The 57,671-nt window shown below is 33.4% G+C and carries 51 protein-coding genes, 1 tRNA gene and 1 pseudogene (2 of these 53 cut by a window edge); 42 read left to right on the top strand and 11 right to left on the bottom strand.

From position 1 onward, the window contains the following. From ACHRVL_RS12690 to ACHRVL_RS12600, 19 genes are all read left to right on the top strand, one after another. Window positions 1–225, top strand: partial view of a hypothetical protein gene (locus ACHRVL_RS12690; protein ID WP_395413262.1) — the 3' end only. It extends 714 nt beyond the left edge of the window; the window shows 225 of its 939 coding nt (coding positions 715–939); its start codon lies beyond the left edge, outside the window; the stop codon is at window positions 223–225. Window positions 226–249: 24 nt separating this feature from the next. Beyond that, window positions 250–1,209, top strand: coding sequence for a DUF6620 family protein (locus ACHRVL_RS12685; RefSeq protein ID WP_395413261.1), 960 nt, complete (start codon window positions 250–252; stop codon window positions 1,207–1,209). A 111-nt stretch (window positions 1,210–1,320) separates the two neighbouring features. Further along, a complete protein-coding gene (locus ACHRVL_RS12680) occupies window positions 1,321–2,067 on the top strand; it encodes a DUF2314 domain-containing protein (protein ID WP_395413259.1) in 747 nt (248 codons plus the stop codon). Between the two features lie 405 nt (window positions 2,068–2,472). Next, window positions 2,473–3,921, top strand: coding sequence for a DUF1214 domain-containing protein (locus ACHRVL_RS12675; RefSeq protein ID WP_395413257.1), 1,449 nt, complete (start codon window positions 2,473–2,475; stop codon window positions 3,919–3,921). A gap of 227 nt (window positions 3,922–4,148) precedes the next feature. Beyond that, the gene (locus ACHRVL_RS12670; protein WP_395413256.1) at window positions 4,149–4,829 is read left to right on the top strand and encodes a DUF4919 domain-containing protein; all 681 of its coding nucleotides are present in this window, start codon (window positions 4,149–4,151) and stop codon (window positions 4,827–4,829) included. Between the two features lie 20 nt (window positions 4,830–4,849). Next, window positions 4,850–5,290 carry a GNAT family N-acetyltransferase gene (locus ACHRVL_RS12665; protein ID WP_395413254.1) on the top strand — a complete coding sequence of 147 codons (441 nt, stop codon included), beginning with the start codon at window positions 4,850–4,852 and terminating at the stop codon, window positions 5,288–5,290. A 23-nt stretch (window positions 5,291–5,313) separates the two neighbouring features. Beyond that, window positions 5,314–5,799 carry a hypothetical protein gene (locus ACHRVL_RS12660; protein ID WP_395413251.1) on the top strand — a complete coding sequence of 162 codons (486 nt, stop codon included), beginning with the start codon at window positions 5,314–5,316 and terminating at the stop codon, window positions 5,797–5,799. 132 nt (window positions 5,800–5,931) lie between these two features. Then, window positions 5,932–6,417, top strand: coding sequence for an SRPBCC domain-containing protein (locus ACHRVL_RS12655; protein WP_395413249.1), 486 nt, complete (start codon window positions 5,932–5,934; stop codon window positions 6,415–6,417). Window positions 6,418–6,451: 34 nt separating this feature from the next. Beyond that, entirely contained in the window at window positions 6,452–6,865 is a 414-nt protein-coding gene (locus ACHRVL_RS12650; protein ID WP_395413247.1) for a hypothetical protein, read from the top strand. Between the two features lie 11 nt (window positions 6,866–6,876). Continuing rightward, window positions 6,877–7,092: an ArsR family transcriptional regulator gene (locus tag ACHRVL_RS12645; RefSeq protein WP_089053231.1), complete on the top strand. Its 216-nt coding sequence runs from the start codon at window positions 6,877–6,879 to the stop codon at window positions 7,090–7,092. 79 nt (window positions 7,093–7,171) lie between these two features. After that, window positions 7,172–7,540, top strand: coding sequence for a polyketide cyclase (locus ACHRVL_RS12640; protein WP_089053230.1), 369 nt, complete (start codon window positions 7,172–7,174; stop codon window positions 7,538–7,540). A 72-nt stretch (window positions 7,541–7,612) separates the two neighbouring features. Beyond that, complete coding sequence (locus tag ACHRVL_RS12635) at window positions 7,613–8,032, top strand: DUF1801 domain-containing protein (protein ID WP_395413244.1); 420 nt, start codon at window positions 7,613–7,615, stop codon at window positions 8,030–8,032. 293 nt (window positions 8,033–8,325) lie between these two features. Continuing rightward, entirely contained in the window at window positions 8,326–9,429 is a 1,104-nt protein-coding gene (locus ACHRVL_RS12630; RefSeq protein ID WP_395413242.1) for an MBL fold metallo-hydrolase, read from the top strand. Window positions 9,430–9,451: 22 nt separating this feature from the next. Beyond that, window positions 9,452–9,982, top strand: coding sequence for a GNAT family N-acetyltransferase (locus ACHRVL_RS12625; RefSeq protein WP_395413240.1), 531 nt, complete (start codon window positions 9,452–9,454; stop codon window positions 9,980–9,982). Between the two features lie 44 nt (window positions 9,983–10,026). Further along, entirely contained in the window at window positions 10,027–10,551 is a 525-nt protein-coding gene (locus ACHRVL_RS12620) for a GNAT family N-acetyltransferase (RefSeq protein WP_395413239.1), read from the top strand. 65 nt (window positions 10,552–10,616) lie between these two features. Continuing rightward, window positions 10,617–11,198 carry a TIGR00730 family Rossman fold protein gene (locus tag ACHRVL_RS12615; protein WP_395413237.1) on the top strand — a complete coding sequence of 194 codons (582 nt, stop codon included), beginning with the start codon at window positions 10,617–10,619 and terminating at the stop codon, window positions 11,196–11,198. A gap of 89 nt (window positions 11,199–11,287) precedes the next feature. Further along, window positions 11,288–11,755, top strand: coding sequence for an SRPBCC family protein (locus tag ACHRVL_RS12610; protein ID WP_395413235.1), 468 nt, complete (start codon window positions 11,288–11,290; stop codon window positions 11,753–11,755). Between the two features lie 267 nt (window positions 11,756–12,022). Next, complete coding sequence (locus ACHRVL_RS12605; protein ID WP_395413233.1) at window positions 12,023–12,391, top strand: iron chaperone; 369 nt, start codon at window positions 12,023–12,025, stop codon at window positions 12,389–12,391. A 6-nt stretch (window positions 12,392–12,397) separates the two neighbouring features. Further along, the gene (locus tag ACHRVL_RS12600) at window positions 12,398–13,078 is read left to right on the top strand and encodes a mutarotase (protein ID WP_395413232.1); all 681 of its coding nucleotides are present in this window, start codon (window positions 12,398–12,400) and stop codon (window positions 13,076–13,078) included. 9 nt (window positions 13,079–13,087) lie between these two features. On the opposite strand, the gene ACHRVL_RS12595 is transcribed toward ACHRVL_RS12600, so the two are convergent. Together ACHRVL_RS12595 and ACHRVL_RS12590 are read right to left on the bottom strand one after the other, a co-directional pair. Beyond that, complete coding sequence (locus tag ACHRVL_RS12595) at window positions 13,088–13,828, bottom strand: DUF2625 domain-containing protein (protein WP_395413230.1); 741 nt, start codon at window positions 13,826–13,828, stop codon at window positions 13,088–13,090. A 28-nt stretch (window positions 13,829–13,856) separates the two neighbouring features. Then, window positions 13,857–16,004, bottom strand: a complete 2,148-nt coding sequence (locus tag ACHRVL_RS12590; protein WP_395413229.1) for a cation:proton antiporter — start codon at window positions 16,002–16,004, stop codon at window positions 13,857–13,859. 322 nt (window positions 16,005–16,326) lie between these two features. Here ACHRVL_RS12590 and ACHRVL_RS12585 point away from each other — a divergent pair, with 322 nt between their 5' ends. From ACHRVL_RS12585 to ACHRVL_RS12550, 8 genes are all read left to right on the top strand, one after another. Next, on the top strand, window positions 16,327–17,754 hold the full coding sequence (locus ACHRVL_RS12585; RefSeq protein ID WP_395413227.1) for an L-serine ammonia-lyase: 1,428 nt from the start codon (window positions 16,327–16,329) through the stop codon (window positions 17,752–17,754). A 109-nt stretch (window positions 17,755–17,863) separates the two neighbouring features. Continuing rightward, entirely contained in the window at window positions 17,864–19,060 is a 1,197-nt protein-coding gene (locus ACHRVL_RS12580) for an SH3 domain-containing protein (RefSeq protein WP_395413225.1), read from the top strand. A 50-nt stretch (window positions 19,061–19,110) separates the two neighbouring features. Further along, on the top strand, window positions 19,111–19,929 hold the full coding sequence (gene panB / locus ACHRVL_RS12575; protein ID WP_395413222.1) for a 3-methyl-2-oxobutanoate hydroxymethyltransferase: 819 nt from the start codon (window positions 19,111–19,113) through the stop codon (window positions 19,927–19,929). A 201-nt stretch (window positions 19,930–20,130) separates the two neighbouring features. Beyond that, window positions 20,131–20,820, top strand: a complete 690-nt coding sequence (locus ACHRVL_RS12570; RefSeq protein ID WP_395413220.1) for an RluA family pseudouridine synthase — start codon at window positions 20,131–20,133, stop codon at window positions 20,818–20,820. Between the two features lie 74 nt (window positions 20,821–20,894). Continuing rightward, window positions 20,895–22,223, top strand: a complete 1,329-nt coding sequence (locus ACHRVL_RS12565) for an aldehyde dehydrogenase (RefSeq protein ID WP_395413217.1) — start codon at window positions 20,895–20,897, stop codon at window positions 22,221–22,223. A 111-nt stretch (window positions 22,224–22,334) separates the two neighbouring features. Continuing rightward, on the top strand, window positions 22,335–23,129 hold the full coding sequence (locus ACHRVL_RS12560; protein WP_395413215.1) for a hypothetical protein: 795 nt from the start codon (window positions 22,335–22,337) through the stop codon (window positions 23,127–23,129). Between the two features lie 93 nt (window positions 23,130–23,222). Then, window positions 23,223–27,275, top strand: coding sequence for a PAS domain S-box protein (locus ACHRVL_RS12555; RefSeq protein WP_395413214.1), 4,053 nt, complete (start codon window positions 23,223–23,225; stop codon window positions 27,273–27,275). Between the two features lie 88 nt (window positions 27,276–27,363). After that, entirely contained in the window at window positions 27,364–28,215 is an 852-nt protein-coding gene (locus tag ACHRVL_RS12550; protein ID WP_089053211.1) for a neutral zinc metallopeptidase, read from the top strand. A gap of 311 nt (window positions 28,216–28,526) precedes the next feature. Here ACHRVL_RS12550 and ACHRVL_RS12545 read toward each other — a convergent pair. The 4 genes from ACHRVL_RS12545 to ACHRVL_RS12530 form a co-directional block, all read right to left on the bottom strand. Beyond that, window positions 28,527–28,600 (bottom strand) — tRNA-His (locus ACHRVL_RS12545). Window positions 28,601–28,677: 77 nt separating this feature from the next. Continuing rightward, window positions 28,678–29,394, bottom strand: a complete 717-nt coding sequence (gene bshB1, locus ACHRVL_RS12540) for a bacillithiol biosynthesis deacetylase BshB1 (RefSeq protein WP_395413212.1) — start codon at window positions 29,392–29,394, stop codon at window positions 28,678–28,680. Between the two features lie 73 nt (window positions 29,395–29,467). Continuing rightward, a complete protein-coding gene (locus tag ACHRVL_RS12535) occupies window positions 29,468–30,532 on the bottom strand; it encodes a chorismate-binding protein (protein WP_395413209.1) in 1,065 nt (354 codons plus the stop codon). A gap of 3 nt (window positions 30,533–30,535) precedes the next feature. Then, on the bottom strand, window positions 30,536–30,967 hold the full coding sequence (locus ACHRVL_RS12530; RefSeq protein ID WP_395413207.1) for a PaaI family thioesterase: 432 nt from the start codon (window positions 30,965–30,967) through the stop codon (window positions 30,536–30,538). A 238-nt stretch (window positions 30,968–31,205) separates the two neighbouring features. Between ACHRVL_RS12530 and ACHRVL_RS12525 the strand changes: the two genes are divergently transcribed. The 5 genes from ACHRVL_RS12525 to ACHRVL_RS12505 all read left to right on the top strand — a co-directional run bounded on the left by ACHRVL_RS12525 (window position 31,206) and on the right by ACHRVL_RS12505 (window position 41,957). Further along, on the top strand, window positions 31,206–32,717 hold the full coding sequence (locus ACHRVL_RS12525) for a hypothetical protein (RefSeq protein ID WP_395413206.1): 1,512 nt from the start codon (window positions 31,206–31,208) through the stop codon (window positions 32,715–32,717). Between the two features lie 287 nt (window positions 32,718–33,004). Continuing rightward, a complete protein-coding gene (gene purL / locus ACHRVL_RS12520) occupies window positions 33,005–36,658 on the top strand; it encodes a phosphoribosylformylglycinamidine synthase (RefSeq protein ID WP_395413204.1) in 3,654 nt (1,217 codons plus the stop codon). A gap of 375 nt (window positions 36,659–37,033) precedes the next feature. Beyond that, window positions 37,034–39,439, top strand: a complete 2,406-nt coding sequence (locus ACHRVL_RS12515; protein ID WP_395413202.1) for a TonB-dependent receptor domain-containing protein — start codon at window positions 37,034–37,036, stop codon at window positions 39,437–39,439. A gap of 136 nt (window positions 39,440–39,575) precedes the next feature. Further along, on the top strand, window positions 39,576–40,019 hold the full coding sequence (locus ACHRVL_RS12510; protein ID WP_395413199.1) for a hypothetical protein: 444 nt from the start codon (window positions 39,576–39,578) through the stop codon (window positions 40,017–40,019). A 159-nt stretch (window positions 40,020–40,178) separates the two neighbouring features. Next, window positions 40,179–41,957: a long-chain fatty acid--CoA ligase gene (locus ACHRVL_RS12505; RefSeq protein ID WP_129054515.1), complete on the top strand. Its 1,779-nt coding sequence runs from the start codon at window positions 40,179–40,181 to the stop codon at window positions 41,955–41,957. Between the two features lie 120 nt (window positions 41,958–42,077). Here the strand turns inward: ACHRVL_RS12505 and ACHRVL_RS12500 are convergent, their stop codons facing one another. Then, complete coding sequence (locus tag ACHRVL_RS12500; protein WP_395413197.1) at window positions 42,078–42,581, bottom strand: hypothetical protein; 504 nt, start codon at window positions 42,579–42,581, stop codon at window positions 42,078–42,080. 304 nt (window positions 42,582–42,885) lie between these two features. On the opposite strand from ACHRVL_RS12500, the gene ACHRVL_RS12495 reads away from it, so the two are divergent. The 10 genes and pseudogenes from ACHRVL_RS12495 (at window position 42,886) to ACHRVL_RS12450 (ending at window position 55,317) form a co-directional block, all read left to right on the top strand. Then, window positions 42,886–43,167: a transposase gene (locus ACHRVL_RS12495; RefSeq protein ID WP_180907461.1), complete on the top strand. Its 282-nt coding sequence runs from the start codon at window positions 42,886–42,888 to the stop codon at window positions 43,165–43,167. Then, complete coding sequence (locus tag ACHRVL_RS12490) at window positions 43,164–44,048, top strand: IS3 family transposase (RefSeq protein ID WP_367891383.1); 885 nt, start codon at window positions 43,164–43,166, stop codon at window positions 44,046–44,048. The genes ACHRVL_RS12495 and ACHRVL_RS12490 overlap by 4 nt, the downstream gene beginning before the upstream one ends. Before the next feature lie 58 nt (window positions 44,049–44,106). Next, window positions 44,107–44,670: pseudogene (locus ACHRVL_RS12485) on the top strand (helix-turn-helix transcriptional regulator); the annotation flags it as partial. A 221-nt stretch (window positions 44,671–44,891) separates the two neighbouring features. Continuing rightward, a complete protein-coding gene (locus ACHRVL_RS12480) occupies window positions 44,892–45,350 on the top strand; it encodes a MarR family winged helix-turn-helix transcriptional regulator (protein WP_395413194.1) in 459 nt (152 codons plus the stop codon). 56 nt (window positions 45,351–45,406) lie between these two features. Next, on the top strand, window positions 45,407–47,797 hold the full coding sequence (locus ACHRVL_RS12475) for a 3-hydroxyacyl-CoA dehydrogenase/enoyl-CoA hydratase family protein (protein WP_395413192.1): 2,391 nt from the start codon (window positions 45,407–45,409) through the stop codon (window positions 47,795–47,797). A gap of 85 nt (window positions 47,798–47,882) precedes the next feature. Beyond that, on the top strand, window positions 47,883–49,064 hold the full coding sequence (locus tag ACHRVL_RS12470; RefSeq protein WP_343541668.1) for an acetyl-CoA C-acyltransferase: 1,182 nt from the start codon (window positions 47,883–47,885) through the stop codon (window positions 49,062–49,064). 127 nt (window positions 49,065–49,191) lie between these two features. Next, a complete protein-coding gene (locus ACHRVL_RS12465) occupies window positions 49,192–49,557 on the top strand; it encodes a four helix bundle protein (protein WP_395413190.1) in 366 nt (121 codons plus the stop codon). A gap of 32 nt (window positions 49,558–49,589) precedes the next feature. Further along, window positions 49,590–51,395 (top strand): acyl-CoA dehydrogenase family protein, encoded by a 1,806-nt coding sequence (locus tag ACHRVL_RS12460; protein ID WP_115888680.1) that lies wholly within the window; start codon window positions 49,590–49,592, stop codon window positions 51,393–51,395. 306 nt (window positions 51,396–51,701) lie between these two features. Continuing rightward, a complete protein-coding gene (locus ACHRVL_RS12455; protein ID WP_395413187.1) occupies window positions 51,702–52,715 on the top strand; it encodes a glycoside hydrolase family 18 protein in 1,014 nt (337 codons plus the stop codon). 88 nt (window positions 52,716–52,803) lie between these two features. Beyond that, window positions 52,804–55,317 (top strand): mechanosensitive ion channel family protein, encoded by a 2,514-nt coding sequence (locus ACHRVL_RS12450; protein ID WP_395413185.1) that lies wholly within the window; start codon window positions 52,804–52,806, stop codon window positions 55,315–55,317. Between the two features lie 55 nt (window positions 55,318–55,372). Here the strand turns inward: ACHRVL_RS12450 and ACHRVL_RS12445 are convergent, their stop codons facing one another. The 4 genes from ACHRVL_RS12445 to ACHRVL_RS12430 all read right to left on the bottom strand — a co-directional run. Then, window positions 55,373–55,858 (bottom strand): hypothetical protein, encoded by a 486-nt coding sequence (locus tag ACHRVL_RS12445; RefSeq protein WP_089053186.1) that lies wholly within the window; start codon window positions 55,856–55,858, stop codon window positions 55,373–55,375. 87 nt (window positions 55,859–55,945) lie between these two features. Next, complete coding sequence (locus tag ACHRVL_RS12440) at window positions 55,946–56,827, bottom strand: transporter (protein WP_395413183.1); 882 nt, start codon at window positions 56,825–56,827, stop codon at window positions 55,946–55,948. Between the two features lie 76 nt (window positions 56,828–56,903). Beyond that, complete coding sequence (locus tag ACHRVL_RS12435) at window positions 56,904–57,422, bottom strand: DUF4251 domain-containing protein (RefSeq protein ID WP_395413182.1); 519 nt, start codon at window positions 57,420–57,422, stop codon at window positions 56,904–56,906. 61 nt (window positions 57,423–57,483) lie between these two features. Continuing rightward, on the bottom strand, window positions 57,484–57,671 hold the 3' end of the coding sequence (locus ACHRVL_RS12430) for an META domain-containing protein (protein WP_395413180.1). The gene runs 250 nt beyond the window's last position; 188 of the gene's 438 nt are visible here — the last part of the coding sequence; the start codon falls outside the window, past its right edge; its stop codon occupies window positions 57,484–57,486.

Raw genomic sequence — 57,671 nt, 5'->3', positions numbered from 1 at the left:
CATGAATTAAGTCTAAGTAAAATTCATGAATCTGATAAAAAGATTCTAAATGAAATTCAGACAAAAATGAACAATATCGAAGAGCAAAGACAATTTGTTATTAAAAACGCTCCAAAATTGTATCAAATTTATCTAAGGGCAATGTATGATGAATGGAATAAAATCACACCTGATTTAAAAGAGCACAACGAAAAAATGTATCAAAATCAATTACAATCATTATAATTTATTAACTCTAAAATTTGAAAAATGTTTAAAAAACTTTTTGGAGCTCTAAGTGGAGACAATAAACCAGAAAATAAAAATTATGAAGCACAGACTTCAAATGATAATTATGAAAATGATTATGAAGAGAATTATCAGGAAGTAGAATACGATCCTGAAACACTTCACGGAACCCACTATTCAGTAGAAGACTTTGATGCCGAAGTTGCTGAAAGAGCAGATACTTGGATTGCTGATGAAAGAGCAAGCGGGGAAAATCTTGAAGAAAAAGACATTCAAAACATCTATTTTAACTACAGAAGAGAAGTTTATACCGAATGGAACAACTGTGATTCAGATCAAATGATTCGTTTTGAACACGCCAATTCTTTAAAATACAGCGGGATCCAAACTTCAGGATTTGTAAAAGTTGATGATAACAATCTGTTTCTTGAGCCCGTACACGGTGTAGATTTAAGAACCTATACAGCAATGTGTCTTAAAATCAGTGCGGGAATCGATTATCTAGAAGTTTGCAAAGCAATGGGATTCGAACCTGTAATTTGGGAAGAATTAAACACGATTTGGCCTCAGCGTATGGGCGAAGATAATTCGTTTACCGTTACTACATTATTTGGACAATATTATGCTGAAAATGTTACCGTTCCGCAATTAGAAAACCTTAAAGCTGAAATTTCAGAAGAAGGAGCTGCTAACTTAGAAAGAATTAAAACAGATCGCTATTTTTACGAAGAATTAGCTGGGGCAAGACAAGCCGCTTACGAATACGGAATTGACGGTGCACAATGGATTTTAGATACTTTCGGAATCAATCTTGCCGATTTCCAATCTGTAGCAATGCAATGGATGACTGAGCAAAACCAAAACTGGAATTCTGAAGACATTATTGAATTTTCTAATTACCAGCAAGAAAAACAAAAAGAATATGCTGCAAAATTTGCGGCGGAACAAGGTGGAAATATCGCAGACGATGTAAATTTCTAAATTGACTTTCCTTTGATAATAAAAAACCGATTTACAAAAACAAATCGGTTTTTTATTCGTTTAAAATCTCTCAGAGTTCTTTAAAAAATTACCTTCAAAAAATAATACAGAATGGAAAATACACCAATATTCTTTGCCGACGGAGAAAATCCAAGAATGATCGAAGCACACAAAAAAGCACAAGAAACCTTTAAATATTTCTGGAGAGAATTATCGTGGGAATACCGTCGAATAGTTCCCGGACTTGATGTTGCATGTGTAAAACTTGCTTTTACTCAGGAAATAGATGGTGAAATTCTAGTCGAACATATGTGGATCAACGATATCAATTTTGACGGTGATACTATTTATGGCGTTTTAGTAAATCAGCCCGATGAGTTAACCAATGTAAACAACGGAGACGAAGTACAAATACCAGTCAACCAAATAAGCGATTGGTTATTTGCTATTCAAGGTAAAACCTACGGAGCTTTTACAATACACGCAATGCGTTCAGAAATGGATGAAGACGAAAGAAAAGAACACGACAAAGCTTGGGGCTTAGAATTTGGAGATTTCGATGATATTCAAGTTGTTTCAGATCAAAAAGAAAAGCCAGAAAACCTTGTAGAACATCCAATGAGCAAAAACATGAAAGACAGCCTTATTGATTTTCTAAAAAACAATCCCAAAGAACTTACCTCAAAAGATGAATTAGGGTATACTTTTCTGCATCTCGAAACAATTGCAGGAAATAAAACCTCTGTTGAAGTTTTGCTAAAATCTGGAGCAGATACTAAGGCCAAAACCAACAACGGCAAAACCCCGCTCGATTTTGCAAAACAACTAAACTGGGAACATTTAATTCCTTTATTATAATAGGAAACATCTAAAATCCGATTGGGTATAAACCAATCGGATTTTTTATTAGAACCTAGATCTGCTTACAAGCACAACTAAGCAGCAGCCTTCAACAAACAAAAAACATAAACAATTGATTTTTAGTCGTATTATTTAAAAAACTCACTTATTTATTCTTTTTTTTCATAATTTTAACACTAAATTTAATTCAAAAAATCCTCGAACCAAATAATACACTAATTAGATTAATAAATTACACTTTATTATCTCTTTCATAAGAAACATTGATTTCTTATAAGTATTAAGCAGAAAGATTACTTTCAACTTCTAAGTTTTTCAGAGCCGGTTTTGGCAAAGAGTAATCTACAGGATGTTGAAAAATTAAAATAATAAAAATTTATATCCACTAAATAAATTAATGTTATGAAAAAAATTCTTCTTTCTTTCTTGTCAGTGTTTCTCCTGACAGCCTGCAATAATAATCAAACCAGTAATCCAGAGAAAAGCGACAATTCAAATACAGCTGGAACTGAATTTAAACCTGCAAATATTAAAGAACAAATTTTGTATCAACGCGCAGTTGAAGCTGCAATATGGGGAATGCCGGCAGTTAATTTTCAATTGATGTACGATGCACTTGCAAAAATAAACGGTAATTACAATCAAGTTGTTATTTGGCCAAAACTGTTAGATTGGAAAAATCAAACTCTTACCCCAAATCCTGATGTAATTTATTTAATGCCTTTTTTCAATACAGAAAAAGCAGGTCCTGTTGTATTAGAAATTCCACCAGCAGACAATGGCGTTTTTAATGGCAGTGTGATGACCTACTGGCAAAATGCAATTGAAGATGTTGGTCCAGGCGGAGTTGATAAAGGAAAAGGCGGAAAATATCTTTTTTTACCTCCTGGTTACGATAAAAGCAAAATACCAGCAGGTTATATCCCTTTGCAATCTGATACTTACAGAGGTTATGCTCTTTTACGCTCAGTATTAAAAAGCGGCAGTGCTGCTGATGTTGCTGCTGCCGTTGCATACGCCAAACGCATTAAAGTTTATCCGCTCAACGAAGCTTCAAAAAATCCCACAACTGTTTTTATCGATGCGAGTAATGATGTGTACGACTCAAACATTCGGTACGACCATACTTTTTATGAAACATTAAATTCAATCGTGCAAACAGAGCCTTGGCTTACAAGAGATCGTGTAATGATTGATCCTTTAAAAACATTAGGTATTCAAAGAGGGAAATCTTTTGCTCCTGACGCCCGTACTAAAGAAATTCTAACACAAGCCGTAAAAACAGCTAAAGAATGGCTTTTATATAATTACGAAATAACACCTCCTTTTTACAAAGACACACATTGGTTTTTTCCTGCAGATGAAGACAATATTAAAAGCGTAAAAAGCCAATACTCAATCTCAGAAATTTATCCTATCGACAATAGAGCCGTTTGTTATATGATTGCTTTTTTTAGCGCTAAGCATCTTGGTGAATCACAATTTTATTTAATGCAGATTGTAGACAAAGATGGCAATCCACTTGATGGCAATAGTAATTACAAAGTAAATGTTCCTGCCAATGTTCCTGTAAAACAATACTGGTCAATGACAGTTTATAATAGAGACACGCACACCTTTATTCGAAACCAAAAACGTGCAGGGCGTTCGTCGCAAAGTCCAGGATTAAAAACGAATAGTGACGGTTCTGTCGATTTATTCTTTGGTCCAACTCCGCCTGCAAGCGGTGAGTCTAATTGGGTGCCCACAGATCCCAAAGGCAAGTTCGAAATCTTAACACGCTTTTACGGACCCACACCTGCCTTACGTGATCAAAGCTGGAAATTAACTGATTTAGAAAAAGTTAAATAACGAAAACTAAAATGTTCTACCATAAAAATCTGATCTGTTTGAACAGATCAGATTTTTTTATGATATATTCGGCATATCTACCCTTTTTTTTCTTTTATTTGATTTTTAAGAACTGCCTTACAAATCTATTTGTTTTTATTAAAAACATTGAAATAAAAGACCAAAACATGCAATCTATACTAACCCTGAAAAGATCAAATTAAATAATGAAATCTAAATCTCAAATCATGATAAAAAAAATAATTTTATTTGCCGTTTTAGTATTGGGGACAAAAGCTGTTGCTCAAGATCAAGGCTTCAAAATTCCGGATTACAAGGCGATTGAAAAAGAAATTCAAGATAAAAAATCAACATTTTATTATCCTCAATTAATAGAGCGATTAGTAAAAAACGATACTTTACTAACACACGACGATTTCAACCATTTGTATTTTGGTTACGTTTTTCAGCCCAAATACAATGCTTTTTGGAAATCGCCAAATGAAAAAAAACTAAATGAAATTTATGGTAAAGAAAAACTGGAAAACAAAGATTACGATGAAATTATCAAACTAATCAACAATAGTTTAAGCGAATTTCCATTTGATCTCAGACAGCTCAACCTCCTAGCCTATACTTATCACTTAAAAGGCGATGAAGTAAATTCAAAAATTGCTTCTTTTAAATTTCACAGCATCATGAACGCTATTTTATCTTCGGGCGACGGAAAACAATGCGAGACAGGATTTCATGTTCTTCTTGTTGAGCATGAATATGTACTGCTTAATGTTTTTGAACTAGAAAGTAAATCACAATCTTTAGTAAATCATTGTGATTATTTAAGCTTTGAAAAAGGCAAATATCAAGTTGACGGCATCTATTTTAATATCGAAAAAATGCTCGAAAATGAATCTAAAGTTTTGAGATAAAAGCATGAAATTATAATTGAATGAAAATAATAGAAGCTCGAAAAAAAGATTATGAAGCATTAAGAATTTTATTTTTTGAAGAAAGAAAACTAACGTTCACATGGCTTAACACTTCGGATTTTCAATTAGACGATTTCGAAAAATATACACAAGGCGAATTAATTTTAACGGCTCTGCAGGAAGATATTCCCATTGGTTTTATTTCAATCTGGGCACCTACTAATTTTGTGCATCATTTATACATTCACCATAAATATCAAAATAAAGGTATCGCCACTAAACTTTTAAATGCCGCAGTCTCTAAAACTAATTTTCCACTCACTTTAAAGTGTTTAGAAAATAATCTAAAAGCCGTTGACTTTTATAAAAGAAAAGGCTTCATCGAAAAAAGAAAAGGACAATCTGAAAACGGAACTTATATTTTATTTGAGTTAAATAAATCATTAACAACAAAGTATTAGCAAAAAACTATCAACTAAGAACTATGAATCCCAATAAAATAAAAGTCTATCATATATTTTGGATTGTTGCGCTGCTCATTTTAATTATCGGATTCATTCAGAATAACGATCATCCAACGGCTAATCTCGACATCAATATTTACGATACTTATATCGTTACACGAAATTTTGACAGTACTATCTTTTTATTTATTTGCTATTTTATAATGGGATTTGGTTATTGGCTTATCCAAAAAGTATTTAAAAAACAGCTTGTAAAATCTTTAACTATACTTCATTCCCTAATTTTTATTGGCAGTTTTGTAATTTACTGGATTGCTTTAATCTATGTCAAACTGCTTCCGCCAAAACCTGAATTTCCCTTATTCTTTAGTGAGTATCAATTTATAAACTCGATTTTAGTCTTAGAGTTACTGATAATTACTTTTGCAGGAATACCAATATACATTATCAACTTATTAATTGGACTTATTAGAAAAAAGCAGACACAAATACTCTCAAAAATCTAAAACACCAAAATCCAAAATCATAAATCGAGATCCTCTCTGTCTGAAATACACCGTAAAAATGTCTTTTAAACACCCTAACATATTGATTTTTAAACAATAACTTTGATATTCAACTATTAAAAATTAACAATTATGAGTGCAGCAGATTTTACCACAACAATAGCAGTCGATCAATCTCCAGAAGAAGTTTTTAATGCCGTTACCAATGTTCGTAATTGGTGGTCGCAGGAAATTGAAGGAAACACAGCGCAATTAAATGATGAATTTGATTATCATTTTGAAGATATCCATCGCTGCAAAGTAAAATTAATTGAAGTTATTCCCAATCAAAAAATCGTTTGGCTGATTGAGAAAAACTACTTTAAATTCACAGAAGACAAAACGGAGTGGACGAACACAAAACCGACTTTTGAGATTTCAGAAAAAAATGGAAAAACAGAACTTCGTTTTACGCATTTTGGTTTAGTTCCAGAATACGAATGTTTTGAAATCTGTCAGGATGCCTGGACAAATTATATCCAAAACAGTTTAAAAAAGTTAATCACAACAGGCAAAGGCGAACCCAATGCAGCTGGAAAACCTCAAACCGAAAACGAAAAGAAACTATCATCAAAATAAATTTCATAAATTCGTAGTACAAAAACCAGAATCTATGAATCCTATTTTTAGAAATATACTTGCCGTTATTGCCGGCCTTATTGTTGGAAGCATTGTTAATATGAGTATTATTTTGATCAGCGGTTCTATAATTCCGCCTCCAAATGGAGCAGACAATACAACAATGGAAGGTTTACAAGCCACCATGCATTTATTTGAACCCAAACATTTTCTATTTCCTTTTCTTGCACATGCTCTCGGAACGTTTGCAGGTGCATTAACAACAGCTTTAATCGCTGTAAATCATAAAACAAAATTAGCCTTAGTTATCGGAGGTTTCTTTTTATTAGGAGGAATTGTGAGCGTTTGTTCTTTACCGTCTCCAATATGGTTTACAATTGTCGATTTAGTTTTTGCTTATATCCCAATGACCTATTTGGCATTAAAGTTAGTCGCGAGGAAATCCTAAATTTGGAAAAAATGGACGAGAAATCAACTCAAACAAAACCCGCCAAAATGTGCTACGAACATATTGGCGGAAAACTTGGTCAGCTGCTTGCCGTAACTTTTGCAGAAAAAGGCTGGATTGCAAAAAAGAATCCGGCTGATAAACATTTCTATATTACAGATTTGGGCTTAACAGAATTTACAAAACTAGACATCGACCTCAGCCAGATAAAACCTGAAAAATTATAGTACATTCTCTAAATTCCGTTTCTATTTTCTTTAAATCCTTCTAAATTTCATAACTTAGTTAGCTGTTAATCACAATATCATGACTAGGAAAGAAATTGCGCAAAATTTTTTAAAACTTGCGGCTGGCGGTCACTCACACGAAGCATTTCGGCTTTATGTGGGCAAAAAATTTAAACATCACAATGCTTATTTCAAAGGTGATGCCGACACTTTAATGCTGGCAATGGAAGAATCGGCAAGGACAAACCCTAACAAAATTTTTAAAATTCATCATATTTTAGAAGACGAAAAATTAGTTGCGGTACATTCACATTTAAAACAAACCCCAATAGATATAGGTTTCGCAGTAGTTCATATTTTAAAATTCAAAGCTGATAAAATTATAGAATTATGGGATTTAGGTCAATCAATTCCCACAGAAACTATTAACGAAAATGGAATGTTTTAACTCACTTACAGTTAGATTTTTAAATAAATCATTAAAACTGATACTGAGAATAGAATTCAAAAAAAAAACACAATGGCAAAAAATAAAACTACAGAAACTCAAAGCAGCGTTACTGATTTTATAAACACAGTTGAAGACGAAGCGAAAAGAAATGATGCGTTTGAGCTTATTAAAATAATGCAGCAAATAACTGGTTTTGAACCTAAAATGTGGGGACCAAGTATTATAGGTTTCGGGTCGTATCATTATAAGTATGCCAGCGGACATGAAGGTGATGCTCCTTTGGCCGCTTTTTCTCCAAGAAAATCAGCGACCACAGTTTACTTTTTCTCATCCGAAAATACCGAAAAGGAACTGACAAAACTAGGAAAACATAAATCATCAAAAGCGTGTATTTACATCAAAAAATTGACTGATATTGACCTCGAAATCTTAAAAAATGTAATACTGATTTCGATTAAAGAAGTGCAGAATTTATATCCAACAAAATAAAAAAATGAATTCCGTTTTACCCGAAAATAGCTCTCAGCATCTCAATGATCGTTTTGCATTTGAGAGTATCGTTTTTCTAATTATCATTGTAACCTTTGTTTACTGTTTTTTTAAACGCAAAAAAATATACCTGCGTCTCAAGGAATCGAAAGATTATAACGGTTTTCCAAATATTAAACTTTATTTAAATTTATTATTTGTACTTATTATTGCCATAGCAATCGTTTATAACTATGTAATGAAACTACTATTATAAATATATCTTTAATCAACAAATACCACAATTCTTAAAAATGGTTACATTCCTAATTTTACTTTTCGTACTAGTACTTATAGCCTATAATTTTTTACGGCATCCAAAATTTGGAAAAAAACCTTCGGGCGAAAGACTGGCTTTAATACAGAAATCTCCACAATATAAAAACGGAAAATTCGAAAATCAAAACTTTACGCCGGATCTAGCCGAAGGAGCAAATTACTTTTCGGTTTCTTATGAATTCTTCTTCAAAAAAGTAGAGAGAAAAATCCCTGCCGATTTAATCCCTTCTATTAAGACTAATTTGCACGAAATTCCACTTAATCAAGATGTATTAGCTTGGTTTGGACATTCCTCCTATTTTATTCAATTAGAAGGAAAACGTTTTTTAATAGATCCTGTTTTCAGCGGAAATGCCTCTCCTATTTCGGGCACAACAAAAGCTTTTAAAGGAACAGATGTTTATACTGTTGACGATCTGCCGGAAATTGATTATTTATTGATTACACACGATCATTACGATCATTTAGATTACGAAACGATTCTAAAATTAAAAGCAAAAACAAGAAAAGTAATCACAGCACTTGGCGTAGGTTCGCATTTTGAATTTTGGGGATTTCAGAAAGAAAATATTATTGAGAAAGACTGGTATGAAAAAATAGAACTTGATGAGAACTTAATACTTCACACCACGCCATCTCGACATTTTTCTGGTCGAAGTTTTACACGCTGCAACACTCTTTGGACTTCTTTTGTTCTTGAAACCAAAGATTTCAAAATATATCTGGGCGGCGACAGCGGTTATGATTCTCATTTTGCCGAAATTGGTCAAAAATTTGGTCCTTTTGACATTGCTTTAATCGATAACGGTCAATACAATAAAAACTGGAAATACATTCATAATATGCCCGAAGATGTCATAAAAGCAATGCACGATTTAAAAGCAAAAAGAGTTTTTCCCGTTCATTCTTCAAAATTTGCATTGGCACTTCACGCTTGGGACGAGCCTTTAAAAAAAGTAACCGAATTGAATCGTTTACATGAAAAACCACTCCCATTAATAACGCCTTTAATTGGAGAAATAGTGGAATTGAAAAACGAACATCAAAAATTTAAACAATGGTGGAACGGAATAAATTAAATTAGTATTACTTCAAAAAAACATGAATACCTCAAACTATATAATTCGAAATGCTGTTCCTTTAGAATTTGAAAAAATAGGACAACTATTAATTCAGGTTTATTCACAACTTGAAGGTTTTCCTAAAGAAAATGAACAGCCCAATTATTATAAAATGCTGGCAAATATCGGCGATTTTACAAAACACCCAGAAACTGAACTTCTTGTGGCTGTTGATGAAAAAAACACAATTCTAGGAGCTGTTGTTTACTTTAATAATATGCAATATTATGGTTCTGGCGGAATTGCAACCCAAGAACAAAACTCGGCAGGATTTCGTTTATTAGGTGTTGACAATAAGGCACGCGGAAAAGGAATTGGAAAATTATTGACACAGGAATGTATAAAAAAAGCAGCCGAAAACAATCGAAAACAGCTTATAATTCATTCTACTTTAGCTATGAAAACAGCTTGGAAGATGTATGAAAACATTGGTTTTAAAAGATCTGAAGATCTAGATTTTATGCAGGGAGAACTGGCTGTATTTGGCTTTAGATTACCTATTGTTTCATAAAACACAATCCAACTTAATTAATTTGCGATAAAAAAAAACTAAAAATGACAACATCAAATTTTAATTTACAACCCGATTTCTTAGAAAATGAGATCACAAAATTGATTCCGCTAGAAGAAAATCATTTTGAAGCATTATTTGAAGCCGCTTCCGACCCGCTTATTTGGGAGCAGAATCCTGTAAAAAACCGAAATGAAAGAGAAGGTTTTAAAACCTATTTTGAAATCATAAGTACAAAAAATCCGTTCTTAATTCTAGATAAAAAAACCAATGAAATAATGGGAACCACAAGTTTCTATGATTTCAATCCCGAAAAGTCCAATGTTGGAATTGGCTACACTTTTATTACAAGAAAATACTGGGGCGGTCCCTACAATAGTTCAATTAAAAAATTACTGATAGATTATGCTTTTCAGCACGTTAATTCAATCCTTTTTCATGTTGGGGCAGAAAATTTTCGTTCACAAAAAGCCGTTTTAAAATTAGGTGCAGAAAAAGTAAATGATATCATATTTAACATTAATAGTATCGAAGTACCGTATTTTGAATATGAATTGAAGAAAAAGTAAATTACAAAATGGCAGTCTTTCAACTTGCTTCTTGCATCTTTAAGACTCACATCAAAAAAATAACAATGAAAAGAATAACTGTTTTCTGCGCTTCAAGTTTTGGAACCGAAAAAATTTACGAAGAACAAGCAATTGCTTTAGGAAAAACTTTAGCCGAACAAAATATAGAATTAGTTTATGGCGGCGCAAATGTTGGACTAATGGGCGCTGTTGCAGATGGAGCTTTAAACGCAGGAGGAAAAGTAATAGGTGTGCTTCCTAATTTTTTAAGATCAAAAGAAATAGCTCATTTAGGCTTAACCGAATTAATTTTGGTGGAAAGTATGCACGAACGAAAAACTAAAATGAATGATTTATGTGATGGCGTAATTGCACTCCCCGGCGGTTTTGGAACCCTGGAAGAATTATTCGAAATGCTGACTTGGGCACAATTAGGATTACATAAAAAACCAATTGCCATTTTAAACGTAAATGGTTTTTATGATTCGCTGATAGCATTGCTGCAAACAATGACAGAAAAAGGATTACTGAAAGAAGTCAATCAAAAAATGCTTTTGGTTAGTAATACTATTGATGATTTACTTTATCAAATGAAAAATTATGTCGCTCCAACTGTAGGGAAATGGATAGACAAAAAAGAACTATGAGTTAGATATTTAGAGTTACAAGTAAAAAATTAAAGTTACATTTACGAATCAATCCCGCTCTAACAAACAACATACAACTTCGAGAAAAAATGAAAACGGAAAACAACAAATTTGCAAAAGCCGAAATGCTGATTCGAAAACCTGCTTCAGAAGTTTTCAAAGCTTTTATTGATCCTCAATTAACAAGTAAATTTTGGTTTACAAAAGGGTCAGGAAAATTAGAAGAAAACCAAAAAACAGAATGGACTTGGGAAATGTATGGTTTTACACTTTCGGTCACAACCATTGTTTTACAAGAGAATAAAAAAATCGTTATTGAGTGGGGAAATACAGGCGAAACAACTTTAGTCGAATGGCTTTTTACGCCATTAAACGAAAATGAGACTTTTGTAAGTATTACAAATTCAGGTTTTAAGGGAGATACTGATAAAATAATCGATCAGGTTCGCAATTCAACCGAAGGTTTTACTTTGGTTTTAGCAGGAGCAAAAGCGTATTTAGAGCATAATTTACAATTGAATTTAGTTTTAGATCGTTTTCCGAAAGGATTGGCATAACACTTTATTTTTACCGCAAAGTATGCAAAGGTTTAGGCAAAATTTATAAACGAAAAAAATAACGTCCAGTTATGTCATTTCGACTGAAAGGAGAAATCACACTCGAAACTCGATAACGATTGGTGAATATTTGGAACGGAATTTCTTGTGTGATTTCTCCTTTCAGTCGAAATGACATAAAATGAGAAAATATTTGCGGCTTCGCACCCGATAGCTATTGGGATTGCGAGATTAAAAAGAAAACAACTTTAAACTAATTTCACTTCAATGGAAACAAAAAAACCAGAAAATATCGACGAATATATTGGCGCATTTCCAAATAACGTTCAAGAAATTTTAGAGAAAGTTCGAATGACAATTCAGAAAGCGGCACCAGATGCCAAAGAAAAAATCAGTTATTCAATGCCTGCTTTTGAACAAAATGGAATCGTGGTTTATTTTGCTGCTTTTAAAAATCATATAGGTTTGTATGCTTTGCCAAGCGGTCACGAAGCTTTTGCCGAGGAACTTTCAAAATATAAATCAGGAAAAGGTTCTGTTCAGTTTCCTTTAAAAGAAAAAATGCCCTACGATTTGATTACTAAAATTGTAAAATTTAGAGTCAAAGAAAACCTTGAAAAAGCGAAAAAGAAATAAGTCTAAATGAATTTAACAGAACATTATAATCAACTTTATAAAAGTGCTTCTGAAGCTATTTTAAGCGAAAAATATAATTTAGATCCTTGTATTAATGATAGTTCAGATTCTAGATTTGGAATTACACTTCTTGCTCGTCCAAACGAAAAAGTTAATACAGAAATTCAGCTGTTTTTAGAGAAATTAAAAGCCGTTGAACCATCTCAGTATTATTATCCAAACTCAGATATTCACATTACCGTACTTTCTATTATTTCATGTTACGAAGGATTTAGCTTAGATAAAATTGCTGTTGAAGATTATATCAAAACGATTCAAAAAAGCTTAATAGATCTAAATGAAATCACGATCGAATTTCGGGGCGTTACAGCCTCAAACTCAGCAATAATGATTCAAGGTTTCCCTATTAATGACTCTTTGAATAACTTAAGAAATAAGCTTCGAGAAAACTTCAAAAATTCAGCTTTAGAACAAAGCATCGACAGCCGATATTCCATTTCTACAGCACATTCAACGGTAATGCGTTTTACAGAAAAACTTGTAAATCCCGAAAAACTAATTGAAATTACTGAAGAGTTTCGCGATTACAATTTTGGTTTTTTTAAAGTGGATAAAGTAGAACTAGTCTTTAATGATTGGTATCAAAGGAAAGAAAATACAATTCATTTAAAAAACTTTGACGTATAACGTTTTTAACTACTGAAAACCCAGCTGTTTTCTCAATTCTAAATTTAGGCTGTATTGTTCTTGAATTGGAATAATTTTCCTTGCACTTTTATTAATATCACTTCCTTCAGCCGTCCAAAGAAAAGGATAAAAATTAAAGACCTCATCGCCTTTTAATTTCGAAACCTCTTCACGCCATCCATTCCATCTGTTTCCTTCATAGAACTTATCCAAATCATTATTAAAACAAAAACCTAGAAACTCAGAATAAGTAATATCAAGCGGTTCATATTCTAAATTATCAGGCGAAAAATAATAAATCTTCCCTAAATCATTTCCCAGTCCGCCGCCATTCAATAAATAAAAACCTCCAATTGCGTCATCCGCAATTAATAAAAATGAAGGCGTTTCGCCAAACTCATTAAACGATTTTCCTTTATTCCAGTCTGCTAATGTTCTATTAAATTTTGAATTTCCAGAACCTAAAATTCTTATCCACCCATCATCGACTAAAAGACCGCCGGTCATAAAAACAATCGCTCCCATAGTCGAACGTGTAGTTACCTGAGTTTTATACAAAACTTCTTTAGCTTTTACCACATCAACAGGTAAAACCTCCACCTTATTTTTTGCCGTTTTAATCCAATCTTCAACAACCGGCCAGCCCGGATCAGCTTTATCTATAAGTTCTTCTGCTTTTTTCATTTTGTTCTGTGCACTTACTGTGTAAGTAAAACATATCATTAAAATTAATAGAAAATTTCGTGTCATCTATGCGATTTATAACTTTAAAAATTGCCTAACTTTTTTTCAAAATACTTCCCAAGCCACGTCCAATCTGCTCTATAGCTTCTAAACTTTTGGTTAACGGTGTTGCGGTAAAATCTTCGTAAGCGTCCATAGAACTTTCTTTTCGATCATCCTGCGGATAAACTAAAATAATGTTATTATCTCCGAAGAATTTCTCGAATTTCTGAGGAAGTCTCTCAAAAATAGATTGGTAAGACACAGAACCCTTTCTAGATAAATTAAAAACAATTAAATCATTTGGTTTGATCTCATCTGAAATCGCTTCAAAATTATCCCAATCTAAAATGCTTTTAAAGCCGAATTTAGCATTTAGCTTCAAACTATTAGCAATCTGCTGAATAGTTTGATGTGTTTTATACTCCGCATAAATTACAATCGGAATACTTAATTCTTGTGATAATCTTGAAATTTTCTGAAGCAGAAGTTGAAAACCAACACCTCTTTCAGAAAATGGCGGGCAAATAAATACCAGTCTTTTATCTTCTATAAATGTTTTTTGAAAACGGCAGATAAATAGACTTTTATCAACATTATTAATAATCGAATCTACATTTTCTCCAAAAATTTTATCTAAAAATCCCGTTTTTCTCGGCCAGCCCACAATCACAATATCCGACATGATTTCTTTAGAAGTTCTTGCAATACCACTTGCAGGATTATGATCAATTCTAGCAATTGTATTAATCTTAACTTCAGAAGCCGAACCTTGAATTACAAATTTATCGACTGCTTTTCGGTACTTTAAAATATTCTTTTCAGCTTGATCATTATTAGGAACAATAGTTAAAAGCGTAACCGGATTAGCTGATTTTTTGTCTTTTATTAAAAGTGCAAAATCTAATAAACTGGCTGTCGCCGAAGTTTTAGCCAGCGGAATCAAAATATGTTCGTCTAATATTTGATCTTTATCTGCATCTTCTGTAGAAACCTCTTCTTCGCAAATGGCGATTTTTTTAGCTGCCTTTTCAGTTGCAAATGAAGCCACAATACAAGTAATCAGAATCAGAATAATAGTTCCGTTCAGAATATTTTCATCAAGAATTTTAGCTTTAAAGCCTACTAAAATTACGGCCAAAGTTGCAGCAGCGTGCGCACTGCTTAAGCCAAAAATAAGTTGTCTTTCAGTCTTAGTATATTTAAAAACAACTTGAGTAAAAAAGGCTGCAATCCATTTTCCAAAAATAGCCACAACACTCAAAGTTGCCGCTACAATTAAAGCTGTTGGTCCGCTTAAAATCACACTTATATCAACAAGCATTCCCACAGAAATCAAGAAAAACGGAATAAATAATGAGTTTCCTATAAATTCAATTCTATTCATTAAAGCTGACGAATGCGGAATTAAAGGATTCAATGCCAAACCAGCAACGAAAGCACCAATAATAGGCTCTACTCCTGCAACTTCAGCTAAAAACGCCGCAAAGAAAACTACTGACAGTACAAAAATATAATGGGCGTGTTTTTCGCTTTCTAATTTTTTGAAAAACCATTTTGCAATTCTTGGAATTACTAAAAACATAATAGCCGAAAAAATAGCCAGCGAAACTCCCAGTTTTATCCAAAAAGCCTGATTTAGACTTCCTTGAGCGCTTCCCATAATTACCGCTAGAATAATCAAAACGGCAGTATCTGTTAAAATTGTTCCACCTACCGTTATGGCAACCGCTTGATTTTTTGCGATACCAAGTTTACTCACAATAGGATATGCAACCAAAGTATGTGTTGCAAACATACTTGCTGTTAAAAAACTCGCATTAAAATCATATTTTAAAAGATAAAAACAAACGGGAAAACCAACAGAGAGCGGCAGAATAAATGTAAAAAAACCAAACAATAAACTCTTATTACGATTGGCTTTGAACTCGTTCATATCCAATTCTAAACCCGCAATAAACATTATATATAAAAGTCCTATGGTCGAAAACAAATCAATTGCTGAGTTCTTGGCAAGTATATTAAGTCCATGCGGACCAATGATTACTCCAGAAATGATAAGACCTATAATACCAGGAATATTTATTTTTTTTAATAAAATAGGAGACAACAAGATAATAAAAAGTATTAACGAAAAAATCAATACTGGGTTGCTTAATGGTAATTCGAATTCTTGTAAAAAATGCTTGAAAAATTCTATCATAGTGTAATTTTAATCTTCATTGTGGTATTTTAATTTTCTCTCAAAATGGTGTCTTAAATTAGAATATTTTTTATCTGAAGATATAATTAATTTTGTTTTAGCAAAAGTCAAAACACATTGTTTTTGCACTTGCATCTATTACAAAAATACCTAAAAAAAATTACTAAACTCTTTACTAAAGGCTTATATTAACTAATTAAATTTAGTTCCTTGTCAAATTATTAAAATTTAATATCTTTTTTAACAAAATCGCAAGATTTCTAATTGAAAGTAAAACTTCATTGCATTATTCAATTATCTTTGTCATAACAAAAATTGAACAATGGAAGAATGTATCTCTGTTTTTGATATGCTTAAAATTGGTGTCGGCCCTTCGAGCTCACACACTTTGGGGCCTTGGAGAGCCGCCGAACGCTTCTTAGAAGAGTTAAAAAACGAATCGCTTTTAGATCAAGTTACTCGAGTAAAAGTCGATTTGTATGGATCACTTTCTTTAACCGGAAAAGGACATGCTACTGATTTATCCGTAATGCTGGGCTTAAGCGGTCAAGATCCTGAATATATTCCAGTAGAGAACATTGCTGGAATTATAAAAAACATTGAAGATACAAACGAGATCATCCTCGCAGATCAATATAAAGTTCCTTTTTATTTTCTTCAAGATATTGTTTTCAATAAAGAGTTTCTTCCTTTTCATGCAAATGGACTGAAATTTACAGCTTATAAAGCTGATGACTCTGAGTACGAATCTACATTTTACTCTATTGGCGGCGGTTTTGTTGTAAAAGAAGAACGCGAAAATGCCAAAATTAAAGAGGTAATAAAATGTGCCTTTCCGTTTCCAATACAAAATGCCGTTGAGCTTCTAAACTATACTGTTACCGAGCAAAAATCAATCTCGGAAATTGTTTATGAAAACGAAAAGTCAATGCGTTCTGAAGATGAAATTCACTCAGAACTTATGCGTATTTGGAATACTATGCTTGAATGCATGTACATAGGCTGCCATACGGGAGGAATTCTTCCGGGCGGATTACATGTACGCAGAAGAGCTTTTGATATGCATCAAAATTTAATTGGTTTATCCAACTATACCGATCCGCAATCCTGGCTTGAAGAAATAAGAAAAACGGAAGTGAAATTTCGTCAAATCTTAAAATGGGTAAGCTGTTTTGCACTTGCTGTAAATGAAGTAAATGCATCGTTAGGACGTGTTGTCACTGCTCCAACCAATGGAAGCGCCGGCGTAATTCCAGCTGTTTTGATGTACTATTTGGTAATCGAAAACCACAAAGCAGGCGAAAAAGAAATTAAACAGTTTTTGATGATTGCTGGAGAAATTGGAAGTATTTTCAAAAAAGGCTCCACTATTTCTGCTGCAATGGGCGGTTGTCAAGCCGAAATTGGCGTTTCGTCATCAATGGCAGCGGCAGCATTATGCGAGTTAATGGGCGGAACCCCTGCTCAGGTTTTAATGGCTGCTGAAATCGCTATGGAACATCATTTAGGTTTAACCTGTGATCCTATTGGCGGATTAGTTCAAATTCCGTGTATTGAAAGAAATACGATGGGTGCCATAAAAGCTATAAATGCAGCCGAGTTAGCGCTTGAAACTGATTCTAAAAATGCAAAAGTGCCTCTTGACAAAGTTATCAATACGATGTGGCAGACGGCAAAAGATATGAATTCAAAATACAAAGAAACCTCTGAAGGTGGATTGGCTGTTGCTGTAAACATGGCTGATTGTTAAAATTTATTAAGTCTGCGACTAATTCCATCAATTTACACGAATTGTTTCTAACCAAGCAGGATAGAAATTAGTGTAAATTGATGGAATTTGTGTCAAATAAAAAAACTTCATGAAAAAGCTCAATTTCATAATTGCCCTATTCTGCTCTGTTTTATTGCATTCGCAACAGCGCTATTTTCTTAACTCAGATACGAGACTTTATACTACAACTAGTACTGCTGCTGATTTTTTAGGTTATTTTAAATATGGAGCCGAAGTTCGTTTATTATCAGAAAGTAAAAATGGCTGGTATAAAGTACAAGCCGATAATTTTAATGAAGGTTATGTTCCTGATAAATTCGTAGCAAAAAGTTTAAATGCTAGAGATGTTAAGATTAAAGATACTGAAAACCCAATTCTAGAAGGCGGCGACGCTTATTATGGTGGTAATCACTTATTTGTTTTAGCGGCAGGTTTAAAAGCCAGAGCTTTACCTGATAAAAATTCAAAAATCAGAGAAATTTTGTTTACAGGAGATCCGGTACCAGTAAATTATCTTCCTAAAAATTCAGAAGAATGGGTTAACATCAATGGTAATTTTGATGAAGAATATGCAAAATTCACTTTAAGAAAATTCCTTGGCGCAAGACCAAACTTTGAAACTTTATTAAAAGACTTCGATAAACTTGATGTTAATGCTGTAACTGAACGAAAAACGATAAGCGAGCGCCTTGTTGAGCTAGCATGGAATAGCGAATATGACAAATTAGTTCCAGCTTATCAACGATATTATGAAGTTGTCAAACAGCTAAATGATCCTAAACTCATTGCTGATACTGAATTGAATATGGCTCTTGCAAAAGGTTTAACCAAACATAAGCTGCCAGAACAAATTAATGCATTTATTAAAAAAGCCGAATTTTCATTAAAAGGCACCAAAACAAAATCACTTTATTTAACTCAAAAAGATCTAGTAAAAACATTTGGAGAGCCTGCAAAAAAAGCAAGTGTAGGCGACGAATGCGGTATTTACTTAAGTGATTTATTTTATTACTACCCAGATTTACACTCCTCTGTAGATGAAAAACAAAATCAAGCCGAAATTGTTAAGGTTTTTATCAATGAAAACAATAAACTTATTATAAACCCAAATTCGGTTTTAGACCATACCATGTCCGAAAAAGCTTTCATTGAAAAATATGGAACTTATATTGAAGCTTCATTAAAATGGCCTCATATCTATTCTATACTAATGGAAGACAGTCAATTTAGAATAGAATTTAAAGATGGGAAACTATACAGCATCGAAATATTCTTTTATTGCTGATTCTCAATTTACAATTATTCAATACTTTTACATCATCAAAAAAAAATAAAATGTCAGTAGCAAAAAAAGATTATAAAAGAATCACAACAAAGTCATTAATAGAAATGAAAAGCAACGGAGAAAAAATCTCTATGCTTACCGCTTATGATTATACAATGGCTAAAATTGTTGATACTGCAGGAGTCGATGTGATTTTAGTGGGTGATTCTGCATCAAATGTTATGGCAGGTCACGAAACGACTTTGCCAATTACTTTAGACCAAATGATCTATCATGCTTCGTCTGTAGTTCGTGCTGTCGAAAGAGCTTTGGTTGTAGTAGATTTACCTTTTGGAAGCTACCAATCTGACCCTAAAGAAGCTTTACGCTCTTCTATCAGAATTATGAAAGAAAGCGGAGGACATGCAGTAAAACTTGAAGGCGGAAAAGAAATTAAAGAATCAATTAAAAAAATACTAAACGCAGGTATTCCAGTTATGGGACATTTGGGTTTAACTCCTCAGTCAATTTATAAATTTGGAACTTACAGCGTTCGCGCAAAAGAAGATGCTGAAGCAGAAAAATTAATTGAAGATGCTAAAATGCTGGAGAGAATTGGTTGTTTTGGAGTTGTTCTGGAGAAAATCCCTGCCGATTTAGCTAAAAAAGTAGCTGAAAGTATTTCAATTCCAGTTATAGGAATTGGTGCTGGAGGAGGTGTTGACGGACAAGTTTTAGTTATCCACGATATGTTAGGAATGAACAACGAATTTAGCCCGCGCTTTTTACGTCGTTATTTAAATTTATACGAACAAATGACAACAGCAATCGGTCAATATGCAGCCGATGTTAAGTCTAGTGATTTCCCAAATTCTAATGAACAATATTAATTTTTTGAGAAGCTAAGGTTCTAAGATACTTAGATTCTAAGGTTTCTTTTTTAAAAAGGTGCAAAGGTTCAAAGTAGCAGAGATTCAAAGGTTTTGAAAATTTAAAAACTTAATAGCCTCCAGCTTTAGCTGGAGGTATATTTTTTAAGCTCATTTATTGGACTTTAGCCAAATTATTACACTAAAATTTCAAATTTTCAAATGAAAATTATTTCAGATAAAAACAATCTCCAAATTCTTCACGAAGACAACCACATTATTGTGGTTAATAAGCGCGTAGGCGATATTGTTCAAGGCGATAAAACAGGAGATAAACCATTATCTGATATTGTAAAGGAATACATCAAAGACAAATACAATAAACCTGGAGATGTTTTTTTGGGTGTGATTCATCGTTTAGACCGCCCTACAACTGGTATTGTTGTTTTTGCCAGAACCAGTAAAGCATTATCGCGAATGAACGAATTGTTCAGTAATCGTGAAACTCAAAAAACGTATTGGGCAGTTGTAAAAAACAAACCTCAAGAAGCGTCTGCTAAATTGGTTCATTATTTAAAACGAAACGAAAAAAACAATACATCAAAAGCACATTTAAAAGAGGTTCCAGACAGCAAACTAGCTAGTTTAGATTATAAAATAATCAAAGAACTTCAGAATTATACGGCACTGGAAATTAATCTTCACACAGGACGTCATCATCAAATTCGTGCACAATTATCTGCAATTGGATCTCCCATAAAAGGAGATTTGAAATATGGTTTTGATCGCAGTAATCCTGACGGAGGCATTCATCTTCATGCCAGAAAATTGGTTTTTATTCATCCTGTATCAAAAGAAAACATAACTATCATAGCGCCAACACCCGATGAAACGGTTTGGAATGCCATTTGATTTTTATGATATAATTGTTAATTTTTTAATTTTTATCGATTAACTTGCATAGAGAAAAACAAGCTGATCATAAAATGGACTATAAAAACGACATCGGGTACAGAAAAGAAACGCTCAAAAAGTTATTGTATAACATTCAAAAAAGCGAAGATTTAATTGTACAAGCTTTGTACGATGACTTTAAAAAACCTGAATTTGAAGCTGTCTTGACGGAGACAAATTATGTCATTTCAGAACTAAAAGATACGATCAAAAATATTAATAATTGGGCAGAACCAAAACGAGTTTTTCCTTCTTTGCTTAATTTTCCTTCTACAGATTACATTTACAAAGAACCTTATGGAAATGTACTGGTTATTGCTCCTTGGAATTATCCCTTTCAATTAGCTTTATGTCCGCTTATTGCTGCAGTTGCAGCAGGAAACAGAGTGGTTTTAAAACCCTCAGAACTTACTCCGCATACTTCTGCAATAATTGCAAAACTTATTGAAAAGACTTTCCATATTAATCATGTCGAAGTTTTTGAGGGCGGCGTAGAAGTTTCTAATAAATTACTAGCCAAACGCTGGGATTATATTTTCTTTACCGGCAGTGTTACTGTTGGAAAAGTAATTGCTAAAGCTGCTGCCGAAAATCTTACTCCCGTAACTCTTGAACTGGGCGGAAAAAACCCTTGTATAATTGATGAAACAGCGAATCTAAAATTAGCAGCAAAGCGAATTGTATGGGGAAAATTCATTAATGCGGGACAAACTTGTATTGCACCAGATTATATTTTGATTCAAAAAAATATGAAAGTAAATTTTATTACTTTCTTAATAGAAGAAATCATAAAAGCTTACGGTAAAAAAATGGACAAATCTCCAGATTTTGCACGTATTATTAATACCAAAAACTGGGTGCGCTTAGATCAAATGATTGAACGTGATAAAGTAATTTTTGGAGGTGAAACTAATGCCGACAAGCTTTACATATCTCCTACCCTAATTGAAGAACCAAGTTTAGACAGCCCTGTAATGAGCGAAGAAATTTTTGGTCCAATTTTGCCAATTCTTATTTATGAGACTGAAGACGATATTCATAACGTAATCAGTCGTTACGAAAAACCTCTAGCCTTTTATGTTTTTAGCGACGATAAATCTTTTGCAAAAAAAATGATCACAAGCTATTCTTTTGGAGGCGGATGCATCAACGACACTGTAATTCATTTTTCGAACAAAAGACTTCCTTTTGGCGGTGTCGGGCACAGCGGTATCGGGGCTTATCATGGTCAAATGAGTTTTGATACTTTCTCTCATCATAAAGCAATTGTAAAAAAAGCAAACTGGCTTGATTTACCAATGCGTTACGCTCCTTACAAAGACAAATTAGCTTCAATAAAAAGGGTATTAAGCTGGATTTAAGAAGCAAAAACAATTTTAGGATTTTTAGACGAAATTGATTAAATATATTATATTTACCATTGACTATTTTGGTACCAAAAACAAACTATATTTAACAATTTTACTCATAAAATGAAAGCTACACTTGACCAAATTGAAGACATCAAAAAAAATGGCTATTCAATAGATTTTTCTACTATTTTCAACTATGCCCTTGAAAATTTCAAAAAAATTGCATTGTATTCCGGGCTTATAATTCTAGTATTTTCAGTCGTAGTAGTAATTGTAGTTATGGGATTAGCTGTAACTTTTTATGGCGTTAAAAGCTTATCTGAGAATTTCTTAGAAAATTTTCAAATTCAAAACTTAAGCTACATTCAACAAGTAATAACTGCTGTTTCACTTGCTGCAGTGACCGCTGTATTTGCTCCTTTGGGCGCAGGATTCTTAAAAATGGCTGATTGTGCAGATAAAGATGAAGAATTTAATGTTTCAACAATTTTCACTTATTATAGAGCTCCTTATTTTCTTCAATTGTTTGCAGTTGCTTTTATTATAGGGCTTGTTACTAATGGAATTTCTTACTCTACAGAAAGTTTAGGCTTAGGATATTTAGGAACAGGAGTATCTTTATTCATCAATTTTTTCACATTTTTTACAATTCCACTAATCATTTTTGGAGATTTAAAAGCCATCGATGCTATTAAATCAAGTATAATCTTGGTAACTAAAAACCCTGTTATAATATTCTGCCTATTTATAATTGGATTTCTTGGATCATTAGTAGGTCTTGTAGCTTGTTGTGTTGGTGTTATTTTTACAGCTGTTTTCAATACATCGATTACCTATGCGACTTATTTTTCAATTTTCAGCGAAGAAGAAGAGCAAGATTCAATTGATTCTATAGGACAATCAGATTTCGAATAAAAAGCAAAAAATTCAAATAAAAAGAGTTCAAACAGGTCTTTTTATTTGAATTTTTTAAAATGTTGTTTAAGAAAACTAACTCTCTCAAAATCTATGACGGAAAGCTATAGTTTTTTCAATGTATTGATTTCAGGAATTACCGCTTTTGGTAATTCTCTGAAATCAATCATGACAAAATCATACGCTCTGAGCCCCGACATTAATTTTTTCAATAGTCCAAAACTTATCATACTCGGACTTTCATTAGCTGCTTTTTTAGCATTATTAATTTACCAGTTTTTTAAAATTAAAACTAAAATTGGGTATTTTATTGAAAAAACAAAAGAAGCCGAAACAGCTAAAAAAGAATACCAGCTTTACATTTTATTTTTTGGAATTGCGGTTATTGTAATCGAGATCATTAATGAGATTTTCAAAATCCGCCCGAAAAGCTTATTAGTCACAAATGTTTCGATTGGATTCTTCGTTTTGTTTATTTATCTGCTGGTAGACAAAATAAAATGGCTGCGCGACAAAATTCAAAACATATTTATTACTTGTTTTTTTATATACATAAGCTATGTATGTTATAATATTGTTCGTCTCAGTAACGATGTTGTTCCTGTTATTGTTTTTTTAATTTCCTTTTTCTTCTCGTACAACATTTTAAAACCAATAAAAATATATTGGTTTTTTGTAGGCCTCACGTTTATATTTCTTCTTGCTACCGTTTCCTTTCATTTAATTCCAATAAAATCTTCTGTTTTATTAATTAATTTTTGCATTTTAATTTTCATTGTTAACCATGTAAAATATGCCGTTTTATCAAACAATGATGACAACTATAGATTTGCAAATGAAATTGTTCAAAAAGGAAGTTCGCTAACAATTGCAACAAACCAAAAAGGCAAAATACTATTTTGCAGCGAGACCATTTCTTCTATTTTAGGATATCAGCCAGAAGAAGTTATTGGCTTAAACTTTTGGCACTTTGCAAAAGAAAACCAGCAAAATGAAAAAGAACCGATACTTGATCGGGAAGAAAACAAAACTTATACATGGAAGCTGAAAAGTAAAAACGGCGAATACAAACACATTCAATGGAAAGATAAAAAATTTACTGAAGATTTAATTATAAGTATTGGACAGGACGTTACAGAACAATTTAATGTACAAGACCAATACAAAAACCTAATTCAAACAGCAAGAGATATTATTTTTGAAATTGATGCCGACGGTAATTTTACATTCATAAATGAATTTGCTTACACACTTCTAGGCTACACAGAAAATGAAATATTAAAACATCATTATTCAAATTTCATTCACGAAAGCCACTCAATAAGCGCCGTAGACTTTTATGAAAATATTGTAGTCAATGAAAACAAATTCCCTACCATCGAGATTCCGATTTTAAAGAAAAATGGGCAGGAAATATGGATTTCTCAAAATATCATTATCCGTAAAAATGATTTAGGCCAAACAACTGGTTATGCCGGAATTGCAAGAGATATTACCGAAACTAAAAATGCTGAAAACGAGAAAAAAAGACGTCTCGAAAAAATTGAAGCATACAATAACTCAACCAAGAAACTATCAACTGCTGACTTTAGTAAATATCACAATTTAAATACTGTTCTTGACTACATTATCAAAGAAGCATCGATAGTAAGCAAATCAAATAGAGTCAGCTTTTGGAAATACCGAAAAGACTTAATTACCTGCAAAAACTTATTCAGCAGCGACAATCAAAGTCCAAGTGACAAAAATATATTAGATCAGGAATCTTATCCGATCTATTTTGAAACACTAAAAAATAAAGTTGTCATAAACGCTCCAGATGTTTTTAATAAATTAGAAACATCAGAATTTCAGAGACTGTACTTTACAAAAAACAACATAAAATCAATGCTGGACGTTCCTATTTTCTTGAACGGAAAACTGGTTGGTGTAGTCTGTTTTGAAAGCACAGAAGAAAAAAGAGATTGGGACAATGAAGACATCAATTACGCGAAAACCATCTCAGATGTAATTTCACTTGCAATTTCGTCGCAAATGAGATTAGATGCAGAACGTAAACTAGAATTCAAAAGTCAGCTGCTTTCAGCACTTTCTCTTTGTACCGAAAAATTTTTACTTAGCAAATCTACGGAAGAAATGTTTCAGGAAACCTATGATCTAATAGGAAAAGCCTCAAAAGCAGATCATATGTTTTATTATGAAAAAGACTTTTTGACCAATACTTTTACTCAAAAATACAAGTGGTCGAGAAACGGTGTAGAACATCAAATAACACCATTAAAACAATTAACCGAAGACAATTTAAAAGAAATTCATAAGGCTGTACTTAACAAAAGTATTTTGAAAACGTATACACGTAAACTCAAAAAAACCTTTTTCAAACAACTTTTACTTGACAACCAAATAAAATCAATTCTGATTCTGCCCTTGTATATTAATGATGTTTTTACTGGCTTTATAGGCTTTGACGACTGTACTTCTGAACGAAAATGGTCTGAAGAAGAAATTTACATCTTTCAGGTTTTAGCCAATAATATTTCATCAGCTCTCGAGCGAAATCAAAATGAAGCCAAAATCCTAGAAAGCGAAGAGAAATTTAAGTTAATTGCTAACAATATTCCTGGAACAGTTTACTTGTCAAAATTTGACGCAATATCAACCAAAATCTTCTTAAACGACGAGATAAAAAACTTAACAGGCTATTCTAAAGCTGAATTTATAGAAAACAACTTATCCTTTTTATCACTTATTCACCAAAACGATCGTGAAAAAGTAATCAAGAATCAAATCCACAATCTTCAAAACGGAATTCCGCTTCATAATGTTTACCGAATTAAAAGAAAAACCGGCGAATATATCTGGATCGAAGAATTTGGTGATGTAATAAAAAAAGGAGACGAAATAGAATTTGTAGGCGGTATTTATTTTGACATTACAAACAAAAAAGTGACTGAAGATGCCATAAAAGCAAAACAACTGGCAGAAGCTGCAAACAAATCAAAATCAGATTTTCTTGCTAATATATCACATGAAATCAGAACACCTCTAAATGGTATAATTGGTTTTACGCATTTATTGATGCAAACTAAACTCGAAGGAATTCAAGAAAAATATACCACAACTATTAATCAGTCTGCCCATTCCTTATTAGAAATCATAAACGACATACTAGATTTTTCTAAAATTGAGGCCGGAAAACTGGAACTCTTTATCGACTTATACGACATTAAAAAAGTACTGGGACAAGTTTTTGATTTAATTATTTTTGAATCTAATCAAAAGAATCTTCAACTTGAATTAAATATCGATCCAGAAGTTCCTAAATACATCTGGACAGATATTGTCCGATTAAAACAGATATTAATTAACCTGCTTTCAAACGCCGTAAAATTCACCAATGAAGGCTCTATCAGACTAAATGTTTCTGTTGTTAAAAAAACAAAGAACAACAATTGTATAATGCGCTTCTCTGTTATAGATACAGGAATTGGAATTCTTGAAAAAAATCAGAAAAAAATATTCAAAGCTTTTTCACAAGCAGACAGCTCCACAACTAGAAAATTTGGAGGAACCGGATTGGGATTAACCATATCTAATCAGTTACTAGCTTTAATGGACAGCCGACTGCAGCTGGAAAGTAAAATTGGCGAAGGAAGTAATTTTTTCTTCGATTTAAATTTAAAAACCAGAAACCAAAGCGGGACAGAAAGAAATAACACCAAACTCAAAACTTTAAACTCAGAGCACGACCAAATCAACAATAGTTCAAACAATGAAAAAATTAGGTTTTTAATTGTCGAGGATAACAAAGTTAATATGCTGCTGCTAAAAACCATCATTTCAAATTTATACAGCAATTCTATTATTTACGAATGTGAAAATGGCTACGAAGCTGTAAAACAATTTGAAAGCATTAATCCGACACTTGTTTTTATGGACATTCAAATGCCAATTATGAACGGATATGAAACCACCAAAGCTATAAGAAGCACAATAGCGGGAGAGCATACGCCAATAATTGCCGTAACGGCAGGCGCCGAAAAAGAAGAACGAAATAAATGCATAACAGCAGGAATGAACGACTATATCTCAAAGCCTATTATGAAAGGTATTGTAGAAGAAATTTTGGCAAAATGGTTGAAATAAAAAAAGTAAATTACCTCCAATAACATGTAATTCCCAAAAAATATATAAATTCGTACAACAAACATAACTTTTTTAAAAACAGCAAAGTATGAAATGGAAAGGAAGCAGAGAAAGTGATAACGTTGAAGACAGAAGATCAATTTCTGGTGGAAAGGTAGCCGTTGGAGGCGGAATTATCGGTATCATTATTTTGTTAGTAAATGTTTTTGGCGGCGAAAATGCGCAGTTTATCACGCCAGTTTTAGAACAAATGCAAGGCGGACAGCAGACACAAACTGAAGCAGCCGCTCCATTAAGTAAGGAAGATGAAGAAATGGGACATTTTGTTAGATCTGTCTTGGCTAAAACTGAAGATTCCTGGGGCAAAATATTTGCCGAAAATGGCATGACTTATAAAAATCCAAAATTAGTACTTTTTAAAGGCTCTGTAAATACTGCTTGCGGCGGAGCTTCATCAGCATCCGGACCATTTTATTGTCCAGGCGATCAAAAAGTATATATGGATTTAGGCTTCTTTGAAGAACTAAAATCTAAATTTGGTGCTGAGGGTGGTGATTTTGCCATTGCGTACGTTATAGCGCATGAAATTGGCCATCACGTACAAACATTATTAGGAACCTCTGAAAAAATGCATCAGGCACAAGAAGGTAAAAGTCAAGCCGAAGCTAATAAACTTTCGGTAGCCTTAGAACTGCAAGCTGATTTTTATGCCGGAGTATGGGCACATGACAATCAGGAAACGCTGGACGAAGGAGATATCGAAGAAGCCTTAAGCGCCGCTAATGCTGTTGGAGATGATGCAATACAAAGTAAAATGCAAGGTCAGGTAGTTCCTGATTCATTTACACACGGTACATCAGAACAAAGAATGTACTGGTTTAAAAAAGGTTTTAGAACCGGCGATATTAAACAAGGAAATACATTTGACGAAATTCGATAATACACCAACCAAATATAATAACCAACCAAAAAGCATGACGTAATTGTCATGCTTTTTTTGTTCAAACCATATATAAGTTCATTTTAGATTTTGGGCCTATTTCAACAAAATCAAATAGATCCTATTAGAAAACATAGCCAGCGGTTGAAACCGCGTGCACTATTTGAATATTAGCTTTTTTTTTTGAAGCTTTTGCTTTTTAACCTTAGTAATATTCAGCTTTGATCTAAAATGAACTTATATCACTTATATGGTTCAAAAAAAATAAACGCACAAAAAAAGCCTTGAATTTCTTCAAGGCTTTAAATCTGGGTGGCTGACCGGGTTCGAACCGGCGACCCGCGGCACCACAAACCGCTACTCTAACCAGCTGAGCTACAACCACCATTTTTGCTTAGCGAGTGCAAATATAGAACAAAGGTTCAGTTCTACAAAGAAAAAAATGAAAAATTTTCATAAAAATTAAATCAAATTTTCTAAGCTATTGACTGCCAAACACCTTTCAACAGTAAAACCTTCGGCAAAATCTTTACCAACTAGACGTCCTAAGTCCTGCGCACGATATTTTACACTCTCTAAAAAGTTTTTACTTGTAATTGGTGTCGCAGGTTCATTTGAATTTGGATCATAAAATTGTGTTTTATAAGCCAAAATTGATTCGATCTTCTTTTCTTCAAAGCCAGTAATATCAACTACAAAGTCTGGTTCAATATTTTTCCATTGAATATAATGATAAACCACTTTAGGTCTCCAAGCTTCCTGCTGCTCTCCATCTATAGAAGTTTCTATTTTCACCAATCCCGATAAAAAACAAGCATCAGAAACTAATTTACTTCCTTTTCCATGATCGATATGACGGTCATCAACGGCGTTGCATAACACAATTTCAGGTTTGTACTTGCGAATCATTTTAATGACTTCTAATTGATGTTTTTCATCATTTACAAAAAAGCCGTCACGAAGTCCTAAGTTTTCACGAACGACAACTCCTAAAATTTTAGCTGCAGCTTTTGCTTCTTCATCTCTCGTTTCAGCAGTTCCGCGTGTTCCTAATTCGCCGCGTGTTAAATCAACAACACCAACTTTTTTACCTAGAGAAACTTCTTTTAAAATTGTCCCTGCACAACCCAATTCTACATCGTCAGGATGTGCGCCAAAGGCTAATATATCTAATTTCATAATTTTTGTTTCAGGTTTCAAGTTTCAGGTTACGCATAGAACGTGAAACCTGAAACTTAAAACTATTCTTTCACTATATTTTTAAAACTCTTTTCATCGTCATTGATTTATTGACGCTTTCCTCCCATTCTTTTTCTGGAACACTTTCTTTTGTAATACCACAGCCCATATACAAAATAGCTTTGTTTTCCTGAATCTGCATGCATCGCAAATTTACAAATAAATCAGAGCTTACATTTTTTCCTGTAAAACCACTATTAAGCTCGCCTAGAAATCCGCTGTAAAAAGTACGATCATAATTTTCGTTTTCAATAATAAATGATTTTGCTTTTTTCTTTGGCAAACCGCAAACTGCCGGCGTTGGATGAAGTGTATCAATAACTTCTTCCAAAGTCGACTTATCCTTTAAAACTCCCGAAATATCCGTTTTAATATGCCAGATAGAACCCGCCTTTAAACTATATGGTTCAGAAACTACAACCGAAGCTGTAAATTCTCTAAGCCTTTTTACAATAAAATCAGTTACAAATTGCTGTTCATCTTTTTCTTTTTGCTGCCAGACAATTTCAGTTTGCAAATCATCTTTCTGTGTTCCCGCCAATGCCATTGTTTCAAAAACATTTTCATTTGCTTTAAGCAGTTTTTCAGGCGTCGCTCCCATCCAAAGTCCTATTTTTGGATGAAAAAAGCAATAACAAAAAGTTGCCGGATATAATTGAACCAAATGTTGAAAAGTTGCAGCAAAATCAAATTCAATCAAAGGGACTTCTTCACTTCGTGATAAAACTACCTTTTTGAACTCTTCATTTTTGATGGCTTGAATTCCCTTTGCAACCAAATATTCGTATTGAAATTTAGCTTCAGCATCAAAATTTAAATCATCAACTTCGATCGATTCAAATGAAGTAATCTCTTTTTTGACAGTAATAATTTCCGATTCATTTTCAGGAATCAGAATCAATTGTTTTTCATCAAAAGAAGCGAACACAAATCCTTTTTCGCTGTAATCTGAAACGGTATATAACGTATTATTTTGCTGTAAAATCCCTATCAGATCTGTAGTATTGGGTTTTGAATAAAGTACAAAAGGTAAATTTAGTTCTTTATGTTTTTTAATTTTTAAGAAAAATGGATTCATAATTTATTCACTTTTCTTTCTATCCAAAACCATATTCGTCAATTTGCAAAGCGAAATCAAATTTCCTCCTTCATCCGTAATTTTAATTTCCCAAAGATGAAGACTTCTGCCTTTATGAATAATTCGGGCAGTTCCAAAAACAACACCCTCACGAATACTTTTTAAATGATTTGCCGAAATTTCGATACCGCGAACTTCTTGTTCCTTCGCATTAATAAAAAAATGTGAAGCCGCACTTCCAACACTTTCTGCCAAAGCTACAGAAGCCCCGCCGTGCAATAACCCCATTGGTTGATGAACACTTGGATTTACAGGCATTTTTGCAGTTAAAAAATCTTCGCCAGCATCGATATATTCTATTTTCAGCGTTTCCATCAATGTATTTTTAGAAAACTCATTACAGTACGCTAAAATCTGTTCTTTTGTATAATTCATTAAATAAACTTTAAAATCGTAAAATTAAAGAAAGATAAGACATAAATCTAAAATCCAATTCTAAAATTTAAAATTCAACTTCAAACATGTAAGTTTTTTGTTATTTTTACAAAAACAATCAAATCTTTGGCTGATTTATTTTAGCCAAAGATTACACAGATTAACACAGATTTATTTTTTAACCCAATGCGGAAAATCTTTTTAATCCTCTTAATCTGTGGCTAAAAAAAACTTTTAAATGCGTCAATACTTTGCAATCTTCGTTCTGGGTATAATTTTAGTTTTTAGTTCCTGCCGAACTGACTTTGATACCGTTGCCAGTTCTGGAGATTTAAAGTTTTCTAAAGACACCGTTTATTTGGACACCGTTTTTAAAAATATTGGTTCAAGCACTTATCAACTAAAAGTTTACAATCGAAGCAAAAACGACATATCAATTCCAGTCGTACAATTCAAAAAAGGACTAAATTCAAAATATCGAATGACGGTTGACGGCATGACTGGAACCAACGGAAAAATTTTTAAAGATGTTACGCTTCTTGCAAAAGACAGTTTGTACATTTTTATCGAAACCACTGCAGATATTACAGATACAAATCCAGCAGATTTTTTATATACCGATGAAATTCAGTTTGACAGCGGCGCAAATCTGCAGCAAGTCGCTTTGGTAACCTTAATTCAGGACGCTGTTTTTTTATATCCTAATCAAAATCCAAACGGAACAAAAGAGAAAATCAAAATTGACGACAAAGATGTTGACGGATTTTATCTTAGTGAAAATGATCCTGTAAATGGGAATGAATTACTTTTTACCAAACAAAAACCTTATGTAATTTATGGTTACGCAGGAGTTCCAGAAAACAAAACAGTCACTTTTGAAGCTGGCGCAAGAATTCACTTTCATACCAACTCAGGATTATATGTTGGCAAGAACGCTTCTCTTCAAATTAACGGAACTACTTCAACTACAGAAAAATTAGAAAATGAAGTTATTTTTGAAGGCGATCGATTAGAATCTCTTTATTCGGATATTCCTGGACAATGGAAATCGGTTATTCTTGAAAACGACAGTAACAACCATTCAATCAAAAATTTAACTTTAAAAAATGCGATTACGGGATTAGATATTAGAAATTCAATTAACACAATTCAAATTAAAAATACCCAAATTTATAATTGTGCTGAATATGGAATTTTAGCACAAAACGCCCGAATTAATGGAGAAAATCTAGTTGTAAATTATGCCGGCCTAGTTAGTTTATCCTGTGTTTACGGCGGAAATTATAATTTTACACATTGCACTTTTAACAACAATTGGCAAAACAGTTCGCAATTTGCAGTTAATGTAAGCAATAGTTTAGCAGGCAAAATGCCCGAAACAAATGCACTGACGCAGGCAACCTTCAATAATTGCATAATTTATGGTTCAAATACGAACGAATTTAACTTAAGTAAAAAACCAAACACACCATTTGTTTATCAATTAAATAATTGTCTTTTAAAATTCAACAGCGCAACAACAAATCCTGATTATCAATTTAAAACGGATACGGAACATTACAGCAATATCATTCTGAATGAAAATCCGAAGTTTTATAATGTCAATCAGAATAAATTCAACATCGATAAAACTTCTGCCGCTTTCGCGAAAGGAAATCAGTCTTATATAATTCCGTTAGATATTTTAGGAAACACAAGAACTTCTCCACCAGATTTGGGTGCTTATCAGAGTAAAGACTTTCCGAAATAATTTATTTTACCAAGAAGGCGCGAAGTTTTTTTATTGTAAAGATTTGAATTGTGAATTTTGCTCGCAAAGTCGCAAAGACGCAAAGTTTTATAATTATGAAGCTTAAAAAAAAACTCTGCGTCTTTGCGACTTTGCGAGATTAAAAAAAACTTCATGCCTTAGCGCCTTAGCGCCTTAGCGGTAAACCATTTCAACTTCATTTTTTTCAAAAGAGTTTGTTATCAAATTTGCGCTTGCTATTTATTTACATTAAATTTGCACCTCAATACAACAAACTACACAAAACAATGATCCATTTCTTTGAAAACCAAAGCAAAACTGTTTTTGCCGTACAGACGCAAAACGAAATTTCAGCTCAAGACATTTCAAAATTAAACTGGCTTTTTGCCGACTCGAATAAGATCGAAAAATCCGCATTGACGGGTTTTTTTGTTGGTCCTCGCGCCACTATGATCACACCATGGAGCACAAATGCTGTAGAAATCACTCAAAACATGGGTGTTCCGGGCATTATCAGAATTGAGGAATTTCATCCAGCAACGGAAAATTTCACTGATTTTGATCCGATGCTTTTTCAAAAATTCAACGAATTAGATCAAGAAATCTTCACTATCAACATTCAGCCGGAACCAATTCTGGAAATTGATGATATTGCAACTTACAATAAAGCTGAGGGTTTAGCTTTAAGTGACGAAGAAGTAGATTACTTAAACAATCTTTCAACTAAATTAGGAAGAAAATTAACGGATTCTGAGATTTTTGCTTTCTCACAAGCGAATTCAGAACACTGCCGTCACAAAATTTTCAACGGAACATTTGTTATTGACGGTGAAGAAAAAGAAACTTCTCTTTTCAAATTAATCAAAAAAACATCTCAGGAAAATCCTAACGATATTGTTTCTGCTTACAAAGACAACGTTGCTTTTGTAAAAGGACCAAAAGTGCAACAATTTGCACCAAAATCGGCAGACAAACCTGATTTTTACGAAATAAAAGAATTCGATTCGGTTATCTCATTAAAAGCCGAAACACACAATTTCCCAACAACAGTTGAGCCTTTCAACGGAGCTGCAACAGGTTCAGGAGGAGAAATTCGTGACCGTTTAGCAGGAGGACAAGGATCATTGCCATTAGCAGGAACTGCAGTTTACATGACTTCATATTCTCGTTTAAACGACGACAGAAAATGGGAAAACGCTCTTGAAGAAAGAAAATGGTTGTACCAAACACCAATGGATATTTTGATCAAAGCTTCAAACGGAGCTTCTGATTTCGGAAATAAATTTGGACAGCCGCTTATTACAGGTTCTGTTTTAACTTTCGAACATTCAGAAAACGACCGCAAAATTGGTTACGATAAAGTAATCATGCAAGCAGGAGGAATTGGTTACGGAAAATTAGATCAATCAATTAAAAAGAAACCACAAGAAGGCGATAAAATCGTAATCTTAGGTGGAGAAAATTATAGAATCGGAATGGGTGGTGCTGCGGTTTCTTCTGCAGATACTGGAGCTTTCGGTTCAGGAATCGAATTAAATGCAATTCAGCGTTCAAATCCTGAAATGCAAAAACGTGCTGCAAACGCGATTCGTGGTTTAGTAGAAAGCGACAATAACCCAATTGTTTCTATTCACGATCACGGTGCGGGTGGACACTTAAACTGTCTTTCTGAATTAGTTGAAGAAACTGGAGGATTAATCGATTTAGATAAATTACCGGTTGGAGATCCAACACTTTCTGCAAAAGAAATTATCGGAAACGAATCTCAGGAAAGAATGGGATTGGTTATTGGTCAAAAAGATATCGATACCTTACAAAGAATCGCTGATAGAGAGCGTTCGCCAATGTATCAGGTTGGAGATGTAACGGGAGATCACCGTTTTACTTTCCAATCAAAATCAAATGGTTCAAAACCGATGGATTATGCTTTAGAAGATTTCTTCGGAAGTTCTCCAAAAACGGTTATGACAGATAAAACTATCGATAGAAAATATGCTGATGTTGCTTACAACGCTGCAGACTTCGAAAGTTACTTAAAAGACGTTTTACGTTTAGAAGCTGTTGCATCAAAAGACTGGTTGACTAATAAAGTGGACCGTTGTGTTGGAGGAAAAGTAGCGAAACAGCAAAATGCAGGTCCGTTACAATTGCCTTTGAATAATGTCGGCGTTATGGCGCTGGATTATTTAGGAAAAGAAGGAATTGCAACTTCTATTGGGCACGCTCCTATCGCAGCTTTGATTGATCCGGTTGCAGGAAGTAGAAATGCTATCGCAGAATCGTTATCAAATATTATTTGGGCGCCGATTAAAGATGGTTTAAAAGGTATTTCATTATCTGCAAACTGGATGTGGGCTTGTAAAAACGAAGGTGAAGACGCTCGTTTGTACGCTGCTGTTGAAGGTTGTTCAGAATTTGCAATCGAATTGGGAATCAATATTCCGACAGGAAAAGATTCACTTTCAATGAAACAAAAATATCCAAATGACGAAGTAATTGCTCCGGGAACGGTTATTATTTCTGCTGGAGGAAACTGTACTGACATTAGAAAAGTAGTGGAACCAGTTTTACAGAAAAACGGAGATTCTATCTATTATATCAATTTGTCTCAAGATGATTTCAAACTTGGAGGTTCATCTTTTGCACAAATCAGAAATACAATCGGAAACGAAACGTCTACAATTAAAGACGCTTCTTTCTTCAAAAATGCATTTAATACCATTCAGGAATTAATCGGCGAAAGCCAAATTTTAGCGGGTCACGATATCGGAAGCGGTGGTTTAATTACTACTTTATTAGAATTGTGTTTTGCTGATGTAAATCTTGGAGCAAAAATTGATTTCAGCGCTTTCGCGGAAAAAGACTTATTGAAAATCCTTTTCGCAGAAAACATCGGAATTGTTTTCCAAGCTAAATCTGACGCAGTTGTTGAAGCGAAACTAAATGCAAACAACATCGAATTTTTCAAATTAGGTACAGTTCAAAGCACACCAAGTTTGGAATTTGGAATTTATAATTTGGATATTGCGAAATACAGAGATATTTGGTTTGAAACTTCTTATTTATTAGATCAAAAACAATCTAAAAACGGGACAGCAAAAGCTCGTTTTGAAAACTATAAAAATCAGGTTTTAAATTATACTTTCCCTGCACATTTTACAGGTAAAAAACCAGAAATCGACAATTCTAAACCAAGACCAAAAGCCGCAATTATCCGTGAAAAAGGAAGTAATTCTGAGCGTGAAATGGCAAACGCAATGTACTTGGCAGGCTTTGATGTAAAAGACGTTCACATGACCGATTTAATTTCGGGTCGTGAAACGCTTGAAGATATTCAGTTTATTGGCGCTGTTGGAGGATTCTCTAACTCAGACGTTTTAGGTTCTGCTAAAGGTTGGGCTGGAGCTTTCTTATACAATGAAAAAGCAAAAACAGCTTTGGATAATTTCTTCAAAAGAGAAGATACTCTTTCTGTCGGAATCTGTAACGGTTGCCAGTTATTTATGGAATTGGAAGTGATTAATCCAGAACATGAAGTTCACGGAAAAATGCACCATAACGAAAGCCAGAAACACGAAAGTATCTTTACTTCTGTAAAAGTTCAAGAAAACAATTCGGTTATGTTATCTACTTTGGCTGGAAGTACTTTAGGAGTTTGGGTTTCTCACGGAGAAGGTAAATTCAAATTGCCTTATGCAGAAGACCAATATAACATTGTTTCTAAATATGCTTACGAAGGTTATCCTGCAAACCCTAACGGTTCTGATTACAACACAGCAATGATGTGTGATAAAACGGGAAGACATTTGGTTATGATGCCTCATATTGAGCGTTCGACTTTCCAATGGAACTGGGCACATTATCCAAAAGATAGAAATGACGAGGTTTCGCCTTGGCACGAAGCTTTTGTTAATGCCAGAAAATGGATTGAGAAAAACTAAGAAAATATATTTTTATTAAAAAGCGCCCGAATTTTATCGGGCGTTTTTTTTTGCCACGAATTCGCGAATTAGTTTTACTGAAAACAATAATATAAAAGGTTTTCTTATTACACATATACTTTTTCTATATTAACTTTTCCGTAATCTTGTCATTCCGAGGAACGAGGAATCTTCGCGAGAAACTCTACAAAGATTGGCGACTTTTCTAGACGGAGCTACTTGTGGAGATTCCTCGTTCCTCGGAATGACAAACTTTGCCTTAATTATTTTTTTGGAAGATAAAACAAAACTATTTAAAACTATTCTAAGATTAATTTAATGGTATCTTAAGACAGCTTAAGCAAGCATAAACATTCTGGTAAATATCTTTGTTTCATGAAAAATATGATCCAAAAATTATCCCTGCTAATTCTCTTATTTACTATAAGCCAATTTTCTTTTGCTCAAAAAACCGCAGCTATAAAAGGAAACATTACTGACGGAAAACTTCCTGTCGAATTTGTTGATGTGGTTCTAAAAAGCGCCAGCGATTCTACCAAAACAGCCAATTATGCCGTAACTGATGTTATGGGAAATTTTGCCTTAGAGAATGTTCAGTCTGGAGATTATCAACTTCAATTTAAGCTAATAGGTTTTAAAACTGTTTCTCAAAAAATAAAGGTATCTGACAGCCACATTTCTATTGGAACCATCAAATTGCAAACCGATACCAATTTATTAAATGATGTTGTTGTAAAATCTCAGCGAAAACAAATTCAAAAAACCGATGAAGGATTTGTTTTTAATGCAGTTTCTAACATTTCGCAGTCCGGCGGAACGGCAACTGATATGCTAAAAAGTATTCCGACAGTTGCAGTAGATGCTGAAGGCGGTATAACACTAAGAGGAAAATCGCCAATGATTTTGATTAATGGTAAAAATTCGGCCATTACAAATATGGATCAAATTGCGGCAAGCAGTATCGAAAGTATTGAAGTCATAAGCAATCCAACAGCAAAATATGATGCTAATGCTGAAAGCGGAATTATAAACATTAAACTTAAAAAGAACAATCAAAAAGGGATAAATGGAGCGGTAGTTTTAGGAACTGGTTTTGGTGCCAAAGGAAGAATCAACAGCTCTGTGTTGTTAAATCATAAAACTGAAAAATGGAATTTTGGTTTGACCTATGATAACCGTTTTGCCGGCAGAACAAAAAAGATAAATGCTGATCGAACTAATTTTTTCATAGACGATGAACATTACATTCATCAAAACAGAGATGATGCTCGTACAGAAGGTTTGCAAAACCTAAAATTTAACGTCGATTTCACTCCAAATGACAAAAACAGCTTTTCGTTTGAAGCGCTCGGAAATTTAGAAAATCAAGATAACGATGAAACTTTATACACGCAGGTAAACACAAGCGCAAATCAGTTTTTTTCGAGCAACAAACGTCACTCTTTAGAATTGGAACGCACAAAAGTGGGAGAACTTGCTTTTAATTATGATCGAAAATTTTCTGACGACAGAAAAAGTCTAAACGCAAGTATTACTTCTTCATTCAACAAACACAAGGAGAACACTGATATTGATACTTATAATTATGACGCTTATAAACAACAAATAGGCGATGCTGCTTGGCAGAGAACTCATAATTATACAAATGAAAACATCTCGAATACAATTATAAATTATACGGTTCCAGTATCAGAAAAATCAATTGTAGAAACTGGATATAAAGGAACGTTTCGTTTTTTTGACTCAGACTTTGAAAGTGCTGATTTGACAAACGGCGAATATATTATTAATCCTTTGGCAAGCAATACTTTTAAATACAACGAACAAATAAATGCGGTTTACGGAATGCTGAATTCGTTTATTGGCGAAACAGACAATCCTAAATGGAAATATAACTTGGGACTTCGTGCAGAACAGGTTTCAAACAATGGTGAAACGCAGAACAATACTGATAATTTTTCAAACCATTATTTAAAACTATTTCCATCAGCTTCATTGCAAATGAATTTAAAACCAGATGAGTTTATCAAATTTGGTTACAGCAAACGCATTAACCGTCCAGATTTAGACGATTTAAATCCGTTTATTGATATTACTGATGCGTTAAATCCTCATGGCGGAAATCCTTATTTGAAACCTGAGATTATTCATATTGCTGAAGTAAGCTACAATAAAAACTGGGAAAATTATTCTTTTTCGACCAATGCTTTTTACCGAAATGCAAAAGACGCGATTAGACAATATGCCGAATTGCAGGACAATGGTGTAATTTTACTGCAGCCAAGAAACATAGGAAGTACGATAACTTATGGTTTAGAAACTATCTTCACCTTAAAACCATTCTCTTTTTATGATGCCAATATTAGTCTAACAGCTTTTGAACAAAAAATAGATGCCACAAACCTAACTCAAGATGTGGTGAAAAATGCTTTTAGCTGGTACGGAAAAATCATCAATAATTTTGTTCCTTGGAAAGGTGGAAAACTCCAAATTATCGGAAATTACAATTCGGCTTTAACAACAGCACAAGGAAAACGAATTCCGGTTTATAATGTAGATATGGGTTTTCAGCAGAAACTTGGAAAAGGAAACGCACGTTTAGGTTTGGTTGTTACCGATATGTTTAACACACTCGAAAGCGGTTATAAAAACAATACTTTACTATTTAGCAACAATAGAACTAATAAATCAGATACTCGTGCATTTATGCTGACTTTTGCTTATACTTTTAAATCTGATTTTAAAGAAAAACTATTAGAAAATCAATTCTCTACAGAATAGTTTTTTACTCAAAAATAAAAATACTCATTCTTGTAATTTGGATTCTAATTTCTACTGAAATTTGAACTATATTCGCCAAAAAGTTCGAGCCCAAGAACTTTTTGGCCCATTCCAAAAACAAATTAACCTACATAGAATGAAATTTTACAAAGCACTCCTTTATGCGCTATTTCTAGTCGCAGCTCAATCGCATGCCCAAATTAAGATTGACAAAATAAGATATAAAATTCACGATCATTTTATTACAACAAAAATTGGTTATCCAATTGAAGGTACCTTTTTATACGAAGGAAAAACCGAGCCACTTGTACAATTGAATGCAAATGGAACAGGAACTTTTCAGTATGAAGATTTATCCAAAAAAAGTATAAACTGGGGAATCGAATGTTCTGAAGACGGTATTCCAATTTTCAAAGAAGGTTACAACAGTGCTTCGTATACTATGTGGTACAAACCTAATAATGAAGAAGACTGGATTTATGTTCAATTTTCAATTCATTTCAACAAGAAAAAAATGTTTATAATGGGCGAACGAATCAAAGATTATTCTGAAGATTCTGAATCGAAAAAACGCTCTTAAAAAAATAAATAATTCTTGTTTTTTCTAAAATTTACTACAAAAAAGAAAACGTTTTCGTTGATTTTTAAAAGTACCTATAAATTTTCCCATAAAATTCCATAAAATTAAAAATTATACCTAATTTTTATTTAATTTGCGATAAAATTCAATATATTAAACATGGTTTCAATCACACGCCTTTTTGATTTTCCCTATTATCAACAAGAAACTTACGATCTTCCGGTTGCTTTAGCAACTAAAAAAAATGGAGTCTGGGAAAAAACATCTAGCCAGGAATATATTGCAAAGGCAAATGCTGTTTCGAGAGCGTTATTGCGCATGGGTGTTCAAAAAGATGATAAAATTGCCCTAATCACCTCAAACAACCGTACAGAGTGGAATATTATGGATATTGGTATCCAGCAGACTGGTGCGCAAAACGTGCCTATTTATCCAACAATCTCTGAGGAAGATTACGAATATATTTTGAATCATAGCGGCAGTATTTATTGCTTTGTTTCGGATGTAGAAGTACTTGAAAAAGTAAATCTTATCAAAGCAAATGTGCCAACTCTAAAAGAAGTTTATTCTTTTAATGAAATTGAAGGCTGTAAACATTGGTCTGAATTACTAACGCTTGGTGAGGACCAAAGCAATCAAACCGAAGTTGAAGCAAGAAAAGACAGCATAAAAACTGACGATTTAGCTACTATTATTTATACCTCTGGAACTACAGGACGCCCAAAAGGTGTTATGCTTTCGCACAGAAACATTGTTTCTAATGTTTTAGACAGTGCACCAAGAATTCCGTTTGATCCAGGAAAAAGCAGTGCTTTAAGCTTCCTGCCTATCTGCCATATTTTTGAAAGAATGATTTTGTACATCTATCAGTATTATGGTATTTCAGTTTATTTTGGAGAATCAATTGAAAAAATCAGCGACAACTTAAAAGAAGTTCGTCCAAACGTAATTACAGCCGTACCAAGACTTTTAGAAAAAGTTTACGATAAAATTTATGCTAAAGGAGCCGAATTAACAGGCATCAAGAAAAAACTATTTTTCTGGGCTATTGATTTAGGTTTAAAATATGAACCATACGGAGCCAATGGCGCTTGGTATGAATTTCAGTTAAAAATTGCCCGCAAACTTATTTTCAGTAAATGGAAAGAAGGTTTGGGAGGAAATTTAGATTTGATGGTTTCTGGAAGTGCCGCTTTACAGCCTCGTTTAACAAGAGTTTTTGCTGCTGCCGAAATTCCAGTTATGGAAGGTTACGGTTTGTCTGAAACATCACCTGTAATTGCCGTAAACGACCAAAGAAATAGAGGTTTTAAAATTGGAACTGTTGGAAAACCAATTCGTAACGTCGAAGTAAAAATTGCCGAAGATGGTGAAATTCTTTGCAAAGGACCAAATGTAATGCTGGGTTACTTTAAAGATCCTGAAAAAACTGCCGAAGCTTTGCAAGACGGTTATTTCCACACGGGAGATATTGGAGAAATCGACAGCGAAGGTTTCTTGAAAATTACCGACCGTAAAAAAGAAATGTTCAAAACATCAGGAGGAAAATATATTGCACCGCAAATCATTGAAAATGCTATGAAACAATCTCGTTTTATTGAGCAGATTATGGTAATTGGTGATGGCGAAAAAATGCCGGGTGCTTTTATTCAACCTAATTTCGAGTTCGTAAAAGAATGGGCTAAAATTCATAAAATTACTTTAGGAACTACAGATGCAGCAATTAGTGCAAATGCCGATGTAATCAAACGTATAAATGAAGAAGTTGAAAGCATCAATGAAAAATTTGGAAACTGGGAAAAAATCAAACGTTTTGAACTTACTCCAGATGTTTGGTCTATCGATGGCGGACAGCTTACTCCTACTCTAAAATTAAAACGTAAAATCATTAAAGAAATCTATAAAGATCTTTACGCAAAAATCTACGACCACAATTAAAATTCCAAAATAATTAACCAAAGAAAAACGGCTGTCTAAAATTTAGACAGCCGTTTTTTATTTAATGAAGATCTCTTCAATTTACAAAATTTCGCTTTAGTAGCTTCAAATTTCTGTTTTCTAGAAAAACATACTTTTAAAATCCCTAAAGAAGTTTCTTCTCTTAGACTTTTTCTCAGCCTTTTCTTTTTTTAGAGAACTCTTTTTTTTAAAAACGGCTTTAGCTTTCTCCATCCGTTTAACTGGTTTTGTTTCTTCAGTCTTAGAGTTTTCGTAAAACTTTTTAAAAGGACGAGGCTCAAAATCAACCAAAATTGCAGCCATATTTATAGCATCGATATTTGACGGATCTGTTTCACCTTTAAAGAAAGTCTCGATAGGTCTAAATTTATCTTTCTTCTCCTTAAACTTATTCTTTTTACTATGATCGAAATCTAAGCCCAATAGATTGCTAAAAACATTTAAATCCTCTTTTGTTGGGTTATTTTCGAAAATCAACCAGCATAAATCACGAAGTTTTCCACGAGAAGGTTTGTACAAATAATCAAAGTATCTGCCTTCTTTTTCTAATTCGTATTTTTTTCTAATTGCATTTTTATATTGTTGTAATGTATTGTTTTGCATGGTATTTTGATTTTGTAATTCTTGGGAATCTCAGGAAATCGAAGGCTTTTCTAAGAAATCCAATATCACAAAAGTTCAAAAGCACCATTGCTTTAACAGAGAAATATCTCTAAATGATATATATAATTTTCCTAAAATTCACCTTTTCCTTCCATAGGTTAATAAGTTCCAAATCCATCTTTCTTCTCGAGGCAAATGGCGGCTCACTAAATTCCACTTTATCTGTTTGACCACTATAGTCTGACTGGAGTTGCTACCTTTGAGTGGAGACATATTTAAAAAATAGATTTAAATTTGTTTTATCATGAAAAGAGTATTTGACGAATCATTCAAGAAGATGGCAGTTGAACTGTCTTACTTAAAAGGATCAGTATTAGAAGCAGCAAAAGAACTGGGTATGGATGCCAGCAGGTTAAGCAAATGGCGCATGGATCCCCGTTATAACGGAGGCACAGTTCTGCCTGTAAATAATAAACTGACGCCTGAGGAACAAGAAATACGAGAATTAAAAAAGAAATTGCGTGATGCAGAAATGGAAAATGCAATTTTAAAAAAGGCGGTAGCCATCTTTTCCAAGGGAGACTGAAAAAGTACCTGTTTATCCATAATAACACAGGTATCTTTCCAGTTGAAAAGATGTGCAATATATTACAGGTTAGCAGCAGCGGTTTTTATAAATGGCTCAACAGACCGCAGAGTAATCGCGACAAAAAAACGGCTGAACTATCAGTTCTGATAAGACAGGAATATGAGAACAGCCACCAGACTTATGGAAGTCCCAGGATTACACAAGTGCTGAACATGAAGCATAAAAAAGTATCCAGATCATATGTTGCCCGGCTTATGAAAAAAATGAATTTAAAGAGTAAAGTCCGCAGGAAATACAAAATCACAACTGATTCGAACCATACCTATCAAACTGCTGATAATCTCCTTCAAAGAAATTTTTCAGCAAATGGATTATCTCAAAAGTGGGTAAGCGACATTACATATATTAAAACAGGCTGTGGCTGGATGTACTTCACCGCAGTAATTGATCTTGCTGATCGTAAAGTTATCGGATGGTCCTTTAGTAATGATATGACTGCAGCAAATACTACTGTAAGAGCTTTAAATGCAGCTATAAGAAATAGAGGAGTAAAAAAGGGACTGATATTTCATTCTGATAGAGGAGTCCAGTATGCTTGTGATGAATTTAAAATGCTGCTAAATGAAACAGGAATAAAACAAAGCATGAGCAGAAAGGGCAACTGTTGGGACAACGCAGTAGCAGAAAGCTTCTTTAAAACATTAAAAGCAGAATTCGTATATCATAGAAAATTTGAAAATAGAGAGGCTGCCAAAATAGAAATTTTTAGATATATAGAAGGATTTTATCACCCAAAAAGAATACATTCTTCTATTGGATACAGAACACCAAACGAAATGGAATTATTACACCAGCAAAATGAAAAATTAGTAGCGTAAAAAGTCTCCACTTTTTAGTTGCAATTCCAGTTTAAAAGGTCTACACTATTTAGACGAAGTTTATCAGGCGATCATTAAGAAAGTTGTACTTGTGATTACTTACAAATCATTCAAATCAAAAGAAGAGAGTAAATTTCATTTTCATCCCTTTATACTAAAGGAATTCAACAATCGCTGGTTTTTGATTGGTAAAACAAAAACTTCACAACCAATTACCAATTTAGCATTAGACAGAATTATTGCAATTGATTACGATTTTAACATTCCTTATTTAGAAGAACATTTTGATGCTGATACTTATTATAAGGATATAATTGGTGTAACTGTAAATTCTGGTTTACAGCCCAGACGCATTGAGCTTTGGATTGATGCAATAAATGCACCTTATGTGTTGACAAAACCGCTTCATTCTTCGCAGCGATTGATTAGGGAAAATGAAGATAAAAGTATTATTGTGCATTTGTTTATTTCACCTAATTATGAAATGGAACGGCTTTTATTAGGTTTTGGAGATTCGATAGAAATTTTAAGGCCTGAAAATCTAAGAAATCGTATGAAAACGATTCTAAAAAAGGCAATCACAAGATATGAAACCGAAAACGGTACTGAATTAAATGCATAATTTTTTACAGAATACAGAATAAAAAACGTTTTAAAAACTAAAAAAAGTTTTTTACAACATAAAAAGTGTTAAAATCTAAAAAAAGAATAGTATATTTCACTATAAATAAACCAGCAAAACCCTCTAAATCAGGGATGTTTTTTAATTAACCAAAAATTTATTAAAAAATTATATGCATGCATAGTATTTTTTAATTATATTTGAAATCGATATAGTTACCTATGAAAGACAAAACAATAGATTATATTTTGAGAGCTACATGGCAGGCTGTTTCAAGAATGTATAATGAAGAGGCTGCAAAATACGATGCTACAATGGCCACCGGATTTGCACTTTTGAGTATGGACAAGGAAGAAGGAACACCATCGACCGCTTTAGGCCCTAGAATGGGAATGGAAGCCACAAGCTTAACCAGAACGCTCAAATCTATGGAGGAAAAAGGTTTAATTGTTCGCAAGAAAAACCCAAGCGACGGCCGAGGTGTTTTGATTTACCTCACCGAATTTGGAAAAGAAAAAAGAGATTTATCTAAAAATACAGTTCTGAAATTTAATGAAACCGTTAGAAAACATGTCTCAGACGAAAAGCTGAAACATTTTATCGAAGTTTCTGAAATTATAAATGAACTGATTCACGATAAAAACATATTTAATCAAACAGAAAACGCAGAAAAAGAATAGTATTTCTTTTAAGAGATAATTCAGATTCTCATACAAAAAACAAATAGTAACAAATTATGAAACGCACAATTAAAAAAGTTGCTGTAATTGGATCCGGAATTATGGGTTCAGGTATAGCTTGTCATTTTGCTAACATTGGTGTCGAAGTTTTACTTCTGGACATTGTACCGCGTGAACTGACCGAAGCTGAAGCTAAAAAAGGATTAACACTTGAAAGTAAAGCCGTTCGCAACCGTGTGGTAAACGAACATTTGGCGAATTCATTAAAATCAAAACCATCTCCTATTTACAGTCAGAAATTCGCAAACCGAATTACAACTGGAAATACGACAGATGATATGGCAAAAATTGCTAATGTTGACTGGATTATCGAGGTTGTTGTTGAGCGTTTAGATATCAAAAAATTGGTTTTTGAACAAATCGAGAAATTCCGTAAACCGGGAACTTTAGTTACTTCTAACACTTCTGGTATTCCAATCCATTTTATGAGTGAAGGAAGAAGCGAAGATTTTCAACAACACTTCTGCGGAACACACTTTTTTAACCCTGCGCGTTACTTAAAATTATTTGAAATTATTCCGGGTCCAAAAACTTCTACTGAAGTATTGGATTTCTTAAACGAATACGGATCTAAATTCTTAGGAAAAACTTCGGTTGTTGCTAAAGATACTCCGGCGTTTATTGGAAACAGAATTGGTATTTACGGAATCCAAAGTTTATTCCATTTAGTGAAAGAAATGGGATTAACGATTGAAGAAGTTGATAAATTGACTGGTCCAGTAATTGGTCGTCCAAAATCGGCTACTTTCCGTACCGTTGACGTTGTTGGTTTAGATACTTTGGTACACGTTGCCAACGGTATTTACGAAAACTGTCCGAATGACGAACAACACGAATTGTTCAAACTTCCAGATTTCATCAACAAAATGATGGAAAATAATTGGTTAGGAAGCAAAACTGGACAAGGTTTCTACAAAAAAGTAGATAAAGATATTCTTTCTTTAGACTTAAATACATTAGAATACCGCGCTGCTAAAAAAGCGAATTTTGCTACTCTTGAACTAACAAAAACTATTGATAAACCAATCAATCGTTTTAAAGTTTTAGTGAAAGGAACAGACAAAGCGGGAGAATTCTACCGTAAGAGTTTCGCCGGAATGTTTGCTTATGTGTCAAACAGAGTTCCTGAAATCTCAGACGAATTATACAAAATTGACGATGCCATGAAAGCTGGTTTTGGATGGGAAAATGGTCCATTCGAAATCTGGGATGCAATTGGTGTTGCCAAAGGAATTGAAATCATGAAAGCAGAAGGTTTAGAACCTGCTGCATGGGTTACTGAAATGTTAGCTTCTGGAAGCGAAAGTTTCTATACTGTAAAAGAAGGAGCGACTTATTTCTATAATATTCCAACAAAATCACAAGTAAAAGTTCCTGGACAAGATTCATTTATTATTCTGAATAACATTCGCGAAAGCAAAAAAGTTTGGAGTAATAGTGGTGCAATCATTCAGGATTTAGGAGACGGAATTTTGAACTTAGAATTCCAATCTAAAATGAATACCATTGGTGGCGATGTACTTCAAGCTATCAATAAAGCAATCGACTTATCTGAAAAAGAATATCAAGGTTTAGTTATTGGTAACCAGGCAGCGAATTTCTCTGTTGGAGCTAATATCGGAATGATTTTCATGATGGCAGTTGAGCAGGAATACGACGAATTGAATATGGCAATTAAATTGTTCCAAGATACAATGATGCGTGTTCGTTACTCTTCTATTCCAGTTGTTGTGGCGCCTCACGGAATGACTTTTGGTGGTGGATGCGAAATGAGCTTACATGCTGATAAAGTGGTTGCTGCGGCAGAAACTTACATGGGATTAGTTGAATTTGGTGTTGGAGTTATCCCTGGTGGTGGTGGTTCTAAAGAAATGACTTTAAGAGCTTCAGATTTATTCCGCAAAAATGATGTGGAATTGAACGTTCTTCAAGAGTATTTCTTGACAATTGCTATGGCTAAAGTTTCAACTTCTGGTTATGAAGCTTTTGATACTGGACTTCTTCAACATGGAAAAGACATTATCGTAGTAAACAAAGATCGTCAGATTGCTGAAGCTAAAAAACATGCTTTAATAATGGCTGAAGCTGGTTATACACAACCAATCAGAAGAACAGATGTGAAAGTACTAGGAAAACAAGCTTTAGGTATGTTCTTAGTAGGAACGGATCAAATGGAAGCTGGAAAATACATTTCTGAGCACGACAAAAAAATCGCTAACAAACTGGCTTACGTAATGGCGGGTGGTGATTTATCTGAAGCAACTTTAGTATCTGAACAATATTTATTAGATATCGAACGTGAAGCTTTCTTGAGTTTATGTACAGAAAGAAAAACTCTGGAGCGTATTCAATATATGTTAACTAAAGGAAAACCGCTTCGTAACTAGATAATAAGATGCAAGAAACAAGAAGCAAGACTCTATCTTGCCTCTTGCCTCTTTCTTCTAATAAATCTTAAAAAAACAAAAACAAATGAAAACAGCATATATAGTAAAAGCATATAGAACAGCAGTTGGAAAAGCTCCAAAAGGTGTTTTTAGATTTAAAAGACCTGACGAATTAGCTGCAGAAACCATTCAGTTTATGATGGACGAACTGCCTAATTTCGACAAGAAACGTATTGACGACGTTATGGTAGGAAACGCCATGCCGGAAGCAGAACAAGGTTTAAACGTTGGACGTTTGATCTCTTTAATGGGATTAAAAGTAGAAGACGTTCCTGGAGTTACAGTAAACCGTTACTGCGCATCTGGATTAGAAACTATCGGAATGGCGACTGCTAAAATCCAATCAGGAATGGCAGATTGTATCATTGCGGGTGGTGCAGAAAGTATGAGTTACATCCCGATGGGAGGTTACAAACCAACTCCGGATTATAAAGTTGCTGCTGCAGGTCACGAAGATTACTACTGGGGAATGGGTTTAACTGCTGAAGCGGTTGCCAATCAATATAAAATTTCAAGAGAAGATCAGGATGAGTTTGCTTACAACTCTCACATGAAAGCTTTGAAAGCACAAGCTGAAGGAAAATTCGACAAACAAATCGTTCCGATTACTGTTGAGCAGACTTTCATCAATGAAAATGGTAAAAAAGAAACTAAGTCATATGTTGTAAATAAAGACGAAGGGCCGAGAGCAGGAACTTCTAAAGAAGCTTTAGCAGGTTTAAGACCAGTTTTTGCTGCTGACGGAAGCGTAACTGCTGGTAACTCTTCTCAAATGAGCGACGGTGCCGCATTCGTTTTAATCATGAGTGAGGACATGGTTAAAGAATTAAATCTTGAGCCAATCGCACGTTTGGTAAACTTTGCTTCTTCTGGTGTTGAGCCAAGAATCATGGGTATCGGTCCAGTAAAAGCAATTCCGAAAGCCTTAAAACAAGCGGGATTAACATTAAACGATATCGAGTTAATTGAGTTAAACGAAGCTTTCGCTTCACAAGCTTTAGCTGTAACTCGCGAGTTAAACATAAATCCAGAAATCGTAAACGTAAACGGTGGAGCAATTGCTTTAGGTCACCCACTGGGATGTACAGGAGCTAAACTTTCTGTTCAGTTATTTGATGAGATGAAACGTCGTGGTAATAAGTACGGAATCGTTTCGATGTGTGTGGGGACTGGGCAAGGTTCTGCGGGGATTTACGAAGTGTTGTAGGTTTTTTTGAGAGGAAAGAAGCAAGAAGCAAGACTTACATTTGGAATGTAGATATTCTAAAAGTGTGTTTTTAAAAAGTAGTAAAAAACTTACTTTTATTTTTTCTTCTTATCTTGCCTCAAAAAACATGAGACACAATTTTAAGAATTTGAAAATTTGGATTTTAGCTATGGAGATTACAAATGAGATCTATAAACTAACTGCCACTTTTCCAAAATCAGAAACCTATAGTTTGACAAGTCAAATGAATCGATGTTCTGTTTCAATGCCTTCTAATATTGCTGAAGGTTCCAACAGAGGAAATAAACACTTTCAGCATTATTTGAATATTAGTTTAGGTTCGTCATTTGAATTACAAACGCAATTACTGATAGCTTTTCAAAATGATTATCTATCTAAAACAAAAACAGAAGAAATAGAAAACAAAATAATTGAATTTCAAAGGATGACATCAGGTTTCATAAGTAAGTTAGATCAAAGTCTTTCTTCTTGACTCTTGCATCTTTTAATCTAAACAAAAACAAAATGGCAGATACAATCGAAAAAAACGTGACTCGTGGTGGTCAGTTTTTAGTTAAAGAAACAAAATGCGAAGATATCTTCACACCAGAAGATTTCTCGGAAGAGCAGTTAATGATGCGTGACTCTGTAAAAGAGTTCGTTGACAAAGAATTATGGGCGCACAAAGATCGTTTTGAGAAAAAAGATTACGCTTACACAGAATCATCTATGCGTAAAGCTGGAGAATTGGGACTTCTTGGAGTTGCAGTTCCTGAAGAATACGGCGGATTAGGAATGGGATTTGTTTCTACAATGTTGGTTTGTGACTACATTTCTGGAGCAACAGGTTCGTTCTCAACTGCTTTTGGAGCGCATACAGGTATTGGAACTATGCCAATTACCCTTTATGGTACTGAAGAACAAAAGAAAAAATACGTTCCGAAATTGGCTTCTGGAGAATGGTTTGGAGCTTATTGCTTAACTGAACCAGGCGCAGGATCTGATGCTAACTCAGGAAAAACTAAAGCAGTTTTATCTGAAGATGGAAAATACTACTCTATCACAGGTCAAAAAATGTGGATTTCGAATGCAGGTTTCTGCTCGGTTTTCATCGTTTTTGCTCGTATTGGAGATGATAAAAATATTACAGGTTTCATCGTAGAAAACGATCCTTCAAACGGAATTTCTATGAATGAAGAAGAGCATAAATTAGGAATCCGCGCTTCTTCTACTCGTCAGGTTTTCTTCAACGAAACAAAAGTTCCAGTTGAAAACATGTTATCTGAAAGAGGAAACGGTTTCAAAATCGCAATGAACGCTTTAAATGTTGGCCGTATTAAACTAGCTGCTGCATGTCTTGATGCTCAAAGAAGAGTTACTTCTGGAGCTGTAAAATATGCTAACGAAAGAATTCAGTTCAACACTTCTATTTCATCTTTTGGAGCTATCCGTTCTAAATTGGCTGAAATGGCAACAAATGCTTACGCTGGAGAAAGTGCTTCTTACCGTGCTGCAAAAGACATAGAAGACAGAATCGCTGCTCGTGAAGCTGAAGGAACTTCTCATCAAGAAGCTGAATTGAAAGGTGTTGAAGAATATGCTATCGAGTGTTCTATCTTGAAAGTAGCGGTTTCTGAGGACGTTCAATCTTGTTCTGATGAAGGAATTCAAATTTTTGGTGGAATGGGATTCTCTGAAGACACTCCAATGGAGAGTGCCTGGAGAGATGCTCGTATCGCTCGTATCTACGAAGGAACAAACGAAATCAACAGAATGCTTTCTGTAGGTATGTTGATCAAAAAAGCAATGAAAGGACACGTTGATTTACTTGGACCAGCAATGAAAGTTCAAGAAGAATTAATGGGAATTCCATCTTTTGATACTCCAGATTTCTCTGAATTATTTGCAGAAGAAAAAGGAATCATTGCTAACTTGAAAAAAGTTTTCTTAATGGTTGCTGGTAGCGCCGTTCAAAAATATGGTCCAGAATTAGATGCTCACCAACAATTATTGATGGCAGCTTCTGATATCCTAATCGAAATCTACATGGCTGAAAGTACAATTTTGAGAACTGAAAAATTAGCAAAAGCTCAAGGCGAAGATAAAGTTCAAGAGCAAATCGCTATGGCAAAATTATACTTGTACAAAGCAGTTGATATCGTAAACTTAAGAGGAAAAGAAGGAATCGCTTCTTTTGCTGAAGGTGACGAACAACGTATGATGTTAATGGGACTTAAACGTTTCACTAAATATACTAACCTGCCAAATGTTGTGGCACTTAGAGAAAAAATTGCCGCAAAATTAGTTGCCGAAGATACTTACTGCTTCTAATATAAAAATAGTTTTTAGCTTTTAATTTGTTTAAACCCGCACAACTCCGAAACTGTGCGGGTTTATTTTTTTGTTCTTTGGGTAAATATATGCAATGATTAAGCGCAATATTTTTGCAACGATTTGCAAAATATTCGTTAAAATTAACTTTTTAAGATCGATGAAATAGTTAAATATCAATTGTATTCCTTTATATTTAGCATTCTAAAAACGCTAAAGAAACATATAATGAAACAAATTAACCTGATTGCCATGCTTTTGCTGTGCTGTTTATCAACAAATCTTTTTGCACAAAAAAACAAAAAAATGGATATCATAGCTTATTACACCGGCGATGATAAACTAATAAACGAATACGAAGTAAATAAACTGGATCAAATTATCTTTAGTTTTTGCCATTTAAGAGATGGAAAATTAGGTGTTGACTCTCCTAAAGACTCAATTACTATTAAACATTTAGTTTCCTTAAAAGCTAAAAATCCACAATTAAAAATCATACTTTCACTTGGCGGCTGGGGTGGCTGCGAACCTTGCTCTGCTGCATTTTCTACTGCTGAGGGAAGATTAACTTTTGCTAAATCTGTAAAAGAAGTTAGTGATTATTTTAAAGTTGATGGTTTAGATTTAGATTGGGAATATCCTTCTATCGAAGGTCTTCCTGGTCATTTATATCAGGCAGCTGACAAGCCTAATTTTACAGCACTTCTTAAAATTTTACGCTCAACATTAGGAAAAAAATATGAACTAAGTTTTGCTGCAGGTGGTTTTCAAAAATGTCTGGATGAATCTATAGACTGGAAAGCAGTTGCGCCATACGTAAATCGTATTAATATTATGAGTTATGATTTAGTAAACGGTTATTCTAAGGTAACTGGACATCATACTCCATTATACAGTACAAATCCAAAAGAAGAATCAACAGACAGAGCTGTTACTTACTTGCTAAAACTTGGGATTCCTGCTGAAAAATTAGTTATTGGAGGTGCTTTTTACACGAGAACATGGAAAAACGTAGCGAATGTAAACAATGGTCTTTATCAAGCTGGAGAGCATATTCAAGGGGTTGATTTTAAAAACTTCTCTACTTATTATACGGAAGCTAACGGATGGAAATATTTTTGGGATGATAAAGCTAAAGCGCCTTACTGGTACAATGAAAAAGAAAAAACATTTGCTACTGGAGACGATTTAACTTCGATAAAAGCTAAAACAGAATATGCAAAAGCTAAGAAACTTGGCGGTATTATGTTCTGGGAACTTCCTCTAGATGCGCCTCGTAATGGAATGGTAAATACCATATACGAAACTAGAAACAAATAAAATCAGAATACTAAGCAACCTAAAAAAACTTTTTTTAGGTTGTTTTTTTTTATAGTATTTTTGGAGTAACTCCCAAAAGCAAAGTATTATGATATTTTCGACTATAATTCGCAATACTATTTTTTATAAAAACATCATAATTAACTTTACTGTTTTAAAAGTACTTGCAATTATACTTTTAACTGCAAGTCCAGTTTATACTTCTTATGCTCAAAATTCAATTTTAGAAGATAGTTTAAAAGTAAAAAATAAGATTCCTAAAAACACTAAAATTGAAAGTTTACTCAAATTAGATGAAGAGAAAAGCAGGCAGCTTTATATCGAAAATAAAATAACCAAAAACCATAATTTATTATTTGATGCCATTTCTAAAAACATTCAGGATGCCAATGTCATTTTAAAAACGGGTATTGATTACAAAGGTTTTACCACAGAATTAGATTATGCTATCAAACTAAAAAAAACTGCGATTGATGGTATAATCAAAAATCGAAATGATTTTCAAACGCTTAGAAACATAACCGTTACATCGATTATGCTTAATGAATTGCAGACGCGTCTAGAAATTCAGCTTTCAAAAATCAAAAACAACAGTATTGAGTTAAGCAAAATACAAGGGAAAATTGACTCTTTAACAATTCAAAAATCACTGTTTATACTTCCAAAAGATTCATTGCGAAAGATTCTATATTATGATCGTTATTCTCAAATGTACTCTAATGTCAACTCGCTTAATAAACGTTTTAAAGATGCACTTGACAGTATCAGTAAACTGCAAATAACTGCGAGACATTTTAAGTATGATCTGCAAAACGACATCATCGAAACCGATAATATTAGAAAAAATGAATTTCAAAATCTACTAGATTCTGATGGAACCATTTTTAGTACCAACTCAAGTGAAATGTCTTTTTATGAATCGTTCTTTTACTCGCTTACTAAAGAATCGATCATTTTAATATTCTTTATTTCAAATCATTTTAAAACAATTGTTTTAATGCTTCTGCTTGCAGCAGTTCTGGTCATTTATCTGTTGTTCCTTAAAAAGAAGTATAAAAAAGAGGGTGTTTACAATACCACAAAACTTTCCAAACAAATATTCAGGCACCCGGTTTCGTGTGCTGTATTAGTTTCATTTACCTTATTCAATTTTTTCTTCACCTACCCTCCTTTTGCCTTTACAGCGCTCATTTGGCTGGTATCGATAATTGCTTTAACCATAGTAAATAAAGAATATTTTACGCCAAAAGAAAAGTTTGTATGGAAAGCTTATGTCATTATTATTCTTCTAGGATTGTATGATAATAATATTCTAACACACTCAGTAAAAGAGGTTATTTTAATTTTAATAATAGCTTTTTCATCAATTGCATTTACCATTTATAATCTAAAAAAGAATAAAGAGATTTTAAATCCCTTTTTTAAATACAGCTTATATGTTTTAATAACTTTTGAGATCGCTTCCATATTATTTATCCTAATTGGTAAAAACTATAATTTAGGAAAGCTTCTAGCTATAAACGGTATTATAACGGTTTTAATGTATTATTTATTCACCACAACATATCGTTTGCTTGCTGACATTATAAACTATTCCAATTATTTGAGAGAATCAAACGAAGAGAAATTATTAAGCAGCAACGAATTAGAAAAGATCAGTACCGATCCTAAAATAAACACTTTATTTGTTCTTGGATGGCTGGTGTCTATAGGCAAAAATTCATACCTTTTTCAAGCCATTCTCGATCCAATTATTGGCTTTTTTACAGAACCTCGAAATATTGGTGACTTCAATTATTCGTATCAAAGTATTTTGGTTTTCTTCTTTATCATTATCGCTTCTGTAATTATTGCTAAAATTGTCGCATTTTTAACCAGTACTTCTATTAATTCATCTTCTGGTGTTAAAAAGAATAAATTGGGGAGCTGGATGCTTTTCATACAAATTGCCATATTTAGTATCGGAATAAGTCTTGCTTTTATATCATCTGGTATTCCTGTTGACCGTTTAACTATTATTATTAGTGCTTTAGGTGTTGGTATCGGATTTGGACTTCAAACATTAGTAAATAATATTGTCAGCGGTTTAATAATTGCTTTTGAAAAACCTGTTAATATAAATGATACAATTGAAATAGGCGGTCAAATGGTAAAAATGAAATCTATTGGAATACGAAGCAGTGTTGTGGGAACTTTTGACGGCGCCGATGTTATAATACCAAATGGAGATTTGTTGAGCCAGCATTTAACGAATTGGACACTTTCAAACAATAAAAAACGAACAGATATTTCTATTGGAGTGGCATACGGAACTAATTTAGAAAATGTAAAATCCTTGTTGAATGAAATATTGAGAAACCACTCTTTGGTACTTCAATATCCAGAACCAATTATTTGGATAACTACTTTCAACAGCAGTTCGATCGACATTGTTATTAAATATTGGGTTGGAAATATAAATTTTGCAAGTGATGTAAAAAGTGATTTAATTATTGAAATTGATAAAGTTTTTAGAGCAAATAATATCGAGATTCCTTTTCCGCAGCAAGATATCTATATCAAACAGGATCAAAATAAAAGCAAAGACGAAAACGAAAATTGAGCATAAAAAAGGCAGTTATTAGAATAACTGCCTTTTTTATGCGAATATAAATCTCTTAATTCAATTTTGCTTTGTCTAATTCTCCAATAAACGGAATTGAATTTTGTATTTCGTTACGAATTGTTGTTTGAAGATAAACTTCTAACTGTATAAATTTTGCCGCATTTATAGATCCAACAGCTTTTTTTGCCTGACCATACGTTTTTGAAAATAACTTTTCGTAATCAATTTCATTTTTCAAAGCCGCTTTTGCCAATTGATCTGCTTTTTCATCTGTTAATGTTGCGTAATTGGCCGCATAATCATTAAGCAATTGAAATTTTGTTTGACCAAGAGCTTTACGCTGCGCTTCATAGCTGTCATAAACTTTTGTAAATGCTGCAGATTGAGTATCAGATAAATTCATGTATTCTTTTACAAGATCACTTTTCGATTTTCCATAAACACTTTGTACAACATCTAAATCTTCTTTGAAAGAAGATTGAGCATAAGAAGAAAACGTGGCCGCAGCCAAAATAAAAATAAGACTTAATTTTTTCATAATTTTAATTTTAAATTTGTTCTTAGTGGATTATGCATACTCAAATATACTGATTTTTAACACATTAATCGTACATTTTTTTCCCGTCTAAAAAAATGAATATTGATAAGCAGCTGATAAAGCATAATAATTAAGTCCGTTATTAGTATATGCTCCAACATGATACTGAAATTTTATAGACTGTCCTTTTGCTATAGGAGTTGAAAACGTTGCTCCTACCCGCCAATTATCAATTTGGCTGTCATCAGAAACACCATCTGTAATTGTTTTTCCGCCAAAAAACCAGTTTGTATTAAATCCTACCCACATTTTATTCTGAAAATAATAACTGGCATGTGCCTGTAAACTGTAAGTTGGCTTTTGCTCTAATTTTTTTCCAAGAAAATCATTATTATTAGTATAAAACCAAACACCGCTATAGACTTCAGCATATACATGTGCAAAGCGTTTTGAAACCCCAATTTCAGGCTTAAATCCCCAGCGGTTTGTTCCTATATTAACTTGTTTGTCATTATAATATCTGCCCGTTGGTATTGAGGTTACTAAACTTACCCCTAAAATCGTTTTTTGCTCAAAATTTCTAAATTCCGTCTTATCGAGTGCAGGCGAACCCAATAAATTAATTCCTAACCGAACTTTCATATCTGCAAATCCAGTACGTGATCCCGTTAAAACATCACCATTTGTGCGTGTTTGCGAGCCATCCATAAAAGTATAAGGTAAAACAACTTGTACACGAGCCAATTTATCAGAAACTGCAAAAGTTCGAATATAATTTACTGCTAAATTGTGGCTGTGAAGCGTAAAATCTGTAATTGGCAGCGAAGGATCTGTGAGCACATTACCATTCATAAAAACATAACCAATTGCTGCAACATTCAAATCTTTAGCAACATTAGCGTAAACTCTTGGTTCTAAATCTTGACTATAGGAATATAATACCCCAAAAAAAAATATTAATGTAAACAAAAACTTTGCGGGCAAAAAACAAGACGACTTTTTTAGCATAAAAATAATTCAGGGCATCATTAATAATAACTCTTTACTACTTATTCACAGCCTTCTTAGGCGCGCTTACTATACCATCATAAAAAATAGACGATCTATTGTTACTGTTAACAGAAAGAGAACAATTTCCATTAAAAAAGATGGTAAATACCAAATCAAAAACATCATTTTTTCCTTTAACTGTTGCTTTTACAACATAGTTTTTTTTATTCTTTTCAATCTTTAAATTATCAGGCACTCCTTCAAATTTAATTCCTCCGTCAGTTCCATATCCTACATTAAATCCACGTCCAAAAAAGGGTAAATCACAAGTTGTCTTTACAGTATTAAAATTTAAAAAATAAGTTTTATAATCTAAATCAATAATCCTGCCTCCTGTAGGAGTAGCTTTTTGTGCTTCAAAAACAAAATCTTTAGCATCGATCAAAGCCTCAATTTCTTTCTGTTTTTGTAGTTCTCTCTCGGCCTTTAGTTCTTTTTTAGATTTTTGCTGTGCTGAGACAGAAAAATTTACAAAGACCATCAATACTAATAAAATAGATAATTTAGTTTTCATTTTAAACAGCATTTATATTGTTTAACAATAAACCATAATCAAAAAAAAACAGTAAGTAACCTTACTGTTTTTTCGTGAATCTCATCATGACAATATCGCCAGAAATAAATAGAAGTGTTTTCCCTTCATCTGTAATATCATATGATGTTATTTTTTGAAGCGTATTCATATACACACTTTCTCCCTGTCCGTTAAGGCACATCATTTTGGTAACTGCCATAGGTTGTGTAAAATCTGTTTTATTACCAT

Origin of the sequence: Flavobacterium sp. FlaQc-28 (assembly GCF_044007415.1) — a bacterium.
GTDB lineage: Bacteria > Bacteroidota > Bacteroidia > Flavobacteriales > Flavobacteriaceae > Flavobacterium.
Note: the sequence above shows the minus strand (reverse complement) of the source record. Positions and strands in the feature narration are given on the sequence as shown.

What these genes read in the sequence shown, in the direction of transcription:
- ACHRVL_RS12650 (WP_395413247.1), top strand. Translation starts at nt 6,452, where the DNA reads ATGAATCCTATTTTTAGAAATATACTTGCCGTTATTGCCGGCCTTATT.
- ACHRVL_RS12515 (WP_395413202.1), top strand. Translation starts at nt 37,034, where the DNA reads ATGAAAAATATGATCCAAAAATTATCCCTGCTAATTCTCTTATTTACT.
- purL (WP_395413204.1), top strand. Translation starts at nt 33,005, where the DNA reads ATGATCCATTTCTTTGAAAACCAAAGCAAAACTGTTTTTGCCGTACAG.
- ACHRVL_RS12460 (WP_115888680.1), top strand. Translation starts at nt 49,590, where the DNA reads ATGGCAGATACAATCGAAAAAAACGTGACTCGTGGTGGTCAGTTTTTA.
- ACHRVL_RS12550 (WP_089053211.1), top strand. Translation starts at nt 27,364, where the DNA reads ATGAAATGGAAAGGAAGCAGAGAAAGTGATAACGTTGAAGACAGAAGA.
- ACHRVL_RS12625 (WP_395413240.1), top strand. Translation starts at nt 9,452, where the DNA reads ATGAATACCTCAAACTATATAATTCGAAATGCTGTTCCTTTAGAATTT.
- ACHRVL_RS12570 (WP_395413220.1), top strand. Translation starts at nt 20,131, where the DNA reads ATGAAAATTATTTCAGATAAAAACAATCTCCAAATTCTTCACGAAGAC.
- ACHRVL_RS12645 (WP_089053231.1), top strand. Translation starts at nt 6,877, where the DNA reads ATGGACGAGAAATCAACTCAAACAAAACCCGCCAAAATGTGCTACGAA.
- ACHRVL_RS12535 (WP_395413209.1), bottom strand. Translation starts at nt 30,532, where the DNA reads ATGAATCCATTTTTCTTAAAAATTAAAAAACATAAAGAACTAAATTTA.
- ACHRVL_RS12670 (WP_395413256.1), top strand. Translation starts at nt 4,149, where the DNA reads ATGATAAAAAAAATAATTTTATTTGCCGTTTTAGTATTGGGGACAAAA.
- ACHRVL_RS12500 (WP_395413197.1), bottom strand. Translation starts at nt 42,581, where the DNA reads ATGCAAAACAATACATTACAACAATATAAAAATGCAATTAGAAAAAAA.
- ACHRVL_RS12480 (WP_395413194.1), top strand. Translation starts at nt 44,892, where the DNA reads ATGAAAGACAAAACAATAGATTATATTTTGAGAGCTACATGGCAGGCT.
- ACHRVL_RS12600 (WP_395413232.1), top strand. Translation starts at nt 12,398, where the DNA reads ATGAATTTAACAGAACATTATAATCAACTTTATAAAAGTGCTTCTGAA.
- ACHRVL_RS12605 (WP_395413233.1), top strand. Translation starts at nt 12,023, where the DNA reads ATGGAAACAAAAAAACCAGAAAATATCGACGAATATATTGGCGCATTT.
- ACHRVL_RS12595 (WP_395413230.1), bottom strand. Translation starts at nt 13,828, where the DNA reads ATGACACGAAATTTTCTATTAATTTTAATGATATGTTTTACTTACACA.
- ACHRVL_RS12590 (WP_395413229.1), bottom strand. Translation starts at nt 16,004, where the DNA reads ATGATAGAATTTTTCAAGCATTTTTTACAAGAATTCGAATTACCATTA.
- ACHRVL_RS12510 (WP_395413199.1), top strand. Translation starts at nt 39,576, where the DNA reads ATGAAATTTTACAAAGCACTCCTTTATGCGCTATTTCTAGTCGCAGCT.
- ACHRVL_RS12610 (WP_395413235.1), top strand. Translation starts at nt 11,288, where the DNA reads ATGAAAACGGAAAACAACAAATTTGCAAAAGCCGAAATGCTGATTCGA.
- bshB1 (WP_395413212.1), bottom strand. Translation starts at nt 29,394, where the DNA reads ATGAAATTAGATATATTAGCCTTTGGCGCACATCCTGACGATGTAGAA.
- ACHRVL_RS12475 (WP_395413192.1), top strand. Translation starts at nt 45,407, where the DNA reads ATGAAACGCACAATTAAAAAAGTTGCTGTAATTGGATCCGGAATTATG.
- ACHRVL_RS12450 (WP_395413185.1), top strand. Translation starts at nt 52,804, where the DNA reads ATGATATTTTCGACTATAATTCGCAATACTATTTTTTATAAAAACATC.
- ACHRVL_RS12560 (WP_395413215.1), top strand. Translation starts at nt 22,335, where the DNA reads ATGAAAGCTACACTTGACCAAATTGAAGACATCAAAAAAAATGGCTAT.
- ACHRVL_RS12660 (WP_395413251.1), top strand. Translation starts at nt 5,314, where the DNA reads ATGAATCCCAATAAAATAAAAGTCTATCATATATTTTGGATTGTTGCG.
- ACHRVL_RS12620 (WP_395413239.1), top strand. Translation starts at nt 10,027, where the DNA reads ATGACAACATCAAATTTTAATTTACAACCCGATTTCTTAGAAAATGAG.
- ACHRVL_RS12580 (WP_395413225.1), top strand. Translation starts at nt 17,864, where the DNA reads ATGAAAAAGCTCAATTTCATAATTGCCCTATTCTGCTCTGTTTTATTG.
- ACHRVL_RS12675 (WP_395413257.1), top strand. Translation starts at nt 2,473, where the DNA reads ATGAAAAAAATTCTTCTTTCTTTCTTGTCAGTGTTTCTCCTGACAGCC.
- ACHRVL_RS12465 (WP_395413190.1), top strand. Translation starts at nt 49,192, where the DNA reads ATGAGACACAATTTTAAGAATTTGAAAATTTGGATTTTAGCTATGGAG.
- ACHRVL_RS12640 (WP_089053230.1), top strand. Translation starts at nt 7,172, where the DNA reads ATGACTAGGAAAGAAATTGCGCAAAATTTTTTAAAACTTGCGGCTGGC.
- ACHRVL_RS12495 (WP_180907461.1), top strand. Translation starts at nt 42,886, where the DNA reads ATGAAAAGAGTATTTGACGAATCATTCAAGAAGATGGCAGTTGAACTG.
- ACHRVL_RS12665 (WP_395413254.1), top strand. Translation starts at nt 4,850, where the DNA reads ATGAAAATAATAGAAGCTCGAAAAAAAGATTATGAAGCATTAAGAATT.
- ACHRVL_RS12555 (WP_395413214.1), top strand. Translation starts at nt 23,223, where the DNA reads ATGACGGAAAGCTATAGTTTTTTCAATGTATTGATTTCAGGAATTACC.
- ACHRVL_RS12435 (WP_395413182.1), bottom strand. Translation starts at nt 57,422, where the DNA reads ATGAAAACTAAATTATCTATTTTATTAGTATTGATGGTCTTTGTAAAT.
- ACHRVL_RS12635 (WP_395413244.1), top strand. Translation starts at nt 7,613, where the DNA reads ATGGCAAAAAATAAAACTACAGAAACTCAAAGCAGCGTTACTGATTTT.
- ACHRVL_RS12455 (WP_395413187.1), top strand. Translation starts at nt 51,702, where the DNA reads ATGGATATCATAGCTTATTACACCGGCGATGATAAACTAATAAACGAA.
- ACHRVL_RS12525 (WP_395413206.1), top strand. Translation starts at nt 31,206, where the DNA reads ATGCGTCAATACTTTGCAATCTTCGTTCTGGGTATAATTTTAGTTTTT.
- ACHRVL_RS12615 (WP_395413237.1), top strand. Translation starts at nt 10,617, where the DNA reads ATGAAAAGAATAACTGTTTTCTGCGCTTCAAGTTTTGGAACCGAAAAA.
- ACHRVL_RS12530 (WP_395413207.1), bottom strand. Translation starts at nt 30,967, where the DNA reads ATGAATTATACAAAAGAACAGATTTTAGCGTACTGTAATGAGTTTTCT.
- ACHRVL_RS12445 (WP_089053186.1), bottom strand. Translation starts at nt 55,858, where the DNA reads ATGAAAAAATTAAGTCTTATTTTTATTTTGGCTGCGGCCACGTTTTCT.
- ACHRVL_RS12505 (WP_129054515.1), top strand. Translation starts at nt 40,179, where the DNA reads ATGGTTTCAATCACACGCCTTTTTGATTTTCCCTATTATCAACAAGAA.
- ACHRVL_RS12470 (WP_343541668.1), top strand. Translation starts at nt 47,883, where the DNA reads ATGAAAACAGCATATATAGTAAAAGCATATAGAACAGCAGTTGGAAAA.
- ACHRVL_RS12630 (WP_395413242.1), top strand. Translation starts at nt 8,326, where the DNA reads ATGGTTACATTCCTAATTTTACTTTTCGTACTAGTACTTATAGCCTAT.
- ACHRVL_RS12680 (WP_395413259.1), top strand. Translation starts at nt 1,321, where the DNA reads ATGGAAAATACACCAATATTCTTTGCCGACGGAGAAAATCCAAGAATG.
- ACHRVL_RS12685 (WP_395413261.1), top strand. Translation starts at nt 250, where the DNA reads ATGTTTAAAAAACTTTTTGGAGCTCTAAGTGGAGACAATAAACCAGAA.
- panB (WP_395413222.1), top strand. Translation starts at nt 19,111, where the DNA reads ATGTCAGTAGCAAAAAAAGATTATAAAAGAATCACAACAAAGTCATTA.
- ACHRVL_RS12585 (WP_395413227.1), top strand. Translation starts at nt 16,327, where the DNA reads ATGGAAGAATGTATCTCTGTTTTTGATATGCTTAAAATTGGTGTCGGC.
- ACHRVL_RS12655 (WP_395413249.1), top strand. Translation starts at nt 5,932, where the DNA reads ATGAGTGCAGCAGATTTTACCACAACAATAGCAGTCGATCAATCTCCA.
- ACHRVL_RS12565 (WP_395413217.1), top strand. Translation starts at nt 20,895, where the DNA reads ATGGACTATAAAAACGACATCGGGTACAGAAAAGAAACGCTCAAAAAG.